We start from the raw sequence: 49,032 nt of genomic DNA on the forward strand, positions 1-49,032 counted from the left end.
GTACCAGTTCGGCATACATTTTAATCGGAGTAGAGCCGGTTGCCAGCCCCAATACCACCTTCTCGCCATTCGCAGCCTTATCCCTGATTAATTGAGCAATTACCTGAGCTGCATAAATGGAGCCATCCGCTGGCGTTGGATAAATTTTGACTTCTATTTTTTCGAAAGAGTCCACCATTGTTAAACGATTTTGCATGGCTAATTTACATTAAAGCTTCCCAAAAAAGCAGGATTATGATATATATTTTGCGGTTTTTTAAGGTTTTTTGCTGTTTTCCGTGCTATTATTGGCGGGATCAAAATAGGCTTTTGAATAATTCAGCCCCATCCAATCATATCGCTTGAACTGATGCAATAGTCTTTTTTCAAAATTGTTCCAGTCTTTTTTCTCCTTTGGCGTCCATAAAACCTCACTCAAGGCACTCATCCTGGGGAAAATCTGGTATTCCACTTTTGCCGTATTCGTCATGTATTCTGTCCAAACATTGGCTTGTGCACCTAATACATATTTAGCTTCTGCTGCTGTTAGGGCTTTAGGAATTGGGTCGTAACTATATACTTTTTGAACAGTTGTGTAACCGCCAATAGTAACAGAGTCTTCATTTTTGGTTTGCTTGTGATCAAAATACATCCAGCCGCCTGGTGTCATAATAACATTGTGTTTTTGTTTGGCGGCTTCAATACCACCTTGCTCGCCTCTCCAGCTCATTACAGTTGCATTGGGTGCAAGACCTCCTTCCAGAATTTCATCCCAACCAATGATTTGTTTTCCTTTACTGTTTAAATATTTCTCTATACGCTGAATAAAGTAACTCTGCAGTTCATGTTCATCCTTCAGCCCCTTTTCTTTGATTAACTGCTGGCAAAAGGCAGATTTCTTCCAGGCTTCCTTCGGACATTCGTCACCACCAATATGAATATATTTTGAAGGGAATAATTGAATCACTTCATCAAATACATTCTCAAGGAATTTAAAAGTTGTTTCTGTAGGGGCAAAAACATCTTCGAATACACCCCAGGTTTGTTGTACCTGTTTTCCGGTTCTGGATCCGTTCCAGGCTACTTTTGCAGGAACTTTTGTGCTTGAATCAGGGAAACAACTCAACTCAGGATAGGCGGCAATGGCGGCAGAAGAGTGACCCGGTAATTCTATTTCAGGAATCACTTCAACATATCTGTCAGCAGCATATTTTACTATTTCTTTAATTTGTTCCTGTGTATAATACCCACCATAGCGAGTATTCGTATTGCCTGTACCCGGATATCTTCCGATGGTAGTACCATTTCTATAGGCTCCAATTTCAGTTAGCTTTGGATATTTTTTAATCTCAATTCTCCAGCCCTGGTCTTCTGTCAAATGCCAATGAAAAGTATTCATTTTATGCATGGCAATGAAGTCGATGTACTTTTTTATAAAGTCTACCGGAAAGAAATGTCTGGCCACATCTAAGTGCATGCCTCTGTAAGCAAATCTGGGTTGATCTTTTACTGATAACTGTGGAATACTAAGACTGGTTGTTTTGCTGAATGGGAACAATTGAATCAGTGACTGAACACCATAAAATACTCCGGCTTCATTGTCTCCCTCAATCACTACTCCGTTCTTATCTATTTCCATCTGGTAAGCGCCTGGAATGCCATAATCCATGCGTGCATAAGATAAAACAATATTGCCCTTGTATTCTGCAGTAGTTGATATAGGTAAAACCAATCCGTACATTTTCTTTATGTACCCCTGTAAAAAATTGGCAGATTTGTCCAATCCACCCCCCTTTGTTACAATGACTGTTTTACTATTCACTAGAAAATTTCCTTGACCCACTTTAAGTTCTGCTGGTTGTGGAATTATTGGGCTTTGCTGGGCAAATGTAGCAAAACTGAAAAGACAAGAAATGGCAAGAAATAGGTATTTCATTAGCATGATTAATCGTTAAGTGATAAAAATAAAAAAGATTCCCCTGAATGAGGAATCTTTTCTATTTAATTGTCTTATAAATATTAAATCCGTATTTATACTACGCGTGTTAATTTAATTAAGTTGGTAGGTAAATGCTGATCCACCGGGGTACTACCTGTATTAATCACCGAATCACCTGACTTAAGAAAGCCTCTTTGTTTTAAAATATCAATTTGATCTGCAACGATATCGTCCAGGCTTTCTTCTTCAGAATAGTAGAAAGCCCTTACACCCCAACTTAAGCTAAGCTGATTTACCAGGGATTTCTCTTTGGTAAAAATAAACAGGGGAGAAGATGGCCTGTAACTGCTAAGCATAAAAGCAGTATAACCACTCTGTGTCATTCCCACCAATGCATTGGCTGAAACATCTTCTGCCATTTTCGCTGCATTATAACATACAGCATCGCTGTAGAAAGAAGGTGAATGAGGTTGTGGTTTCAAATCTTCTGAACGATTGTATCTGTATTCGTTTTTCTCTACTTCTGCAATAATTTTACGCATGGTTTCTACCACCAATGCTGGGTGTTTACCTGCAGCAGTTTCACCACTCAACATAACAGCATCTGCTCCTTCCAATACTGCATTGGCAACGTCGGTAATTTCACTTCTGTTGGGCTTAACACGATCAATCATGCTCTCCATCATTTGTGTTGCTACAATAACTGGTTTGGCCCTGTGAATACATTTGCGAATCAGTTCTTTCTGAATCAATGGAATCTGTTCTACTGGCAATTCAACACCCAGGTCGCCACGTGCTACCATGATTGCATCACTTTCAATAATAATATCACGGATATTAACCAGGGCTTCAGGCTTTTCAATTTTTGCAATAATCTTGGTTTTGCTTTTCTTTTCGTCGAGCTTGCTTCTTAAAATTACAATGTCTTTTACGCTTCTTACAAAACTTAAAGCCACCCAGTCTAACTGTTGTTCAATAATGAATTCAAGGTCAGCCAGATCTTTTTCCGTTAATGCTGGTAAAGAAATTTTTGTATCTGGTAAGTTTAGCCCTTTTTTTGAAGAAAGTATACCACCCAAAGTAACTACCACTTTAACATCTCCATTTTTTTCAATGCCTGAAACTTTCACTTCAATTTTTCCATCATCAATCATGATGGTATTACCAATTACCACATCACCTGCAAGGTTGGGATAGGAGACATAAATTTTTCTTTTGTGCCAATGCATTTCTCATTGGTGAAAGTTAAAATATCACCTATCTGCAAATCCAAAGCATTGTTTTCAATTTCGCCTACTCTCAATTTAGGCCCTTGTAAATCGGCAAGAATGGCAATATTATAGGGTTGTGTTTTATTGATATTTCTGATATGCTCAATAATAGCTAGTTTGTCTTCATGGCTTCCATGAGAGAAATTTAATCTGAAAACATTCACTCCTGCTTTTACCAGATCTAATAGCTGATCATATGAATCACAGGCAGGCCCAACTGTAGCGACAATCTTAGTTTTATGCATCACGTGTTTTACACCTGCTGCCTTGTCCATGTTCTTGTGTAAGTACTTCTCTAAATTCTTTGACATCGTGTTATTTTATTTTTTAGGGGGGATTAACTGGCCAGGATTTTTACAATTTTTAACCAGTCTTCCGAAATTTTTTGTTTTGCTTTGATTGCGTGATCCAATGGGGTATAGTGTAGCTGATTATTTAAAATGCCCACCATTACATTATTGGTTCCATTTAGTAAACATTCAACTGCTGCAAATCCCATACGGCTGGCAATTAGTCGGTCTAAACAAGTAGGGGATCCGCCTCTTTGTATATGACCTAAAATACACACTCTTGTATCGGCCTGAGGCAATCTTTTTTTGATGATACTGGAAATTTCATTCGCACCGTATTTATCACCTTCGGCAACAACAATAATGTTTACCAGTTTTTTTCTTTTTTCCTGCTCTGACAATGAAGTAATCAAAGCTTCAATATCCGTTTCTGTTTCAGGAATCAGAATATTCTCAGCACCTGTTGAAATACCGCTGTGCAATGCAATGTAACCGGCATCTCTACCCATAACTTCTACAATGAAAAGTCTGTCGTGTGCATCAGCAGTATCTCTGATTTTATCAATGGCACCAACAGCTGTATTCACTGCCGTATCAAATCCAATGGTGAAATCACTTCCCGCGATGTCTTTATCAATTGTGCCGGGCAATCCAATACAAGGGATATCAAATTCATTACTGAATTTTTGTGCCCCTTTAAAACTACCATCACCACCAATGATGACCAATCCGTCTATTCCTCTTTTCTTTAGATTTTCGTAAGCTATTTTTCTTCCCTCATGTTCCATGAATTCCATGGAACGGGCTGTTTTTAATACGGTTCCGCCTCTTTGTATAATATTGGCAACCGACCTGGAGTTCATTGAAAAAATATCATCGTCTATCATGCCGATGTAACCTCGCATGATGCCAAATACTTCCAATCCATGGTATAATCCGGTTCTTACTACTGCTCTTATGGCGGCATTCATGCCCGGGGCATCTCCCCCCGATGTTAAAACTCCAATCTTGCTGACTTTTTTATTGCCCATGTTTTACAATCTCAATGATAAATAGATCCGTTTACAAAATGTAAATAATGTGTATGCTTTACACGGAGTTCCAAAAATACGAATTTGAACTCACATTGCCTTGTAGTGTTCGTAATGGTTTTTTCGTAGCATTGTAGTATGAAAATAATGGTAACAGGTGCCAATGGTTTTACTGGTCAGCATTTGGCTGTATTCCTTGCTGATAAAGGTTTTTCAGTGTATGCAGTTTCTCGTGGTCCTTCCCGTATGGTACAACATTCAGGAATAAATTATCATGCTTGTGAACTAACGAATGTTAGTTCGGTGGTGGAGGTAGTTGATGCTGTAAAACCCGATTGGATTATTCATGTTGCTGCCATGAGTAAACCAGATGAATGTGATATCAATAGAGAAGAGTGTCTCAGGCATAATGTAGAAGCAACTATTCAATTAGGAGAAGCAGCAAAGAAAGTAAATGCCAGATTTATCTATTTTTCTACGGATTTTATTTTTGGAGAAAATGGACCGCACAGCGAAGAGGATTATCCGGACCCTCTTAATTTTTACGGCGTTTCCAAATGGAAAGCAGAACAATGGGTGAAGGAGCATATTCCGGATGCAGTAATTGTTAGACCTGTTTTCATGTACGGCCCGCAACATATCAACGGGAGGCCCAGTTTTATTCAGTGGGTACAGCAACAATTGCTGCAGGGCAAACCCATCAAAGTAGTGAATGATCAATACAGAACCCCCACTTATATCATGGATATCTGTGTTGGGATTCAGGCTATTTTAGAACAAAACCAAACGGGTGTATTTCACCTTGCTGGCCCTGAAATAATTACACCTTACGAAATGGCCCTTCAGGTTGCCAAAGTTTTGTTACTCGATCAAACCCTGATTACACCAGTTGACAGTAGCACTTTTCCGGAACCAGTTGTCAGAGCAAAACGGTCGGGTTTGCAGATTGAGAAAGCCAGAAGGGTTTTAAATTATAAACCCCGCTCTTTTTCAGAGGGGGTTCATTTATCTTTTTCAAAGTAAGTCTGCTTGCAAGTAATAGTAGCTGTTTGCTTAAATGATTTTGAAAATTTCTCATTTTAATGGCAGAAAGACTTCTGCCATCATGCATCGGGCACTTCCGCCACCATTGGTTTCGATGGTTTTAATGTCGCTGTGTAAAATGGGATTAAACTTTTCAATTTCTTTCACCTGTGTTGCCTGGAGTGCATGATAGGCCTGACTCGACATCACCAGAAATTTTTGTCCCTTGTTGTTGTGTACCTGCAGCATATTACCGGCAAAATGGTTCATCTGGCCAAAACTGATTTCAATTATTTTTTTGCCTGTAGTATGAATTTGACTAACAATCATTTCCTTTTCCTTCGGGTCTTTTACAGACTCCAGGCAAATGATTACATATTCATCTGCCACACACATCATCACATTGGTGTGATAGATGGGATCTCCAGCCATATCCACTGATGTAAAGGCAACAGGCCTGTAGTTCATTTTAGCACAAAATTGTTCTAAGACTTTTATATCAGTTCTCGGAGACAAACAGGCATAAGCGATTCTGTTTTCTCTGTCGAGAACCATGCTCCCGGTGCCCTCCAGAAAAAGATTGTTTTCTTCGTTGGCAGTAAAATCATGGGTCTTAGCAATATTGAATTTTTCGGCAATTGCAGACAAGACCGTAGGCTTTCTTTCCTTTCTTCTGTTTAGGGCAAACATAGGATAGAGGCAAATGCTCCCGTCCTCGTGAAAGGAAATCCAGTTGTTCGGAAAAACAGAGTCCGGGGTATAGGGATTGGGTGTGTCTTCTACAACCGTTACATCTATGCCATTTGCTGTAAGTGTCTGTATAAAAGCTTCAAACTCCATCCTTGCTTTTTCCTGAATGTTTTTTTCTTCAGTTGGTGTTTGGAAACTATTGTTGACGGCTGTTTCCGCATTAAAGCTGAAATTCACCGGCTTTATCATTAAAAGATGACTCGTGTGTTGCATAATTACTTGTTTAAAGGTTCTCTCCACAATGGCATACTCATGCAATGGAATCCACCGCGTGCACGGGATAACTCTGCAGATGGCATTAGAATGAATGTGTCTTTTATCTGATCCGTTGTTAAACTGCCCGATTCCAGTTGTTGCAACAGTTCTTTAACCCCAATAATTGTGAAGCCTGCATTCTTAAAAGCTTCTGTGGTTTTGTCGTTCCTGTCATATCCCAATACAACGCCCTCTTTCAATGCGAGCAAATTGCAGGAATCTGTCCATTGTTCTCTTGCGCTGTAAGGAAATTCATTATTCCCTGAGAAAATAATCTGAACATCTTCTTTACACTGCAGGTCTACTTTGCTAATGTCTATCAACAGGTCTTCTAAACTTTCAAAAGCAATGGGTTCTTCGGGTTTGTTTCTGTGAAACTGGAGGATTTTTATTTTTTCTTCTTTTTTAATTTCCAGTATTCTTTCAACTGCCGTTTCATCTTCGTGCTTTACCGCCTTCCTTGAAAAATTCCCCAGCATTACCCATACATTTCTTTTGACCTGTGTAAACACCGTGTCAATATGCATGTAGTCTCTTTTCTTCGGAATTTTTACAATTGTTACTTTATCCATCAGACCCATTTCAAAAAGGGTCTGGGTAATTTTAACTGCCGCTTCAGAAGAAGTTCTTTCACTTACGCCTACCAGGATATGGTTTTCACTAACCACCATGATATCGCCACCTTCAAGGGTGATTTTTCTCTCGTCGTCTTCTTTGGGAAGCAGGAAGCTGTGATGTGAATCGGACAGTTCAATAATTTTTTCTGTGAACTCAGCAAAAAGCGGATGATTGAAGAAAATATATTTTGCCAGCAAAGCCTCTCTGGTTCTGGCTTTTTTGGCAGGTTTATTCAACAGCACATGATCCTTGATGGTTATACCCAAATCGCGGGTGAAAATAAAATTGGGTATGGGGGCAAACAGCAATTGCATGTTTGAGGAGGTTCCGGAAATCAAGGTCTTGGCCAGCTCATTAGGCTCATAGGTCAGGAGTTCATTTTGTGTCTGATAGGTACATCCCTCAATGGCACAAATAGAAGAAACCAACTGTGTTTTGATGGCTTCATTCTGTAGTAAGTCTGCCAACAGCCATTGCAATTCAATCACTTTGTCTGATCTGTAAAAATTCGGATGCTCGGGTTTGTAAAATGCCCTGTTCTCTGCTTCAGAATCTATCTGACTTAATTTGCCTTTTATTTTCTCCGGATCAAGGAAGTATAAAAGGACTTTGGTATAATAATCGTATTCGTCTTTTCTGATGGTAGCTAAATGAACGATGTCTTCAAATAGCCAGTCCTGTGCTTTGGAAGGAACTACTTTTCCCAGACCGCTGTCTGGACTATGTACCAATAATCTTCTTAAGGTTCCAATTTCTGATGTTACGGAAACTTTCATAATAATTTATTTTAGGCATATGCATGGCATACACGTTGATTACAGTTGAGTAAAAATAATGGGAAGTAATAAGTAAACAGAATGGGTTGAGGAGCTACGTCAGTGATCGGGCATGGGGTTTAATCCATGGTACATCCATGCAAAATGTGCAGTTAAAAATGATATGGTGGTACAATGATTCACAAATTGAAATTACAATTTTATTTCAAATGGCAATCTGCCCTTTAAAGAACCGGTTGATTTTATGGGTCTGAAACGGACAAACATGTCTTCGCTGTACCATTTTTCCTGGTAGGTTTTCTTAATAACGGAAGCATGTTCCTGCATTTTATAGGCAAATTCCTTCATGGCAGTTTTGGATTCCCAGATACTGAAAGTGGCCTGTTTAATCCAGGGGACTTCGCCAATCCCAATAGAAGTAATAAAACCTTTTGCTCCGGCCATTTGACCGGCAATGGCATCTACATGCGACCAGAATCTTCCTAATTGTGATAATCTGATGGTTGCTCTTGTTAATACACAGATAGGGCCTTCGTATGCAGTCTGTTTGGGTAAATTTCCAAAAACAGCTTTTTGATCCCAGGTGCCATGACCTTCAATGGGCTCTAATTCCAATTCCCATATTTCGCATCCAAAAAATCGCCACCAGCTTTTAATCATTAACGGAGTGGTGAAATTTTCATTATTGGAAGCCAGCAATAATGCCCACTGGCGTAGATCCGGGGTCTTATCAAAACTTCCGTTTTTACCACAGCCCATCAATTTATAAAAAGATATTTTTCTGTTCAGCCACAAGGGTAATCTGAATATTGCCATCGACAAAAAACCGGCCCAGCCTAAAAAAGCAGGGTACCTGACAATATGTAAAGTTGCAATCATACAGTAAATTAAACTAAATTTCAATCATGAAATCGATTGTGCATCATATTCAACTGCTGGTTAACACCAGAATGCATACAAATGTTTTACGCGGTGCTGAATTGGCTTTGTTACCCTCTATTGCTGATGCGTATCTGATGATTGAAGATGGAAAAATTCTTCGCTATGGCCCCATGCAGGAATTGAACAAAGACGAGCAGGCCGACGAATGGATAGATGCCAAAGGAGCAATGGTAATGCCTGCCTGGTGTGACAGTCATACTCATCTGGTATTTGCTGAAACCCGTGAGGAAGAATTTGTAGATAAAATTAAAGGGTTGAGTTACGAAGCCATTGCTGCGAAAGGCGGTGGAATCTTGAATTCAGCCCGTAAGCTGGCCAATTGCAGCGAAGACGAATTGTTCAAAAGAGCTATGACCCGATTGCAATCTTTAATGCAGTTGGGAACCGGTGCCATTGAAATAAAAAGCGGATATGGTCTGAATACGGAGCAGGAATTAAAAATGTTAAGGGTTATTCAGCGCATAAAAGAAGCGGCACCTATTCCGGTAAAAGCCAGTTTTCTGGGCGCCCATACCTATCCTCTGGCTTACAAAGAAAATCATGAAGGCTATATTTCAGAAATCGTGAATGAAATGCTGCCAGTCATTGCCAAAGAAAAACTGGCGGACTATATAGATGTTTTTTGTGAGCAGGGGTTTTTTAATGTAGAAGAAACGGAGCGAATCTGTAAAGCCGGGATTGCTTTTGGATTAAAGCCTAAAATACATGCGAACCAGTTGCACGCTTCCGGAGGCGTTCAGTTGGGTGTAGCCTTAAACGCTGTTTCAGTGGATCACCTGGAAACAATGGATGAAGATGCTGTTCAAGCGTTGAGTGGCTCAAACACCATTGGTACTTTATTGCCTACAGCGGCTTTCTTTTTAAGAATGCCCTATCAGCCTGCCAGAAAATTACTGGATGCCAATGCAGCGATTGCGCTTGCTTCCGATTACAATCCAGGATCCAGCCCAAGCGGGAATATGAATTTTGTGGTTGCTTTAAGTTGTATTCAAATGCGCATGCTGCCGGAAGAAGCCATCAATGCAGCAACCCTTAATGGAGCATATGCCATGGAACTGGGAGAGGAGTTGGGCAGTATAACGCCTGGAAAAAGAGCCAATCTTATTTTTACGAAGCCGGTTCCATCTCTGGCTTATATTCCTTATTCTTTTGGCAATAATCTTATTGACAAAGTGATGATCAATGGTCGTTTTATTTAGTTATATTTAAGTAATTAATTGTCAAAATTAAATTTCCCGGCATGCAATACTTTCGTTTCTATAACAAGCAGGATATACTTTCGGTTACCCGAATCCGTCGTTTTGAGACTAAGCTGGGAGAGCGTGTCCAGGTCGTTTCTAATCCATCCAATCTGGAAGAAAGTCTAAAAGCCAGTTCAGCTGATTATATTATTCTGGGTATTCCGGAAGATATCGGTGTAAAAGCCAACGGGGGGATTGGTGGTACAGACAGTGCATGGCTTTCATTTCTCCATGCATTTCTGAATATTCAAAGCAATGATTTTCTGGAAGGAAGCAATATACTGGTACTGGGGCATTTTGATTTCTCTTCCATTGCTTCAGTAATTGATCAGAACGCATTGAATTCAGAGGAGAAAATGGAAGCCTATCGTCACGCAGTGAATACCATTGATGATGCTGTGGAGCAAATCATTCATATCATTACCCAGAGTAAAAAAATGCCCATCGTTATTGGAGGAGGTCACAACAATGCTTATCCCTGCATCAAGGGAGCGGCGAAAGGTTTTTATAAAGCAGGCGTAATACCCATTGCACAAATCAATGCGATTAACCTGGATGCACATGCCGATTTCAGACCCATGGAAGGAAGACATAGCGGTAATGGATTTACTTATGCCGAGGAAGATGGTTATCTGGAGAAGTATTGTGTTATTGGCATACATGAAAATTATATTCCACAGAATGTATGGATGGATATGGTGAACAATCCATTTATTGATTGCATCACATACGAAGACATATTCATCCATGAAAAAAGAACTTTTTTACAAGCAGTTGCTCATGCTACCTCTTTTACGGATGATACGCTTTGTGGAATTGAACTCGATCTGGATTCAGTTGCGGGTGTGTTGTCCAGTGCCCAATCCAAAGTGGGTATTACACCTGTTCAGGCAAGACAATATATTCAATATGCAGCTGCGGATACCAAAGCCGCTTATCTGCATATATCTGAGGGCGCTGTACAATTAACCAATGGCGAGAAAGACGCAGGTACGGGAAAGCTAATCAGTTATCTGGTCAGCGATTTTATAAAAGGGCAGATGATATATTAACTTTTATTTTACAGTTTAATTTTTCTACTAATTGATTACGTCGTACTTTTGCGGCGCAATTGAGCAGTTTTATATCGGTTTTTCACAGGTAGACTAATAGAAGGCCATTCTATTTCAGGGTTTTTATCAGCATTTCTTACCCGGCTCAAACAACATTTGTAAAAAATAAAATAGTAATACAATGAAAGGCGAAGTTATGCCTTCTATCGTGCAGATAGATAAGGCGCATTTAAATGATTTAGTACAGGAAGTAAAAGAAACTTTAGCAACAGAAATGTTTGTTCAGAACAGAGAAGAAAAGAAGAAAGCATTTCGTGCTGTTGATTTGTGGAAAATCCACAGAGAAATGAAGTCTGCTAACAGAAATTTCAAATCTCAGTTTTAATACCTGACTAATGGTTTTAGTTCCTGCACATCGACTCAATGTTGCGGGAACTTTTTATTTTGGGGCTTTAGATAAATCCCAGATATTATAATTTTTGAACCAGCTGCTATTCCAGAATTCATAACGGGGAATCGCATTTGTTTTTAGTCTTTTCAAAAAATCAGTATAGTTAAGTTTTTCAGGCTTTGACCATAAAACTTCACTTAGTGCGGTCATTCTCGGAAAAATCATATAATCTACTTTCTTTTCATTCTCCATGTATTCGGTCCACACATTGGCTTGTCCTCCAATGATTTTACTTTCAAGTCCTTTATCTGAAATGGATTTTGGAATAGGATTATAACGATAAACGGCTTCTAATGGATTGTAGCCATGTATAGCCAGACTATCCTTTGGATCCAGCGATTGATAATGATCAAAGTAAAAAAGTTTACCAGGGGTATTGATTACACTGAATCCTTTTGTTGCAGCTTCTATGGCTTGTTTGTCTGTGCCCCAGTTCATCACGATGGTACTGGTGTCGAGTTCTCCTTCATTTATTTCATGCCAGCCAATGGTTTGTTTCCCTTTTCTTTTCAATATATTGGCTACGTATTCAATAAAATAAGTTTGTAAAGCGGTTTCGTTTTTGATTCCATTGGCTTTCATAAAAGCCTGTGTAGCGGGATCCTGTTTCCACCAGATTTTACTGCATTCATCTCCACCAACATGAATGTATGGAGAGGGAAATAAATCGGCTAATTCTGAAAAAACTTTATTCAGAAATTCAAAACTTGCTTTCGTGGGTGCCAGTACATTGTTTTGCCTGTTATACATGCCCCAGGTAGTAGCTACTTTCCAATTGGTATCGGGGCGGGTGCTGAGTTCCGGATAGGCAGCTATGGCTGCCCTGCTATGACCCGGTATATCAATTTCAGGAATGATGGTAATACCCCTGACTGTGGCATAAGCAATAATGTCCTTTATTTCTGCTTTTGTATAATAGCCTCCATATCGTTGGCCATCATATTTAGCAGGCTGATCCTTGAAATGACCAATTAGGGTCTCTTCCCTGTAAGCCCCGATGGAATTTAATTTGGGATAACTTTCCATTTCAATTCTCCAGCCCTGGTCGTCCGTTAAGTGCCAATGAAATGTGTTGAATTTGTGAAAGGTTAAATAGTCGATGTATTTTTTGATATAGGATACCGGAAAAATATGGCGGACAACATCAAGGTGCATGCCTCTGTATGCAAATCGGGGTTCATCTTCTATGTAAACAGGTTCAAGAGAAATCTTTTCCTGCTTTTTCAAAGGAATTAACTGAAGTAAACTTTGAATCCCATTGATGATTCCCCGGATTCCTGCAGATTCAATTACTATTTTTTCAGAATGAATGGAGATTGTATATTTTTCATTAGACAGATGGTTATTCAATAAAAGATATATGCCCTTGTCTTTTTGAAGAAAGGTACTTGCATTCAACATGCTTTTCATTAATGAAAGACCAGATTGTTGAAGAATTGCCTCACTTAAATAAGTAGCCTGATTGGTAAAAGTAGGATCATAATAAATGATGCTAGATTCCTGTATCTGAAATGGGGTTGGAACATGGGGATAGCTGATGAAATTTGGCTTAGGTATGATTTGATTTGCAGATTGTGCAATTGTCCCTATTGCGAATAACCAGCTAAATAAAAGAGGAAATAGTTTTTTCATGGTATTGGAGAAGATATAGATTTGGTAAAAATATAAAATTGAGGGGTTTATAGGTAAATTGCATTGCAGTATTTGCAAAAACAAAGCAAGCCAAATGAATAAATCTCAGATAAGAGAAATCTATTTGCAAAAAAGAAAAGCTTTGCATGGTCCCGAACAACTTAAAATGGATGATTTGCTATTGATCCAATTCCAGCAATTTTCTTTTGAAGGTATTCATACGGTATTAACGTATTGGCCTATGCCACACAAAGCAGAGCCCAATACCCATTTATTCAACGGTTTTTTAAGACATATGATTCCGGAATTACAACTTGCCTATCCGGTAGTCAGAGATGAACATAAAATGGAAGCTATATGCATTAATGAAGATACTGTATATGTTTCCAATTCACTTGGCATTACAGAGCCCAAAGAGGGTGACAGGCTTGAGCTTAAAGATATTGATCTGGTGCTGGTTCCATTACTGGTTTTTGATGAAGCAGGTTATCGGGTAGGGTTTGGTAAAGGCTACTACGATCGTTATCTGGCAGAAAAAGCCGAACACACCGTTTTGATGGGTTTTTCTTATTTCGATCCTATCCCTTTGATTAGCGACACCCATGAATTTGATATACCTTTACATATAGGGGTTACCCCTAATCGTATTTATGAATTTTAATACCCTTTTTCTTAAATCATTCAGAGTATTGTTATTGCCGCTGGCAGCGCTGTATGGATTAATCATTGTTATCAGAAATCGGTTGTTCGACAGGCAAATTTTAAAATCAGCTGAATTTAATTTTCCCATCATATGTGTAGGCAATCTGGCCGTAGGGGGAACAGGCAAATCTCCCATGGTAGAATATCTGTTGACTTTGCTGAGCCCCAAGTTTAAAATGGCAACTTTGAGCAGGGGCTACAAGCGCCGGACCAAGGGGTATGCATTGGCCAATGAAGCAACTACTGCATTGGAAATTGGGGATGAACCTATGCAATTTGCATTGAAATTTCCACATGTGGCGGTAGCAGTAGGAGAGGAAAGAATTGTTGCAATTCCGCATTTATTACAGGATCATCCTGATTTGCAGGGTATAATATTAGATGATGCGTTTCAACACCGTACTGTTAAAGCAGGGTTTAACATACTGCTAACTGAGTATAGTAATTTATACACCAGTGACTTTTTTTTACCTACGGGTGATTTAAGAGATGAATGGGCATCGGCCAAACGCGCACAGGTAATTATTGTTACCAAGTGTCCGGCTGATTTAGACGAATCCACGAAAGAAGCCATCATAAAAGACTTGCAGCCACTGCCAGAACAGCGTGTTTATTTTAGCACTATTGAATATGGCATTCCATACCATATTTGTGATGCTAATATTCAGTATGCAATTAACTCTCTGGATGAAGTGATGCTGGTATGTGGAATCGCCAATCCCAAACCATTAAAAGACTTTTTGCTGCAGAAGGCCAAAACTTATTATCAGCAGGATTATGCAGATCATCATATCTTTTCTATTGACGATTTAAAAGAAATCAAACAGCTTTTTGATGATATTTCTGCAGAAAGAAAACTGATTGTAACTACTGAGAAAGATGCCGTTCGATTGATTAAGTTTAAGGAAGAATTAAAGTCGATGCCATTTTTTGTTATCCCAATCAGACACAGAATTTTATTTGATGAGTCCTGGCAACTAAACGATCAACTGATTAATTTCATTCAACATTTCCCTTTTAAACCCATTACACCTGAACATGAGCTCGAAAAAGCCTAAATCTAAACAGAAACGTAAAGCCAAAACTATTACGGTTCATACGCCAAAAGGAAGACTCGAAGTAACGCGTTCCGGTATGGGATATGTTATCATTGACGACGAGGGTGGCGATGTGTTGGTTAAACCCAATGATTTCCTGACAGCTTTGAATGGAGATATTGTCAGGGTTAAAATTATAAAGGAAAATAGCAGAACAGGAAAAAGGGAAGGAAAGATTACAGAAGTAGTTTCAAGAAAACAAACGGAATTTATAGGTCATTTGCAAGTGTCTGCTCACCATGCTTTTTTTGTGCCCGATTCGGACAAACCCATGCCAGATTTATACATTCCTCTTCAATCGATTAATGGAGCTAAACACAAAGACAAAGTATTGGTGCGATTGGTTCGGTGGGAAAAAGATGATAAAAAACCAGTTGGAGAAGTAGTAAGTCTTTTGGAAAATGATAGTCCGAATGATGCTGCCATGAAAGAAATTTTAACCGAAGCAGGATTTCCGATTTCCTTTCCGGATGAAGTAATGGAAGAAGTGGGAAGGTTGCCGGATATCATTGGAGAAGAGGAAGTGGCCAGAAGAAAGGATTGCAGAAATGTATTGACTTTTACCATTGATCCTGTTGATGCAAAAGATTTTGACGATGCAATATCTTTAAGACAATTGGGAGATAACAAATATGAAATAGGGGTTCATATTGCGGATGTTAGTCATTATGTTGAACCAGACACGGCGTTGGATGAAGAAGCTTATAAAAGGGCTACTTCCGTGTATCTTCCGGACCGTGTTAATCCTATGTTACCTGAACATATTTCTAATCAACTCTGTTCTTTAAGACCTAAGGAAGACAAGCTTACCTTCTCTGCCATTTTTCAGATGAATGCACAGGGAGAGGTAAAGCAGTATTGGTTGGGAAGAACGGTGATACACTCCGATCATCGCTATACTTACGAAGACGTACAACAAATCATTGAAACCAAGGAAGGACTTTATAAGGAAGAAATTCTGCTGTTAAATGATATTGCACAGAAATTAAGAAAGAAACGTTTCAGTAAGGGGGCCATTAATTTTTCCTCTCAGGAAGTACGGTTTAAACTGGATGAGAAGGGTACTCCCATAGGAATTGTAGTAAAAGAAAGTAAAGAGTCGCATCAATTAATTGAAGAACTCATGTTGCTGGCTAATAGAACAGTAGCCGAAAATATTGCCAAAAAATCGGTGAACGGAAAACCGATTCCTTTTCCATACCGCGTGCATGATCAACCTGATGAAGAAAAACTGGCACCCTTTATTCAATATGCTAAAAAATATGGCCATGGATTTGATATCAGCAGTCCACAATCCATTGCACATAGTTTTAACCAGATGTTAAAAGATGCAGCGGGAAAACCGGAACAGCATGTGTTGGAACAGCTGGGCATCAGAACCATGGCAAAAGCCATTTATACACCTGATAATATTGGCCACTACGGGCTTGCATTCGAACACTATTGTCATTTTACTTCTCCCATCAGAAGGTATCCGGATATTTTAGTGCATAGAGTCTTGCAGTCTGTTCTAGATGATGCCCCCAAGGTAGACAAGAAAATGCCCGAGAAATGTAAACATACCAGTGAAAGGGAAAGGGCAGCAATGGAATGTGAAAGAGCAGGAAATAAATACAAGCAGGTTGAATTTTTGCAGGGATTCATTGGAGAGTGTTTTGAAGGTGTGGTAAGTGGGGTTACCAGTTTTGGATTTTTTGTAGAAACCATTGAGCATAAATGTGAAGGGCTGGTAAGTATTGTAAGCCTTAGTGACTACGATGATTTCAGACTCGTTGAATCGGAATATAGTTTGGTGGGAAGAAGGAGTGGTCGCATATTTAAAATGGGCGACAAAGTAACAGTTAGGTTAGTAGCTGCCAATCTGGAAAAACGACAATTAGATTTTGAATGGGAATTAGGATAAGTTAATGTTCCAGTTTATGATATATTGAAAGGCTACCAGCCGCTGGCCAGAACATCGGCCAGATGCATCATCTGAATGTTTTTGCCTTCGTGTCTGGCACATCCGTCTATATGCATGAGGCAACTCATATCTGTACTAATCAGAACAGTAGCACCCGTATCAGAAGCATTGTTTATTTTCTGGCTGCCCATAGCAATGCTAATGGGTTCAAATTTTACGGCAAAAGTGCCTCCGAATCCACAACAGGTTTCCACGTCGTTCATTTCTTTTAGCTCCAGCCCATTCACCCGGCTTAGTAACAAACGAGGCTCTTGTTTAATTTTGCACTCTCTTAATGCGGCACAGCTATCATGGTAAGTGGCGGTGGCTTCCAGACTGGCTCCAAAATCAATTTGCTTTAGCACATTTACCAGGAAGTCAGAAAATTCAAAAATTCTAGTTCCTATTTTAGAGGCCTGGTTTTTATAAGCTGAATTTTCAAATAACTGCGAGTAATAGTTCTTTACAAACCCGACACAGCTGGCACTTGGGGCAACAATATAGTCGGCCCCTTCAAAGTCTTGTAAGAATTTGGTACAGACTTCCTTGGCTTCTCCATGAAAACCAGCATTGAAAGCAGGCTGACCACAACAAGTTTGTGAAGCGTTGTAATGAACCTTACAACCCGCTTTTCGCAATACTTTAACCATATTGAAAGCTACATTGGGATATAGCTGGTCTATAAAGCAAGGGACAAATATCTGTACGTTCATCAAAATTATTTTAGTGTTCTATTCAGATGAATCATTTTCAATGCGGTGATGGCAGCTTCTTCTCCTTTGTGGCCATGAACGCCACCTATTCTTTCAATTGCCTGTTGCTCGTTTAAAACAGTCAATACTCCGAAAATAACCGGCACATCTATCTGCAGGTTTAATTGCATAATGCCATCTGTTACCCCTTTACATACATAGTCGAAATGCGGGGTATCGCCTTGTATAACGGCACCCAATACAATGTATGCATCTGGTGTGCGTTTGGCATAGGCATAATGCTGCTTTACACCAAAGGGCAATTCAAAAGCCCCGGGTACTACAAGGGTTTTTACGGTAACACCCGCCTCTTTCAGCACTTTCTTAGCACCCTTTTCCAAAGCATTAATGATGGTGCTGTTCCATTCTGTTTTTACGATAACAACAAAGGCATCCTTCGGTGCGGGGATGCCTTTGTTTAATAAAGTATTTCCTTTAGTAGCCATTAGTCAGCAAGGTCATTTTTTTCGTTGCTCAGACGATAAATGTATTTATCTGCCTGAAAACCTTTATCTGTTTTAGGGAATTTGTTTTTAACTTCTTTGTACAATTCCAAAGCTTCTGCAGTTTTACCGGTAGACTCCAGTAATAAGGCAGCACGGAATAAATATTCAGAAGAGTTGTTTTCATCTTCTACAAAAGTAGCAGCAGCTTTCTTATAAGCTTCTACCGCTTCCTCTTTTTTATTTAATTCGGCATAAGCATCACCCAGACAACCGGTAGCCAATAACTGAATTTGCTTGGCATCTGTAGAAAAGTCTTTTAAGTGCTTTACTGCATTTTCAAACTCACCTAATTTAAGGTAGCTGATTCCTGCATAGTAATGAGCCAGGTTGGCAGATTTAGTTCCACCAAAATTGCTGATTACATTCAATACACCCTTGTATTGTCCGTCGCCATTCAATACCAGTCTCGATGAATCCATAGCAAAGTATTGCTCAGCTTTAAATAAAGCTTCTGCAGCTTTTTCTTCTTTGGGTTTTACTACGTACTGCTGATAAGCAAACCATCCTCCGCCAATGATCAAAACGGCTGCAATAGCCATTGCCAATGGTTTCTGGATTTTAGAGAAAGTGGTTTCTACTTTATGCGCTGCCTCTTGGGTTACCATTTCAGGCGCTTGTTTTTCGCTCATTCTATTTGATTATTCGGTTTAGTAAATTAGTCAACAATAAAAGGATAGTTCTGGTCAATGTACACGTCCTTCAATACTTCATCATCACTTGGCCATGGACTTTCTTCTGCAAAACGAACAGATTCATCCACCATTGCATTCACTCTGGCATCTATGGCATCCAGTTCAGCCTGGGTAGCAAAACCATTCTCTAAAATTGTATTCGCAACTTTGGTAATAGGATCCTGGTCTTTGTATTCTTCTACTTCTTCTTTGGATCTGTATTTCTGAGGGTCAGATACAGAGTGTCCTTTGTATCGGTAGGTCTTCATTTCTAAAAGGGTAGGACCATCTCCTTCTCTTGCTCTTTTAACGGCTCTTGCTACCGCATCGTGTACCGCTTCTGCAGTCATGCCATCCACTTTATCAGCAGGCATTTCGTATGCATCGGCCAGTTTATAAATATCAATTACATTACTGGTTCTTTCAATGGAAGTACCCATTGCGTAGTTGTTATTCTCGCAAATGAAAATCACCGGTAATTTCCAAAGCATCGCCAGGTTAAAGGTTTCGTGTAACATACCCTGACGGGCAGCACCGTCTCCAAAATAACAAAGCACCACATTCTGTGTACCCCTGTATTTTTCAGCGAAAGCCAAACCGGCACCGGTACCAATTTGTGCACCTACAATTCCGTGTCCGCCAAAGAATTTATGCTCTACACTGAAGAAGTGCATACTTCCTCCTTTACCTTTTGCACAACCGGTAGCTTTACCGTATAATTCAGCCATACAAGCGTTGGCTGAAACTCCCTTGGCAAGTGCTAAGCCATGAGCACGATAAGCCGTGATAAATGGATCGTCTGCCTGAGTAGCAGTCATACAACCAGCTGCAATGGCTTCCTGTCCCACATAAGCGTGGAAAAATCCGCGGATCTTTCCTGCCATTTTATACATTTCTTCGGCTTTTAATTCGAACTGGCGAATCAATTGCATTAGCTCATACCAATAGAGGTAGGTTTCTTTAGAAAACTTTGTAGACACTTTTCAAAATTTTGATGGCAAATATAGGGGTTATCCTTGATAGTTCCCTAACCAGCATATTCCCCAACCATATGTTCTTCAGGAGGATATGGGATACGAATGGAGCCGAGGTATTGTTCCTCTAAAATATCCGCAAATGTGGAGAAATAAAGAATAACATCTTCCCTTACATTCCGCTTCAGCCAGCGAAAGCCGCCCGGTAATTTATCCAATACGGAACGGTCGTCGAGGTATTCAAGGTGATGGATATCTGATGGTGTGAGCCCGATATCGGTCAATTTTTTAATTAAAAGGTTTACGGGTGTATTACTCACCGGGCAAAACTCTTCTGCCAATTCAGTCCATTCCCCAAAGCCTGTATGTGCATAGGTCAGTATTTCTTCCTTACTCACATTGGCTACTACCTGTAATAAATTTCCACAGTTACAGGCTCCATGATTGCCCCAGGCATAAGGTGCACCGTTGGCTAAATGCTGAGCCGTTTGTCTTAATACATCTACTAAAACCAGATTGGGATGAGCCATAACTTTTTTACTTTTTAAATTAACAAGCCTGTCTTAAAAAAAGTTGTTTCAAGTGGGAAATTAAAAACCATTGAAAAGCACAGGCATAATTGTGCAAGGCAAACAAAAAATTTGTACTGATTTACTCAACATAGCTACCGTTCATCCCTAAAATGACTTGTCGGCTAAAACCTTTTTCTTGTTTATGAGTTAGATATAAAAAATTAAACAGAAAAATTATGAAAATGCGCATTTTAACCTTGACAATGGTTGCCGTAATGGGATTATTCGGTAGTGTAACTGCTCAGAACACAGTAGTGGATATTGCTGTTGGATCAAAGGATCACTCAACATTGGTAGCTGCTGTAAAAGCGGCAGACCTGGTAGGAACTTTACAAAGTGCTGGACCGTTTACTGTATTCGCACCGGTAAATGCAGCGTTCGATAAATTACCTGCAGGAACAGTCAGTAACTTATTAAAGCCTGAAAACAAAGCTACTTTGGCAAAAGTATTGACTTACCATGTTGTTGCGGGTAATTTGGATGCCGCTGCAGTTATAAAAGCAGTAAAAGATGGCAAAGGAAAAGCAGTTGTAAAAACAGTTGCAGGTAATTCTTTAACAGTAACATTAAAAGATGGAAAAGTAACATTGACCGATGAAAACGGGGGTTTAGCAACCGTTGTAGCTGCCGATTTAAAAGCGGGTAATGGTGTGATTCACGTTATTGATACTGTGGTATTACCTAAATAATGATGTTGCTGAAAGATTTTGTGCAGGGTTGAATAGTGAAGGTTGGTATAGGTAAAGAAAAGAGGCTGCTTGAGTAAGCAGCCTCTTTCGTATGTATTAAAAGTATTAAGCTTCCAGTAAAAATGGATAACCGTAATGTACAGGAGGATTATAAGTCTCCTTAATGGTACGTGCACTTAACCATCTGTAAAGGTTCAATGCACTACCGGCCTTATCGTTGGTGCCGGATGCTCTTGCACCACCGAATGGCTGCTGACCTACAACGGCGCCGGTTGGTTTGTCATTGATATAAAAATTACCAGCCGCATTTCTTAGCATATTGGTAGCGAGTTCAACCGCTGCTCTGTCCTGAGAAAGTATGGCACCGGTTAAAGCATAAGGAGAAGTACTGTCTACCAGTTGCAAAGTCTTTTCAAATTGCTCTGCAGGGTATACATAAATGGTTAAAACAGGTCCGAAAATTTCTTCGCACATCGTAACTGATTTTGGATCCTTGGTTACAATTACGGTAGGCTCAACAAAGTATCCTTTGGTTTTACTGAAGTTACCCCCTGCAATAATTTTTACTTTCTTGTTCTTCTTTGCGTTGATGATATAACGGGTAATGCTGTTGTAAGCTTTTTCATCAATTACCGCATTCACAAAATTGGTGAAGTCTTCAACAGTACCCACTTTCATGGTATTTACGGCAGCTACCAGTTTCTTTAAGATTTCATCAGCAAGGTTGCTTGGGATATAGGCTCTGGATGCAGCAGAACATTTCTGTCCCTGGAATTCAAAAGCACCTCTCGCCAGTGCAGTAACCACTGCATCCACATCAGCAGATTTATGTGCCACTACAAAGTCCTTACCACCGGTTTCACCTACAATTCTTGGGTAGGTTCTGTAGATGCCCATATTTTCACCAATGGTCTTCCACATATTATTGAATACACCGGTTGAACCTGTAAAGTGAACCCCTGCAAAATCTCTGTGTGAGAAGCAAACTTTACCAATGGTTGGACCATCTACATAGATAAGATTAATAACACCATCCGGTAATCCTGCTTCTTTTAAAATGCGCATGAACAATTGTGCAGAATAAATTTGTGTATTGGCAGGCTTCCAAACCACCACGTTACCACACATGGCAGCAGAAGTAGGCAGGTTACCACCAATTGCGGTGAAGTTGAAAGGCGTTACAGCCAATACAAATCCTTCCAAAGGACGCCACTCTAAACGATTGTGCATGCCGGGAGCAGAGATTGGCTGTTGCTTATAAATTTCACTTAGGAAATGTACATTGAAACGCAGGAAGTCAATCAATTCGCAAGTGCTGTCGATTTCTGCCTGAAATGCATTTTTACTTTGTCCCAGCATAGTAGCAGCCAGCATTTGATAGCGATATTTGGTAGCTAATAAATCTGCTGCTTTCAAAAAGATATGTGCTCTGTTTTCCCAGCTAAGGGCAGCCCATTTATCCTTTGCCTGCAATGCAGCTGCAATGGCCTGATGCGCATGCTTTTCTTCCCCTGCATTGAAATGACCTAATGTATGAGACAATTCATGTGGTGGATGAATCGCTACTTTCTTGTCTGTTCTTACTGCTTTACCCCCTATATACATAGGGATATCCAGTTGTTTTTTCTTGGCTTCGGCCAATGCTTTTTTCAAAGCTGCTTTCTCCGCACTTCCTGGTGCAAATTGCTGAACCGGTTCATTGGTTGGCATCGGGTATGAAAATGTACCAATACTCATAGGTGAAAATTTATAAGGTTTGAGGCCGCAAGTTACAAATAAAACTCTATTGGGTTTTGGCTACATTTGTGTATGGCTGTAATCCTTTTTGATCCTTCTTACAGGAATTTACTGGCACCGCTTTCCACTACCAAAGCGCTGTCTCATTTTCATTTTGGTTTAATGCGTATTCAGGAGCGATGGGAACTGTTGCTGAAGCAACCAGCCGCCATTCATACAGCACCCTATTTACAGGGTTTGTATGCCGATGCAAATGCTACGTTGCTTCCTACTGATGCTGCAGCAGAAGCTTTTTTATGGATTGATGCATCGGTTATTCCGGATGATGCCCTGATTGAACAAATACAATTGCTTCAAAACGGTGATTGTCTGATGGATGAACAGGGATTGGTGGCAGGGAAAGCGGTCATTGCATTCAACAGTTTTAATCCCTCCGATACCTCGGCCTATTTTACACAAGCCAATAAGGTTGCCAGTGTGCAGCGAATTCGTTTTCCCTGGGAAATCATGCAGATCAATGATGCCATGATTCGAAAAGATTTTATATGGATTACCGAGGGTAGAAAATCCATGCCCATTCCTGCTTCTGTGAACGCAATTGGGGATGATCAGATTTTTATTGAACCCGGTGCCCGTTTGCAGTACTGTACGTTAAATGCCAGTACGGGGCCCATTTATATTGGTAAGAAAGCCGAAATCATGGAAGGCTCATCCATCAGAGGACCTTTTTCCATTGGCTATAATTCAGTGGTTAAAATGAACAGCCGCATATATGGTGGAACCACACTGGGGCCCTATTGCATGGGTGGTGGTGAAATTAAAAATGCGGTACTCATGGGTTACTCCAATAAAGCACACGATGGATATTTGGGAGACGCAGTTATTGGGGAATGGTGCAATATGGGGGCGGGTAGCAGCAATAGCAATCTGAAAAATTCTGCTGGTACCATAAAAATATTCAGCATGGGACTGAATGAGTATATTCCTGTTGGTCAGAAGTGCGGGGTCATTATGGGAGATTATTCCAGGGTGGCCATTAACTCCAGCCTGAACACGGGATCTATGATTGGTGTCAGCTGCAATGTGTTTGGAGAAGGGCTCCTGCATAGTTCTATTCCGCATTTTAGTTTTGGACTAAAAGGAAAAGTGTACCAGATTGAATCGGCTATTCATGATATCAATAACTGGAAGGGATTGAAGGGACTAGAAATGTCTAATGAAGAAATAAACGTTCTACAATATATTTATACAAACAACAAGCAATTATGAGAAAGCAAATCGCAGCAGCCAACTGGAAGATGAATCTTACTTTACAGCAAGGGGAACAATTGATTAACGACCTATTGGCAAAGCCCCATTCGTTAAAGGAAAATCAGCAAGCCATATTTGCTGTGCCGGCTCCTTATTTAATGATGGCACAGGAAAAATTAGGAAATAAAGAAAGGGTAGCAGTGGCTGCTCAAAACTGTTACAGCAAAAAAAGCGGTGCCTACACTGGTGAAATTTCTGTAGAAATGTTGCAATCCATCGGTGTGCATTATGTGGTATTGGGGCACTCTGAAAGAAGAGAATATTTTAACGAAAGCAATCCCTTTCTGGCAGAAAAAATTGATATCTGTTTAGCGAATGGCGTTACCCCCATTTTTTGTTGCGGAGAACCTTTGCAAATTCGGGAAGCAGGAAAGCAGAATGAATTTGTAGGTACCCAATTGAATGAATCTTTGTTTCATTTATCTGCTGCTGATATTACCAAAGTGGTGATTGCCTATGAACCCATCTGGGCCATTGGTACCGGCAAAACAGCCAGCAGTGATCAGGCGCAGGAAATGCATGCGTTTATTCGCGCTGAATTGGCTCATCAATATGGTAAAGAAACAGCAGACCAGATTTCTATTCTGTACGGAGGTAGTGTAAAAGCCAGCAATGCCGTAGAATTGTTTGCACAGCCAGATGTGGACGGTGGTTTGGTAGGTGGCGCATCTTTAATTGCCGATGAATTTGTGGCGATTATCAATGCTTTAAAATAAACTGTGCTCTGCTGATTCGGTCGTTGATAGCTACGCCTATTCCTTCGTTGGGAAATATTTCAGAAAGAATTAGGTCGAAGTTTGACTGATCAATTTTTCTTAAGGTTCCAAACAATCGGCTGGCTGCTGTTGATAGTTGATGGTCGGTCGCCAGTTTAAAATTGGTAGCCCCCTCATATTCTGTATCCAGACTGATCACCGCAATTTTTTTGCCCGCATGCTCCTGTAGTAATTGCGGAATATTTCCGATAAATAAAGGGGTATGGGGCGCATAGTGACTCTTGAGTTGTCCGGGTGTGGCCGGTTGATTTTCTGAAACTTGCTGCGAAACATGTTGCGATATAGCTGAATTATGTATCACCGGAAGCCCGCTAAATGCACTCAATTCTTCTGCAGTAACACTTCCCGCTCTGTGCAAAATAATTTGGTTATCAGCCACTTCACAAATCGTCGATTCCAATCCCACTTTGGTACTCCCTCCGTCTAATATATAGGGGATTTTACCATGGAGTCCATCCATCACATGATGGGCAGTGGTTGGGCTGATATATCCGGAAGGATTGGCACTGGGGGCTGCCAGCGGAAATGCCAACTTGCTCAACAGCGATAAGGTCAAGGGTTGATCAGGCACTCTGATGGCCAGTTTATGACTGCCGGCAGTAGTGATATCAGGCACATTGCTTTTTTTGGGCAATAACAAAGTCAAAGGACCAGGCATAAAATGGTGGGCCAGTTTCAGGCTCATTTCATCTGCCTCGGCGTAATCGGTAATCTGATTGGTATTGGCCAGGTGTAATATCAGGGGATTAAAACTGGGGCGATTTTTAGCTGCGTATATTTTGGCCACAGCTGCCGGATCCAATGCGTTTGCGGCCAAACCATAGACGGTTTCTGTGGGAATGGCCACCAGTTCTCCTGCCTGTAAAAACGCTGCTGCGATGGTAATATCTGTGCCAATGGCCGTTTGCATACGCAAAATTAACAACTTGTGTTTGAATTGTCATTGAATTCAGCTTCCCAGACCTATCTTTGCACACTTATGAAACATATCAGGAACTTTTGTATTATAGCCCATATTGACCACGGGAAGAGCACATTGGCGGATCGTTTATTGGAACATACCAAAACGGTGGGAGAGCGTGAGATGATGAACCAGGTACTCGATGATATGGATCTGGAGCGCGAGAAAGGCATTACCATCAAGAGTCATGCAATTCAAATTAATTATACCCACAAAGGAGAACAATACGTACTCAATTTAATTGATACCCCCGGACACGTTGATTTCAGTTATGAAGTAAGCCGTGCATTGGCTGCCTGCGAAGGCGCTTTGTTGTTGGTGGACGCTTCTCAGGGGATCCAGGCACAAACCATCAGTAACTTATACTTAGCCATCGACAATGACCTGGAAATTATTCCGGTGATCAACAAGATTGATATGGATGGGGCTAAGATTCCGGAAGTAACCGACCAGATCATTGATTTGATTGGTTGCAAGCAGGAAGACATTTTATTGGCCAGTGGTAAATCAGGCATTGGTATTGAAGAAATTTTGCAAGCCATTTGTGAGCGCATTCCAGCTCCGGCAGGGAGTGTGGATGCACCCTTACAGGCTTTGATTTTTGACAGTGTTTACAATAGCTTCCGTGGTATCATTATTTATTACAGAATCATGAATGGTACCCTTCGTAAAGGGGACAAAATTCGTTTTGTAGCTACCGGTAAGGATTATATCGCCGATGAAGTAGGCGTATTGAAATTAAATATGACCCCCAAAGACCAGGTATCTGCCGGTGATGTGGGTTATGTAATTACGGGTATTAAAAATGCGAAGGAAGTAAAAGTGGGGGACACGCTTACATTAGCGAGTAACCCGGGAGAGATGATCAATGGATTTGAAGAAGTAAAGCCCATGGTTTTTGCGGGTATTTTCCCTGTGAATACAGATGAGTTTGAAGAGTTGAGAGACTGTATGGATAAACTGCAGTTGAACGATGCTTCCTTAACTTTTGAACTGGAAACTTCACAGGCATTGGGCTTCGGTTTCCGATGCGGATTCCTGGGGCTTTTGCACATGGAGATTATTCAGGAGCGCCTGGAACGTGAGTTTAATCAGACGGTTATTACTACGGTTCCCAACGTAAGCTTCACAGCATATACTACACGTGGCGAAAAAATATTGGTGAACAATCCGGTTGAAATGCCTGACCAGGTTAAGATTGATCGTATTGAAGAACCATTTATTAAAGCGCAGATCATTACCCTTCCTGAATACATCGGGAATATTATGACTTTGTGTTTGGGTAAGCGTGGTATTTTAATTAATCAAAGCTATTTAACTCCTACCCGTGTTGAATTGATTTTTGAAATGCCATTAACTGAAATCGTATTTGATTTCTACGATAAATTAAAGAGCTCTACCAGAGGCTATGCGTCTTTTGATTATAGCCCCATTGACCAGCGCGAAGCGGATATTGTTAAAATGGACATTCTGTTAAACGGAGATAAAGTGGATGCTTTAAGTGCATTGATTCACAGAAGCAGGGCTACCGATTTCGGAAGAAAATTATGCGAAAAACTAAAAGAGTTGTTGCCTCGTCAGCAATTCCAGATCGCCATTCAGGCGGCCATTGGTGCCAAAGTGGTAGCACGTGAAAATATTAGCGCCATCCGCAAAGACGTTACTGCCAAATGTTATGGTGGTGATATCAGCCGTAAACGTAAGCTATTGGAAAAGCAGAAAGAGGGTAAGAAAAGAATGCGCCAGATCGGAAACGTAGAGATTCCTCAGGAAGCATTTCTTGCCGTGTTGAAGTTAGATTAGCGGAGTCCTCTTTATAAGGCCTTGGTTGATTACCTAATCGGGCTCAACAGCTTCGTATTCCGGTATGTAAACCCATCGGCCAAATTCCCATTTAAAACCTTCCACAGTGCCATAGGGAACCAGTGTGTGCTTTTTAGAAGGCTCATTGGACTCGCTTGCCAGTTTGGCAAATACAATCCGGTTCAGTTTGGCATCGTAATTTAATTTGGCATTGGCCTGCTTTTTAAACTCCAGACAGAAACGGCTTACGGGTTGTTTGGGCTTGATGATATCGTTGGGATAACTGAAAAATTTTCCACCGAACAAAGGATTGCCTAGTGGGTCAAAATGCAATACTTCAATCCATTTACGCGTGCTTCTGGCATCGTTTTCATCATAGCCCAACAGCGTATAGTATTTCTTGTTATTGTATTCTTTCAGAATAATATTATAATATACAGCGCCAATCCAATTCTGATTGGTTCTTACAGAGTCGTAAGGGTTTTCTGTAAAATCAGTTCCATCGTATAATGGAATGAGTTTTAATGAACCATCTTTGGTGTTTATTTGAATGGCACCCTTGTAGCGGTAGTAACTAAAATCCTTCATGAGTTGCCAGGTAATGATTCTGAAACTACTATCGGGTGCGTAGATCCTGGAAATGGTTTTTAAAGAATCAAATGGATAATTAAATGAATAAGGTGTTTTTAAAGCCTGTACCAACTGACGGGTAAAAAAACTATCGGCTCTCAGTCGGTCTTCGGTGTCTTCTGCATTTAATATGGTAAAAGCAAAACCACTCAAATTGGTTTCCGCTGCTGCCAGAATCGCTTTATTGGCAGGTGTTTGCGCCATTAATGGTTCATGACCAAAAGCCAGAAAAACAAAAAGGAAGAAGGACAGGATACTTCGCAAAATCATACAGCAAAATACCAATAATTCATTCCATTCAAAGCCGCCCCGAAAATTTTATCAAATTTTTGCGTTTCTGCAGGCTTGTGCAAATTCAAAAAGGCTGTTAAAGCGTGCATCAATCATTGGATCCGGGAAAGGAGTTTCCGGATGGGTAGTGGACAGAAATACGGTATGCATACCAGCGTTTCTGCCGAATTTCATATCACTCATTCTGTTTCCCACCATGATAGATTTGCTAAAGTCTATATCAGGGAAATCGGCCTTGGCCTGAAAAGCCATGCCGGGCTGAGGTTTGCGGTTGGGTGAGTCATCGGCCAGGTCCGGGCAAAAATATATCTTGCTGATATTTCCGCCTGCTTTTTCAATCTGCTGCAACATGTAGTGATGTATGTTGTTCAGATCTTCAATGGTCATCAAGGATTTGCCTATACCTTTTTGATTGGTTGTAATGAGGATGCGATTGAACTTTTGATTCAGTAAAGCAACTGCCTGAGCTGCATCTTCATAAAAATCAAACTCAGAAGCGTTGCGGATATAGTCCTCTTTTTTCTCGTGGTTTATAACACCATCCCGGTCTAAAAACAAGGTCCAGTCCAGGCCAATCTCTTGTAGTGAAAACATCTTAAGGAAATAAATTGGCTTCTACCAGTTCGCAAATAATATGACCGATCATGATATGACTCTCCTGAATTCGGGGTGTATTCTTAGAGGGGATATCCAGCAGGAAATGGGAGAGCTCTCCCAGTTTGCCACCGCCGTTTCCGGTGAATCCAACTGTGATAATATTTTTGGCTCTTGCTGTTTCAAAAGCTTTTACAATATTAGGAGAGTTGCCTGACGTGCTAAGACCAATTAAAATATCTCCTTCTTGCATGGTCCCATCCACCAGTCTGCTATACACTTCGTCATAACCATAGTCATTGGCTACTGCTGTTAAATAGGAGCTGTTACAGTGCAAAGCGTCAGAAGGCAGTGCCGTTCTGTTTTTATAGAATCTTCCGGAGAATTCAGCCGCTAAATGCTGTGCATCAGCTGCACTCCCCCCGTTGCCGCAAAACTGGACTTTATGTCCGTTTTTAAAAGCGGTTGTTACAGCATCCACCACACATGCAATTTGTTCTAACAATGCAGTGTTGTTCAGCAGGCTTTGTTTCACCTGTATGGATTCGGAAATGATATGGTTGATTTTATTTAACATTGCTTGTATTATTTGGCAAGATCAACAATCGAATGAACCAGTTGATCCCATTGGTATTTTTTCTTTCCCTTGCGAAGCTCGGGTAAATAATGGTCTTCGCCCTGCAAATATAATTCTTCAATACCGGCTGCAATACTTTCCGGGTTGGGTTCTGCTACCCAACCACTTTTATCGGCCAGAATCATATCGGGCAATGCCCCAACATTGGTTACCAGCATGGGTTTTTCAAAGTGATAGGCAAGCGGTGTTACTCCACTTTGTGTTGCATTCCGATAGGGCTGAATTACAAAGTCGCAGGCATTCAGGTAATATTGCACATCGCTGGTAGGAATAAAATGGGTAAAGGGGTATATATAGTCGGTTAGTCCCAATTCTTTAATGAGGTTTTGATAGGTTGCTGCATCATCATAAAATTCTCCGGCAATCATCAGTTTCACTGGTGGAGCGCCGTTGGCTTCATTTTTTAACTTTACCAGCTGCATCGCTTTCAACAAAAGATCCAATCCCTTGTATTTTCTGATAAAGCCAAAAAACAATACAATTCTTTCCTGTGCAGGTAGCCCCAGCTGCTTTCTGGCAGCTTCTTTGGTCATCTTTGTTCCAAAATTATCGTACAAAGGGTGGGGGCAGGTGAGGGATTTTTTATTGGTAAAAGTCATCAGATCCTGATTCACTTTTTTTACTCATGGTTATAAATGCGTCTACAGCACCAATAAAATATCGGGTGAACCATTTGTCTCCTAAACGTTTCTCGTGTGGTATGATGTTGTCTGCAATACAAACCACTTTGGAAATCCCATTCCAACGTATGATACGTAATATGGTTCCCAGGCAAGGACCCATAAACGGCAGCCAGAATCGAACCAATATCAATGGCGCTTTCTTTCTGGCAATTGCAAAACCCATCCATATCCAGTTGAAAGGATTGATAGAATTGATTTTTACGTGTATGGTTAAATCAGTTGGCGCAGGATCACTGCTGTATTGCGATTTGCCTGGAAATAAAAAGAAGGGTATTGTAATGAGAAAGTGTAAATGGTAACGGTATAACCCTGAGCCTGAAATTCCCTTGCCAGTCTTTCATTAAAAGAAGCAATGCCACCGCTTCTGAAAGGCCAGGTGGTTCCTATTAAAATCAGCTCTTTTTTCATGGGCTGTTATCAGGCTTCTTCCAAACCCAGTTTATCTTCTATTAAATATACATTCCTTTCAGAAGCATTGCGGGCAACCAGTTCGGCCACAAAACCTGTCAGGAATAATTGCATACCAATAATCATCACCGCAAGTGCAATATAAAATGCAGGTTTGTTGGTAATGCCTACTTCAGGATCCAGAATTTTGGCCACCATTAAATAACCACTGGTAATAAAACCAATTAAAAAAGCAAGGGTTCCGTACAAACCAAAGAACTGCATGGGTTTTTTACCAAACTTGCCCAGGAACATAATGGTTCCTAAATCTAAAAATCCATTGATAAAACGGTCCCAGCCGAATTTGGTAGTACCATATTTTCTGGGTCGATGCTCTACTACTTTTTCCCCGATTTTCCGGAAACCGCTCCACTTGGCCAATACTGGGATATAACGATGCATTTCTCCAAAAACCTCAATGCATTTCACCACTTTTTTTCTGTAGGCTTTCAACCCACAATTGAAGTCGTGCAATTTGATGCCGGAACTCTTTCTGGCCACGGCATTGAATAATTTGGATGGAATATTTTTGGTTAGGGTATTGTCGTAGCGCTTCTTCTTCCAGCCACTCACCATATCGTAACCGTCTTCAACAATCATTTTGTAGAGTGCCGGAATTTCGTCGGGAGAGTCCTGCATGTCTGCATCCATCGTAATCACTACGTCTCCTTGGGCAGCTTTGAATCCTTCATTCAGTGCAGCCGATTTTCCGTAGTTCCGCTGAAATTTAATGCCTTTGATATTCGGATTCCCCCCGGCGATCGTTTGAATCACTTTCCAGCTATCGTCCCTGCTGCCGTCGTCTATCAACAATACTTCATAGCTATAGCTATGCTGATCTACAACCGATTTAATCCAGCTGCACAATTCAGGCAGGGACTCTTCTTCATTAAACAGTGGTACTACAATAGATAGCTGCATGCAAAATTATTGATCCTCAAATTTTTCTTCCTTGCGAATCACTAAAGTAAGTAAAAGCGACTTTACGAAATCCCAAATTAATCCTAAACCTGTTCCCATAATGATTTCCTTCAGACCCGTTTTCTTCATGCTTTCTGCAGAAGTAGCCATTTGTTTTTCAATATCTTCTTCACTCGCCCCGAATTTTTCCATCATGGCTCTGGTTTTTTCCAAACCTATCTGAGCAGATTTTTCGGTTAGTGTTTCATCAATTAAATTGTACAGAATATAAGTAGCAACTGCAATGATTAAGGCAGCCACCGCATAAGCCAAAAAATTAAATTTTAATCCTTCCTGAAAACTAAGGTAGCCGCCGTTTTGCTTTCTAACTGCGAATCCACCCAGCAACAAGATGATAATCATGTAGGGGATGAATGTTGAGGCAAACATTACATTGGTAAAAGTAGTAACGTCTACAGCCCAGCTGCCATACATTAAAAGAACAGCGGATAAGCCGCAGATAAGGCCGTATTTGGCACCTTCATTAATTAGATTTGCTTTCATAAAATAATTTATTGGTTGGTGGTTAATTGTCCGTTGCAGAAAGTTCCCCAAACTTTTCCTTGTAATGCTTTGTTCAGAAATGCATTGTTATGTGATTTGCTTTTCACATTTTGTTTTTCTAAAGCACTTTGTTTTTTTCGGTTGTAAAGGGTGATTTCCGCAGCAGCGTTTTCCTGAATATGAGTAACCGGAATGCTAAAAATATTACGGGCATTCAGTGAAAATAATTCCACCAATCTTTCATTGCTTATTTCAGGGAACAATTCGTTGAAAGCAGCAAATACGCTTTCCAGGGCATTCATGCCAAATTTGGCATATTCAAATTCACAGGTCTTGTGATCCCAATCCTGAGGGAAATGATGCGATGCCATACAATCAATGGTTCCATCAAGGATGCCATTTCTAAGTGCCATCATGTCTGCCCTGCTTCTTAAAGGAGGATTTACTTTTAAATTGGTGTCGTAACCCTGCAAGTCTTCGTCACAGAAGAATAAATGATAAGGCGTTACACTGCAGGTGATGGACAATCCTTCCAGCTTGGCAGCTTTAATTAAGTCCAATGAAGTTTTAGTGGTGATACCCGTAAAATGCATACGGGAACCGCTGTACCGAACCAGGTCAATATCTCTTTTGAGCATACTGATTTCTGCAATATCAGGTAAGCCAGGCAAGCCCAATTGAGTGGAGATAATTCCTTCGTTCATTAAACCGGTATGACCAATAGTTTTATCGATGGGTATCTGAATAATAACCCCATCAAATGCTTTAACGTATTGCAAGGCTTTCACGAGTAAGCCGGCTGATTGAACTGGGGATAATCCATCCGTAAAAGCAATGGCACCGCTGTTGCGCATATCATACATTTCTGCCAGTTCCTTGCCCTCTGTTTTTTGTGTAATGGCCCCCAATGGATGAATAGTTACAGGCAAATGTCTGGATTGACCAGCCGCATATTCTACCAATGATTTATTGTCGGTAACAGGTTTCGTATTAGGTAAAGTAAACACACGCGTATAACCACCAGCTGCTGCGGCTGCTGCACCTGAAGCGAATGTTTCATTGAACTCAAAACCCGGATCCCCGAAATGGGCAAAAATATCTACCCAGCCAGCAGAAACTTCAAGGCCCTCTTCCTGTACAATGGTTGCGTTATCAGCAGTTAATTGAGCGCCTATTTTTTGAATCTTGTTATCTACAATTAAAATGTCCTGAACTTGTCCGTGGTAAGGAGAGTGGGGGTCGTTAATCAGCACCTGCTTCAGTAGAATATTCATGCAGTAGTTGAAAATTTTATGCAATATAGCTTGAAAATTTCTTTTAGCCCTATATTTGCACCCCATTCAACAAATGAATGAGAGTTCGGGACGTAGCGCAGCCCGGTAGCGCACACGTCTGGGGGGCGTGGGGTCGCAAGTTCAAATCTTGTCGTCCCGACTAAAAAAGCTCCGATCTTTTGATCGGAGCTTTTCTTTTTGATGCAAAAAAGGAAAATGAGGTCAAATATATTTTGATCAACCTCCATTAATCTCTTAGTTTTTTGGTCTGAAAGAACGAATGGGCGGTGCTGGTTCTTTTTTCAGTTCAATGCCCTGCGTTGGCATCAATCGCAACGCTTCCTGAACCGCTTTTTCCAGTTGAGGATCGCGGCCTTCAATAATGGCTTTTGGATCATGAAATACTTCAATGTCCGGAGCAACGCCCTCGGCTTCTACTGCCCATTTGCCATCCGTGTCAAAGAAACCACCACGAGGTGCAACCATTCTACCTCCGTCAATGAACGGAGGGGTATCCCAGGTACCTACCAATCCACCCCAGGTTCTGGTTCCCACCAATGGTCCCAGGTTCATCTTCTTGAACATATAGGGTAAAAGGTCTCCACCGGAACCCGCATTCTCGTTAATGATCATCACTTTAGGGCCCCAGATACCAGCCATTGGTGTGGTAGATACTTTATGTCCTTCCACACGGTTATTGAAATAGCCCTGCAGTTTACGACTCATAATATCAATCATATAATCAGCTGCTGATCCTCCTCCATTGTTGCGCTCATCAATTACAGCGCCCTTTTTGTGTTGCTGAGAAAAATAGTAACGATTGAAATAAGTGTAACCCGGATCTCCTGTATTGGGAACATATACATAAGCTAGTTTGCCAACTGATAACTCGTCTACTTTTTTACGATTGCTTTCTACCCAATGTCTGGAACGCAATCCGCCTTCATTGGCAATGGGAACAACGGTAATGGTTTGTGCCCCTTCCAAATTGGGGCTGTTGTTTACTTTGATCTTAATTTGTTTGTTGGCTGTTCCTTCGAACAAACTATATAAGTTCATGGAAGCATCCAGTTTTTTACCTTCTACTTCCAGTAAATAATCTCCCTCTTTTACTTTCATGCCGGGGCCGCTCAAAGGCGATTTTAATTCGGGGTTCCAGCTTTCACCTGTGTAGATTTTTTTAATGCGGAACAATCCATTTTCTACACTGTAGTCGGCACCCAATAAACCAACTGGGATATTCGGTACGGAGGGATAATCACCGCCGCTAACATAGGAGTGACCTACCGATACTTCACCGCTCATGATGTCGATGATATAATTTAAATCGGAGCGATGCTTCACGTGTTTAACCCATGGCTGGTACCATTCAAATACTTTATTCCAGGGTGCACCATGCACATTGTCTACGTATAAAAAGTCTCTCTGCAAACGCCATCCTTCCTTAAAAATTTGTTCGGCTTCTTGTGAAGGATCAACATACACCCGCATGGCATCAGTGGCCAGTCTTCCTTCACCCGGTCTGGGTGCAGCTTGTGTGCCATTGATGAACCAACTGGCACCGGAGCGATAAAGAATACTTTTTCTATCGAAGCTGCTGACCACATTGCTGGCAGACTTAACAAACTCTGTGGGCTTCTGATCTTTCAATACATATTTCCATAAAACAGATCCCTGATTTTCGACCTCTTCCATTACAAATACACTACCTTCTGGTCCGGCCACCAATGCACTGTAATTGCGCAAGGGTAGGGTGGCTGATAATATCCGCAGTTCCAATCCCTCAAAATCAATTTTTACATTAACCCCTGCACTGGCAGAAGGTTTTGCAGATTTAGCAGTGTCTGCAGGATTCTTCACCGGCTCATCATCGCTCTTGGGTTCAAACGGAGATGCTGCATCTTTATTCAATACTGCTACATACAAAGCTCTGTTTACAGGATAGTTATAACTACTCATATCCAGCCATCCGGTAGCCAATCCGTAATCGGTACTAGCCAGGAAGTAAAGGTATTTACCTGACTCATCCCATTGCGGATCAATGGCATCTGCCAGGTCATTGCTGATGTATTTGGTTTGTCCGGTTTCTACCTGATACACTTTCACCGCCTTGAACTGGTTGTCTTGTTGTTGTACATAAGCAATCCACTTACTATCCGGAGACCATACTGGTTTCATGGTTCTGTTGGGGTGAGCGTATTTGTCGGTATCTACTTTTTTATAAGCACCCGTTTTTAAGTCGATCGTCCAGATGGTATAATCGGTATCTACAAATGCAATGGATTTGCTGTCGGGCGACCAGGCTGGAGTGAAGTAGAATTTCTTGTTCGGCATTTTGAAAGACTGTGCTGTCTGTAAGCCAAACTGATCCTTAACAACCAATTGGTATTCGCCACTTTCATCGGAGAACCAGGCAATTTTTTGACCATCCGGAGACCATACCGGAGAGCGGTCAGCCGATGCGGTACTGTTGCTGATATTTTTCCAGTCTCCGTTTTCTTTGGGTACGGTAAATATTTCGCCTCTGCTTTCAAACAAAGCCCGCTTTCCGCTAGGAGATAGGCTGGCATTGATTAAGTTGGCACCAGTGATATTGTTCCAGCGAGGTCTGCCCCAGTTTAAGTCTGCTTTTACCGTAATATTGAGACGGCTGGTTTTTTGTGTAGCAATATCATAGCTATGCAAATAGCCGCCTTGTTCAAATATCAGTTTGTTGTTTGCTGCAGAAAGATTTTTGATATCAAAATCCTTAAAGAAAGTAATCTGTTTTTGTGTCTTTGTTTTAGGATCATAGGACCAGATATTGTTGATATAATCCTGTTCAGATAAGAAATACAAAATGCCATTGTTCCATGTGGGGGCTGTATGTCTCTCCTTGTTTCCCTGAACGGTTTTGGTGGTTTCATAGTTCTTCATATTGAACAGCCAGATGGGTTGCGCCTGACCTCCTCTGTAATTCCGCCATTCCGGATCCCAGAAGCTGTAGGGCTGGTAAGCCATGGTAGATCCATCAGGGGAAAGACTGCCCACGAATCCAAAAGGCAATGGCAAGGCTTCCGGTGTTCCACCCTTTATATCTACTTTAAAAAACTTGGTGTTTACAGTAGGGTAGCCTGCTCTGCCAGAAGTAAAATAAACCGATTGTCCATCGGGCATCCATCCCTGTACAATATCTGCACCCGGATGCCAGGTTAATCTCTTTGGGGCACCCCCATCAATGGGTACAATAAAGACGTCTGCATTGCCGTCGTACTGACCTGTGAATGCTACCCATTTACCGTCGGGACTAATTTTAGGAGAGGTTTCTGAACCAATGGCACTGGTTAATCTTCGGGCATCGCCACCGTTATGATCAACTACCCATAAATCATCTGCGTGTACAAACACGATATGATCCTTACTGGCATTGGGTTGCCTTAATAACATGGTACCCTGCGCGATTAAAGTACCAGTAAATAGCAAGCCAAAACCTGCTATAAAAGCTCTTTTAAAAGAGAAGCTTTTCCGTTGCATAGGAATTCATTTTTGGTATTGGAGAATAAGATACAATACCTGAATGAAGACTGCAAATAAAAAACCCGACCTTTTTGGCAGGTCGGGTTCATTATTATTTTCGCAACAAAACATGCGATTGAATTAAGCTATACAACTCAAATCAGTTAAATTAGAATCTTTCTAACTTTGAGAAGAAGAAGTCAGCTTCAATAATTGCGTTCTCATCGCTATCACTTCCGTGAACGGCGTTCTCACCTACAGAAGCTGCATATAATTTACGGATGGTTCCTTCCGCTGCCTGTGCAGGGTTAGTAGCACCAATAAGGGTTCTGAAATCAGCTACTGCATTTTCCTTTTCCAAAACAGCTGCAACAATTGGGCCGCTGCTCATAAAATCAACCAATTCTCCGAAAAAAGGACGCTCTCTGTGAATATCATAAAACAAACCAGCCTGCTCTTTGGTCAAGCGAGTCCATTTCATGGCTTTGATAGAAAAACCAGCTTTGATAATTTGATCTAAAATTGCACCAGTGTACCCTTTTTGGGTTGCATCTGGCTTAATCATGGTAAATGTTTGATTGCTCATATTGTTAAATTTCGGCGCAAAAGTAAGGAATAGCAAGGGGTTGAACGGTAATCAAACCCTAAAATTTCAATAAAATCCTCAAAATCTTTTGAGAGTCTAATGAAGAAACTGCATTTTTGCCCGATTATATGCAACTGATTAGTGAATTCTATCCTTTATTAAAAACACCCAGGAATATCGTTATCACTATGCATCAGAAGCCGGACGGCGATGCAATGGGATCTACACTGGGTTTGTATCATTTTCTCCACAACGGCGGACATCAGGTAACCGTAATTTCTCCAACCAACTGGGCCGATTTTCTGGATTGGATGCCTGGAGTGGACAAAGTCATCAATTTTGAAGCCAATAAAGAGAAATGCCTTTCCTTGCTGGATAAGGCTGAGATTCTATTTTGTCTGGACTTTAATATTTTTCACAGAACCAAGCACCTGGCGCCGCATCTGGCCAGTGCCAAAGCCATCAAGGTTTTGATTGATCACCATGAGCAACCCGATGAAGTCAATTTTCATTATGGCATCAGTGATACCGGTAAAAGCTCTACCTGTGAAATGGTGTATGATTTCATCATGGAAGCGGGTGGAAGAGACCAATTAACACAAGATATTGCCACCTGTATTTACACGGGTACCATGACAGATACGGGTTCATTCCGTTTCCCCGCCACCAAAGCCAGTGTGCATCGTATGATTGCAGAGCTAAAAGACACTGGATTTGATCATACAGCTGTTCACAATCATGTTTACGACAATTTCATGGAAAGCCGATTGCGCTTTATTGGCTTTGCCTTGTTAAACAGAATGGAAGTTTTGTATGAATACAACACAGCAATCATGTATATTCACCAAGCAGATTTGCAGAAGTATCATATAAAAACAGGAGACACAGAGGGGCTGGTGAATTATCTGTTAACCATTAAAGGAATCCGCTTTGGAGCCATTGTAATTGACAGAACCGAAGAAAGAAAGTGGAGTTTCCGAAGTAAAGGAGGATTTGATGTAAACCAGTTCGCCAGAAAACATTTTGAAGGCGGCGGACACGCAAATGCTTCCGGTGGAAGAAGCGATGAATCTGTAGAAAAAACAGTAGAAAAATTTAAACAAGTAATTCAAGCGTATAAAACCCAACTACAATAAAAATGAGGAGAATTATCGTACCGCTATTTTCAGCGGCTGTATTGTTTGCAAGTTGTAATCAATATGAAAAAACACCTACCGGTCTTGCCTATAAGATTGAAAAAGGTTCCAGTAAGGATTTATTAAAGCAAGGTCAGTTTGTAAAGATGCATGTTGAATACAAGCTTCCTGCAAAAGATTCCTTACTAAGCAGTTCATTTGGTAGAATCCCTGTTTATTTCATGGTGGATTCTGCACAGAAAGCCAAGCATAGCTTTATTGAAATCATTAATCAGTGTGCTCCTGGTGACAAAGTAGAATTTGTAATGAGTGTTGACTCCCTGAAGAAATTCGGTATGTTGGAGTACAACAATATCTTTAAGGAGAAAGATCAGATTAACGGAAGAGTAGAAGTGATGAAAGTATTTGCCACTCAGGAACTAATGATGGCAGATTACAAGGCGGAAATGGAGAAGGAAAGAACCCGTGAAATCAAGGAATTGAAAGATCATATTGCTAAGAAGAATATCAAAGCTCAGGAATTGCCTTCAGGCGTTTTTGTAGAAGTGGCAAGTGCCGGAGATGCAGCTGCTAAAGCTGATTCAGGTAAGCAGGTTTCTGTAATGTACAGAGGAACCTTCCTGGATGGTAAGAAATTCGATGGCAATATGGACACTGATTCTCCTAACAGACAACCCCTTGTGTTTGTGATTGGATCCGGTGGCGTTATCAGAGGATTGGAAGATGGACTAAAATCATTTGCCAAAGGTGGCAAGGGAAAAATCTTTATTCCTGCCATGTTGGGATATGGACCTAATGGAAGTGCTCCGGTAATTCCTCCATATGCTGCACTGGTATTTGATGTTGAAGTGCTGGATGTTACAACTCCTGCACCTCAGCCAGCAGGTATGCCTGGTCAACCCGGACAGCCTGGTCAGCCACAGAGATAATAGGAATGATATTATAATAGAAAATGCCCTTCAGTTATTGAGGGGCATTTTGTTTTAGCCATAAACTTTCCCGAACAGCGTAATTGCCTGCATGGCTTCTTTTACATCGTGTACCCTTAAGATATGAGTTTTGTTCATGAGCCCCATGGTATGTAATACAGTGGTTCCGTTCAATGACTCTTCGGGGGTAATGCCCAGTGTTCTGTAAATGGTTGATTTTCTGGAAACGCCTAGCAGCAAGGGTTTCTGGAGAATCTGTAATGCGTTTAAATTTTTAATCAGGGCAAAATTATCCTCAGGGATTTTTCCGAAACCAAAACCGGGATCAATAATAATATCCAGAATGCCGGCCTGTTGGCAGGCATCAATTCTTTCAATAAAATATTTCAGCAGGGCATCGGTAATATTTTCATAAGGCAATTTCTGGTGCATAGTCTCAAGCGTTCCGCTGCTATGCATACAGATATAGGGCACTTTCAGTTGAGCAACTGTTGGAAGCATTTCTTTAAAGTATCTGCCACCGCTGATATCATTTACCATATCTGCCCCGGTTGTAACAGCTGCTGCTGCAACTTCCGGATAATAAGTGTCTACTGAAATAAGTGTGGATGGAAAAGTTTTTTTCACCACTTCAATAACGGGGATTACCCTGTTTAATTCTTCTTGAACATCCACTATTTCACTATCGGGACGGGTGCTTTGACCACCGATATCTAAAATGAAAGCTCCTTCCTGAACCATGGTGCCTGCTTTGATTAGGGCAGCTTCTATGGTGGCGGCCCTGCTCCCCCTGTAAAAAGAATCAGGGGTAGCATTGATAATTCCCATAACAACGGGTTGATCTATACTAAATAAACTTCCTTTGCTGTTTAGTGTGAACATAGCGGTGTTTCAATTAAATTGCAATCAATTCAAAGATATTCTTAAAATGCAGGATACCAACAACCAATACTTTCAGGCTGTTCAAACAAGTAAAGACATTTTTATTAAGAAGACCAAAGATTATGGTACTGCCTGGAGGGTATTGAGAACCATTTCTGTAGTGGATCAGATTTTTATTAAAGCCCTGCGCATCAGAACCATTCAGGAACTAAAAACCCAGAAAGTAGGAGACGATATTAAATCTGAATTCATGGGTATTCTGAATTACGCCATTATTGGATTGATTCAACTGGAATTGGGTAATCCAACAGTGGAAGAGTTGCCGGTAGAAAGTACAGAGCAATTGTATCAGAAACAGGTTCAGTTTGCTATGGATACGATGCAATCAAAGAACCACGACTATGGCGAAGCCTGGAGAGATATGAGCCAGGAAAGTTTTGCCGATTTAATACTGATGAAATTACTGCGCATCAAACAGATTCTCCAAAACGACGGCAAGACCCTGATTAGTGAGGGAATTGATGCCAATTATGTTGACATCATCAATTATGCTGCTTTCGCCTTGATTCTGATTCAGGAAGGAAAACACTAAAACATGAAAAATTTGCTTTGGCTGATTCGTTGGTTTGTTGGACTGCTGTTTATTTTTTCCGGTCTCATTAAAGTGAATGATCCTATTGGACTCAGCTATAAAATGCAGGAATTCTTTGAAGTGTGGGGACTGCATGGCTTTAATGATTTTACCTTGTTTCTCTCCGTTGCCATGAACAGTTTTGAAGTGCTGGCCGGGGTTGCTATTATCATTGGCTGGAAAATGGAATGGTTTAGCTGGCTATTGTTATTGCTGATTATCTTCTTTACCTTTTTAACAGGCTATGCGCTTTTTTCAGGAAAGATTAAAACCTGCGGATGTTTTGGGGATTGCATCCCATTAACCGCAGCCCAGTCTTTTTATAAAGACCTGATTTTGTTGGTACTGATTTTGTTCCTGGTGGTTTATCAGAAAAAAATCAATGCATCCTTACCTGTTAGCTGGAGTATGGCCATTGTTGCTGCTTCGATGATTTTTTCTGTGATGGCGCAACTATATGTGTTGAAACACTTGCCCTGGGTAGATTGCCTTCCGTATAAAGTAGGCAATAATATTCTGAAGCAAATGGAAACACCGGCGGGTGCAACCAGCGATAGCATGCAAATTGTTTTTACGTATCAAAAAAACGGAAAATCTGTTTCCTTTGATCAGGACCATTTTCCAGAAGATTTTGATGATAGCTACGAATATATAAGTCGCAAAGACGTTCTGGTAAAAAAAGGAAATGGATTAAAACCTGCCATTGTAGATTTTGCTTTAAAAACACTAAACGGTAGTGATACAACAGAAGCTGTTTTGCAAACAAAAGGAAAATACCTGATGGTGTTGGTAAAAGATGCCAGCAACCTGGATCAGTGGAAAGCCAGGCTTAACAGTTGGCTGAATGATTATCGATTATTGAATAAAAATATTCCGGTAATTTTTGTTTCTGCGGAAGGAACCAAAATACAGGAAGCATTTCCCGCATACACGGTCTTGAACTGTGACGCTACTGTGTTAAAGACTGCTGCAAGAGTTCAGCCAACATTGGTATTAATGGAAGGTGCCAACATACTTAAGAAACTAAGTTATCTGGATGCTGAAAAACTGCAATAGCATCTTTCAATTTTGAAATTTGACCCGTTTGACCGAACTTAGTGTAATATCAACACAATTATGAATACAGTCAGACATATATTAAATAAAAAGGGGCCTTATTTCAATGGGGTGCCTTCTTCTTTAAAGGTAATTGAAGCACTTTCTTTAATGAAAGCAGAGAACCTGAGCTATGTAATTGTAAAAGATAGTGATCAGTTCAAGGGAATTATGACAGAGCGTGATTATGCGCAGAAAGTAGTTTTATTAAATAAGAATTCTACCGATACATCGGTTAGTGAAATCATGACCACGGGTTTGCCTTCTGTTTCATTGAATACCACTGCAGAAGAATGCATGAAGCTGATGAATCAGCACAAAACCCGCTACCTGGTTGTGTTTGAAGATTTTGATTTCAGAGGGATTGTAACCATTCACGATTTAATGCGGGATAGCCTGGAAGCAGGAGATGAATTCTCTGAACCGGTTTATTAATTATTGAATAATTACTTCTTCAATAACTTCTTCCCCAAAAGCTTCATTCACTCTTGCTATGATTTGTGGTTTTTGGAAATTCAGCTCATTTTTTAATGGACCGATAGGGGTATGTATGAAGAGCTTTTTTTGAATGATCTGAATTTTTTCTGTGTACTTGGCAACAGTCTTTCCCATTAGTTGTTCCCAGATATCCTCAATTTGAGCAGAGCGTATGCCTTTTTTCAGGTGATTCAGTCCCTTCAATTGTTTAAATGCATCCCCAATTTTTACTTCTCCCATAATATAAAGTTAAGTCTAAATTACAATTGTATCAATTGATAAGGTCGATTGGTGCCTTCCAGTTTTTCCTTGATTCTTTCTGTGTGGGTATCCGTAATAAATACCTGTCCAAAGGGTTCCCGGGAAACCGTAGTTAATAAATGGGCCATTCGGCTTTCATCTAGTTTTTCAAATACATCATCGAGCAGCAAAATAGGAGGAGTGCCAATGGTATTTCTCAGGTATTCCCATTCGGCCAGTTTAATGGCAAATAACAAACTCTTGCGTTGACCCTGTGATGCTTCTGTTTTAAACAGACAGTCATTTAGAAAGAAACCAATATCGTCTCTGTGTACCCCGCTGGAAGTTCTTTGCAGAGCCAGGTCGCGGGATAGATTGTCTTTTAAAATACTGGCAAAGCTTTTTTGAAGAAGCGGACTTTCGTAGCTCAATTGCAGATCTTCTGTTTTACCTGCAATCTGCTGGTAATTGGCGCCAACCTGTGGAAGAAAAACACTGAGAAATTGTTGTCTGCAGGAAAAAATATATTGTCCGCTTTGTATCAGTTGATCATTGTAAACCTCCAGCAAATCATTCCCCATTGAGGGGTTGTCTGCCAGTTGTTTCAGCAAACTGTTTCTTTGCTGCAGTATTTTATTATATGCAATCAGTTGTTCCAGATAGGTTTTATTGGTTTGCGATAATATACTATCCATCAACTTTCTTCTTTCTTCGCTGCCACCTGTAATCAGTGCAATATCATCCGGGGCAATCATAACACAGGGGAATTGTCCAATATGATCAGACATTTTCTTTACCGGAACACCGCCCACAGTCAGTTCTTTTTTATTGTTCTCTCTTATGATGAAAGAGACTTCAAGCAATTCATTTGCCTTCTGGTAAGTGCCGGCAACCCGCATGCCTTGTTTGCCATGCTGTACATTCAGTGCATCAGTTCTACCAAAATAACTTTTGGAAAATCCCAGATAATAAATGGCATCCAGTAGATTGGTTTTGCCTGTTCCGTTTAACCCACAGATAGCCACAATGGGTTCAGAAAAAGAGACCGTAGTGGTCTCGTAATTTCTGAATTGAATCAGGTTTATCTGGGTTAACTGAAGCATTGGCGCAAAGTAAAGAAGAACCCGCAGAATTATTCCCTTTTAGAATGGAATAAAGCCTTTAATTTTATTAAAAATTGGGAGATTGAAAACAATATTATCCGCAGAGCAAATGGATTTGAGTATTCAAAGACTGGCTCATCAGATGTTAGAAAATAACCAGGACTTAGAAAATACTGTCATCATTGGGCTGCAGCCAAGAGGAATCTTTTTAAGTGACCGGATTGTAGCCGCTTTAAAATCCATTGTGCCCCAACAGAAAATTCAGTATGGCAGACTGGATATTACTTTTTACAGAGATGATGTAAGAAACAGTCTGCATATTGCCAATACCACTGATATTCCTTTTAGCATAGAAGGCAAATCCGTTATCTTAATTGATGATGTATTGTACACCGGAAGAACCATTAGGGCTGCACTAGATGCTTTATTGGATTTTGGAAGACCTGCCAAAGTTTCCTTATGTGTTTTAATCGACAGAAGGTTCAGCAGGGAGCTGCCCATTCAGCCCGATTTTGCCGGTAAAGCCATTGACACCATTATTACTGATAAGGTAAAAGTGAACTGGAAAGAAAAGGATGAAAAAGACGAAGTTGTTTTGGTCTAAAACTGTAATTTTGATTTTTAATGAAACTATCTACCAAACACTTACTTGGTATCAAGGACCTCCAGAAAGAGGATATTCAGCTGATTCTATCAACAGCAGCACAATTCAAAGAAGTTTTACAAAGACCTGTTAAGAAAGTTCCCTCATTGAGAGATATCACCATCGTTAATTTGTTCTACGAAAACTCTACCAGAACAAGGATGTCTTTTGAACTGGCGGAGCGCAGACTATCTGCTGATGTATTAAACTTTGCAGCGAGCAGTTCATCTGCTGCCAAAGGAGAAACTTTGCTGGATACAGTGAATAATATCCTGAGCATGAAAGTGGACCTGGTGGTGATGCGACACAGTGCTTCAGGAGCGCCCCATTTTCTGGCCAAGCATATTCCGGCCGCCATTGTGAATGCAGGCGATGGAATTAATGAACATCCTACGCAGGCTTTGCTGGATGCATTTTCTATGCAGGAAAGAACGGGCAAAATTGAAGGATTAAAAGTGGCAATCATCGGAGACATCATGCACAGCAGGGTGGCACTCAGCAATATGTACTTGTTGAAGAAAATGGGTGCAGAGATTACGGTAGTAGGGCCACCTACATTAATTCCCAAATACCTGGAACAAGCATTGGGCGTAAGGGTTACCTATAACTTACAGGAAGCATTGCAATGGTGCGATGTGGCCAATGTACTTAGAATACAACTGGAAAGACAGAACCAGCCTTTGTTTTCTTCTTTAAGAGAATACAATCTGGCTTATGGGATTAAACAATCGGTACTGGATAAACTAAATAAAGAAATCGTGATCATGCATCCCGGACCCATCAACAGAGGGGTAGAACTGGATAGCGATGTAGCAGATGGACCTCATTCCATCATTTTAAATCAGGTTGAAAACGGTGTTGCAGTTAGAATGGCCGTATTGTACCTATTGGCCGGAAGAACCAACGAAAATTAAAGTTCAATTCCTATGCAAAGAATCTGTTTATTTCCGGGAACCTTTGATCCTGTTACCCTGGGTCATACGGATATTATCAAAAGGGCACTTCCCTTGTTTGATAAAATTGTGGTAGGGATTGGTATCAATTCCATAAAAAATCCAATGTTCAGCGCAGAACAGCGGATGCAGTGGTTCAGAGAAATTTTTTCTGATGAACCAAGAGTAGAAAGTGTAGCATATGATGGATTAACCGTTCAGTTTTGCAAACAAATTGGCGCAAGGTTTATTTTGAGGGGTATTCGTTATGTGAGTGACTTTGAATATGAAAAAACCATTGCGGATGCCAATCGAACACTGGATAACCAGATAGAAACTATTTTCCTTACCGGAGAACCCAAGTATACATCAGTGGCTTCCACCATTGTAAGGGATATTATTAAAAACGGGGGAGATGCTTCTCCCTTCCTGCCTCAGGCAGTCATCAACACGCTAAAAAAATAATTGCATGATCTGGTTTAATAAAAACCTATCCATTGATCAGTTTGATGGAATGGGGAAAGATACATTAGGAGAGCACCTGGGTATGAAGTTTACCGAAATTGGCCCGGACTATTTAAAAGCTACTATGCCGGTTGATCATAGAACCAAACAACCTTACGGATTATTGCATGGAGGTGCTTCTGTTGCATTGGCAGAGACCCTGGGTAGTGTTGGTGCAGCCCTGGTGGTAGACCACAATCAATTCATATGCGTTGGTCAGGAAATCAATGCGAATCATTTACGCAGTGTACGCAATGGCTATGTTACCGGAACCGCCAAACCCATACATATAGGCAGCAGCTCACAGGTGTGGGAAATAAAAATTCACGACGAAAGAGAACACCTGGTTTGTATCAGTCGTTTAACCGTGGCTGTTTTGAAAAGAAAAGACCGGTAATTTCCCGAATCGTATCAAAACTGTTTTTCAATAGTTCTGAAACCTCCTGTAAAGGTACCCATCTGATATCGGTAATATCTTCTTCTGTTTGTGGAATCAGTGCCGGACTTCCTTTCACATTCATGGAATACCAATGGGTTTCTTTGATCACTTCCTCTTGAATATAGGGGTCAAAATATTGATGACGGGTCATGCCTAACAATTCACCCAATAGTAAATTACCAACACCTGTTTCTTCTTCTACTTCCCTTAGGGCACAGGCTTCCATGGTTTCTCCCTCATCCAGTTTGCCTTTGGGCAGGTCCCAGGAGCCTCTGCGAAAAATCATGAGTAACTCATGGTTCTCGTTCAGTAACAATCCACCCCCTGCGCGTATTACCTTCCTTTCATTTTCCAGATTACTGTGCATATTTCCATCTTTTCGCAATGAAAATAGGAATTACTTTTGTAGCATGACAAATGAAAAAGCAGTAGCAGAAAAATTATTACAGGTTCAGGCCATCAAATTGAGTCCTGCACAGCCCTTTACCTGGGCAAGCGGCTGGAAAAGCCCCATTTATTGCGACAACAGAAAGGTTTTGTCTTTTCCTTATGTGCGTGATTTTGTAAAGAGTGAATTATGCAGTGTCATTTTTGAGCAATACCCGGAAGCAACCGTATTAGCGGGTGTAGCCACTGCAGGGATTCCCTGGGGAGCGATGGCCGCGGATCAGCTGAAACTGCCGTTTGTTTACGTAAGACCCAAGCCCAAGGAACACGGATTGGGCAATCAGATTGAAGGTGCACTGGAAAAGGGGCAGCAGGTATTGGTAATTGAGGATCTTATTTCTACTGGTAAAAGCAGTCTGCAGGTGGTGGATGTGTTAAGAGCTGCAGGTGCTGAAATTGTAGGGATGGTGTCTATTTTCAACTATGGGTTCAATACAGCTAAAGAAGCTTGCGAAGCCGCAGGGGTTAAAACCAGCAGCCTGACCAATTACCCCACCTTGATTGAACTGGCTATTGAGAAGGGATTGGTAACGGCTGATACCAAAGAGACCCTGATGCAATGGAGCCAGGATCCGGCGAATTGGGGCAAATAACAATCTGGAATAGTATTTGCAATATTATTAAATCACAGGTAGTAACGAGCTTGAACCCATAAATAGAATTGGATATGAAAAAAATTTTTCTGGCAGGGGCTTTAATATTCTCCTTGCAGGCCTTTTCTCAGCAGCCCAAACAGCAATGGGTAACCATTAAATCAGATAACCTGAAGTGCTGGGAGTGTAAAGTTATTTTAGAGAAATACCTGGTACAAGCCAATAAATCTACCATGGAATCCGGGCTTATTCAATGGAAAATCAATCTGTTACAAGGGGAAATTAAAGTTCAATTCTGGCCTGACCGGGCTGATGAATCCATGATTAAAGCTGCTTTGAACAATGCAGGTTTTGATGCGAACGAAGAAAAAGCTGTGCCGGAATCCTATGCCAAATTACCCCCAATATGTAAAAGAGCCGAAGATGGCGGTGGTCCCAAGCCCCCCAAGCCTTGTCATATTCCGCCAGTACAATAGCTTCTGCCCAAAACGGTGGAATAAACTTATTTAAACAGGTTGAACTCCTGTCTTCCTTCATAGGTAAAGGGAAAGGTTTTAAAAATACCCCCTTTACCTATTTTTATATCCCCCTTGGCCTTGATGGTCAGTTCTTTTTTAAACAATAGCTGGGCGGCATTCTTGTATAAATTTTGCATATTGATGTTAATGGAAGAAGGTAGTACAAATTCGCTGTTTCTGGGAATCTTCATTAAAGTGTCCAGTTGAAATTTCCCCAAATAGGTATTGTCGATGTAAACATCACTGTCTACTTTTTTTAAGTCTAATCCAAATTTATTGGGGTTAAAGTACACCAGTTCAAAATTCAATTTGGATTGGTTAAAACCCAATTGCTTGATTTCAATGTTTTGAACTTTACGGTATTCCAATTCTTTGGGTGCAGCACAGCCAACGAAAATGAATGCCAGAAACAGGTAGAGTGGGAGCGATTTCAAGGAAAGTAAATTTTATTCGAAAATAGGGGATTTTCTACCGCAAGCACGTTAATTATTTTGTAACTTGTAGGCTAATCTATTTAGCAAAAAGGGCAAAAAAGTGGTTGATTTTTTATGATAAATAATTTAGCACTCTTTTATTTATTTAAATAGTTGATATAAAATATTTTATATAATATAATTGA

The 49,032-nt window shown here is 40.7% G+C and carries 51 protein-coding genes, 1 tRNA gene and 1 pseudogene; 23 read left to right on the forward strand and 30 right to left on the reverse strand.

Features of this window, described 5'->3' with window-relative positions:
* Positions 1-256 precede the first annotated feature (256 nt).
* The 3 genes and pseudogenes from F777_RS16265 to pfkA all read right to left on the reverse strand — a co-directional run bounded on the left by F777_RS16265 (position 257) and on the right by pfkA (position 4,510).
* A complete protein-coding gene (locus tag F777_RS16265) occupies positions 257-1,915 on the reverse strand; it encodes a beta-N-acetylhexosaminidase (RefSeq protein WP_051408528.1) in 1,659 nt (552 codons plus the stop codon).
* A 95-nt stretch (positions 1,916-2,010) separates the two neighbouring features.
* Positions 2,011-3,500, reverse strand: a pseudogene (pyk, locus tag F777_RS16270) (pyruvate kinase).
* A gap of 26 nt (positions 3,501-3,526) precedes the next feature.
* Positions 3,527-4,510 (reverse strand): 6-phosphofructokinase, encoded by a 984-nt coding sequence (gene pfkA / locus F777_RS0108880; protein WP_026751729.1) that lies wholly within the window; start codon positions 4,508-4,510, stop codon positions 3,527-3,529.
* 138 nt (positions 4,511-4,648) lie between these two features.
* Here pfkA and F777_RS0108885 point away from each other — a divergent pair, with 138 nt between their 5' ends.
* Positions 4,649-5,533 carry an SDR family oxidoreductase gene (locus F777_RS0108885; RefSeq protein WP_026751730.1) on the forward strand — a complete coding sequence of 295 codons (885 nt, stop codon included), beginning with the start codon at positions 4,649-4,651 and terminating at the stop codon, positions 5,531-5,533.
* Between the two features lie 51 nt (positions 5,534-5,584).
* Here F777_RS0108885 and ctlX read toward each other — a convergent pair whose 3' ends face one another.
* The 3 genes from ctlX to F777_RS0108900 all read right to left on the reverse strand — a co-directional run bounded on the left by ctlX (position 5,585) and on the right by F777_RS0108900 (position 8,811).
* The gene (ctlX, locus tag F777_RS0108890; protein ID WP_026751731.1) at positions 5,585-6,496 is read right to left on the reverse strand and encodes a citrulline utilization hydrolase CtlX; all 912 of its coding nucleotides are present in this window, start codon (positions 6,494-6,496) and stop codon (positions 5,585-5,587) included.
* Between the two features lie 2 nt (positions 6,497-6,498).
* On the reverse strand, positions 6,499-7,932 hold the full coding sequence (locus tag F777_RS0108895) for an arginine deiminase family protein (protein ID WP_026751732.1): 1,434 nt from the start codon (positions 7,930-7,932) through the stop codon (positions 6,499-6,501).
* 192 nt (positions 7,933-8,124) lie between these two features.
* Positions 8,125-8,811: a hypothetical protein gene (locus tag F777_RS0108900; protein WP_026751733.1), complete on the reverse strand. Its 687-nt coding sequence runs from the start codon at positions 8,809-8,811 to the stop codon at positions 8,125-8,127.
* 26 nt (positions 8,812-8,837) lie between these two features.
* Between F777_RS0108900 and hutI the strand changes: the two genes are divergently transcribed.
* From hutI to F777_RS0108915, 3 genes are all read left to right on the forward strand, one after another.
* Positions 8,838-10,073 carry an imidazolonepropionase gene (gene hutI / locus F777_RS0108905; RefSeq protein ID WP_026751734.1) on the forward strand — a complete coding sequence of 412 codons (1,236 nt, stop codon included), beginning with the start codon at positions 8,838-8,840 and terminating at the stop codon, positions 10,071-10,073.
* A 41-nt stretch (positions 10,074-10,114) separates the two neighbouring features.
* Positions 10,115-11,167, forward strand: coding sequence for a formimidoylglutamase (locus F777_RS0108910; RefSeq protein ID WP_026751735.1), 1,053 nt, complete (start codon positions 10,115-10,117; stop codon positions 11,165-11,167).
* 181 nt (positions 11,168-11,348) lie between these two features.
* Entirely contained in the window at positions 11,349-11,552 is a 204-nt protein-coding gene (locus tag F777_RS0108915) for a hypothetical protein (protein WP_026751736.1), read from the forward strand.
* Positions 11,553-11,606: 54 nt separating this feature from the next.
* On the opposite strand, the gene F777_RS0108920 is transcribed toward F777_RS0108915, so the two are convergent.
* On the reverse strand, positions 11,607-13,250 hold the full coding sequence (locus F777_RS0108920; RefSeq protein ID WP_026751737.1) for a beta-N-acetylhexosaminidase: 1,644 nt from the start codon (positions 13,248-13,250) through the stop codon (positions 11,607-11,609).
* Positions 13,251-13,344: 94 nt separating this feature from the next.
* Here F777_RS0108920 and F777_RS0108925 point away from each other — a divergent pair, with 94 nt between their 5' ends.
* From F777_RS0108925 to rnr, 3 genes are read left to right on the forward strand one after another with little or no spacing between them, the layout of a single operon-like run.
* A complete protein-coding gene (locus F777_RS0108925) occupies positions 13,345-13,911 on the forward strand; it encodes a 5-formyltetrahydrofolate cyclo-ligase (RefSeq protein ID WP_026751738.1) in 567 nt (188 codons plus the stop codon).
* Complete coding sequence (gene lpxK / locus F777_RS0108930) at positions 13,901-15,010, forward strand: tetraacyldisaccharide 4'-kinase (protein WP_026751739.1); 1,110 nt, start codon at positions 13,901-13,903, stop codon at positions 15,008-15,010. Before F777_RS0108925 ends, lpxK begins: the two co-directional genes overlap by 11 nt.
* Positions 14,991-16,952 carry a ribonuclease R gene (gene rnr, locus F777_RS16275; protein WP_051408529.1) on the forward strand — a complete coding sequence of 654 codons (1,962 nt, stop codon included), beginning with the start codon at positions 14,991-14,993 and terminating at the stop codon, positions 16,950-16,952. Before lpxK ends, rnr begins: the two co-directional genes overlap by 20 nt.
* A 32-nt stretch (positions 16,953-16,984) precedes the next feature.
* Here the strand turns inward: rnr and F777_RS0108940 are convergent, their stop codons facing one another.
* Genes F777_RS0108940 through F777_RS0108960 form a run of 5 tightly spaced genes read right to left on the reverse strand, consistent with a single transcriptional unit; the run spans position 16,985 to position 20,424 of the window.
* Complete coding sequence (locus F777_RS0108940) at positions 16,985-17,704, reverse strand: (Fe-S)-binding protein (protein ID WP_026751740.1); 720 nt, start codon at positions 17,702-17,704, stop codon at positions 16,985-16,987.
* Positions 17,705-17,709: 5 nt separating this feature from the next.
* On the reverse strand, positions 17,710-18,189 hold the full coding sequence (ribH, locus tag F777_RS0108945) for a 6,7-dimethyl-8-ribityllumazine synthase (protein WP_026751741.1): 480 nt from the start codon (positions 18,187-18,189) through the stop codon (positions 17,710-17,712).
* Positions 18,189-18,878: a tetratricopeptide repeat protein gene (locus tag F777_RS0108950; protein WP_026751742.1), complete on the reverse strand. Its 690-nt coding sequence runs from the start codon at positions 18,876-18,878 to the stop codon at positions 18,189-18,191. The genes ribH and F777_RS0108950 overlap by 1 nt, the downstream gene beginning before the upstream one ends.
* A 26-nt stretch (positions 18,879-18,904) precedes the next feature.
* Positions 18,905-19,900, reverse strand: coding sequence for a pyruvate dehydrogenase (acetyl-transferring) E1 component subunit alpha (gene pdhA, locus F777_RS0108955; RefSeq protein WP_026751743.1), 996 nt, complete (start codon positions 19,898-19,900; stop codon positions 18,905-18,907).
* Between the two features lie 47 nt (positions 19,901-19,947).
* Positions 19,948-20,424, reverse strand: coding sequence for a hypothetical protein (locus tag F777_RS0108960; RefSeq protein ID WP_026751744.1), 477 nt, complete (start codon positions 20,422-20,424; stop codon positions 19,948-19,950).
* A gap of 224 nt (positions 20,425-20,648) precedes the next feature.
* On the opposite strand from F777_RS0108960, the gene F777_RS0108965 reads away from it, so the two are divergent.
* Positions 20,649-21,155 (forward strand): fasciclin domain-containing protein, encoded by a 507-nt coding sequence (locus F777_RS0108965; RefSeq protein ID WP_235785915.1) that lies wholly within the window; start codon positions 20,649-20,651, stop codon positions 21,153-21,155.
* Between the two features lie 105 nt (positions 21,156-21,260).
* Here F777_RS0108965 and pruA read toward each other — a convergent pair whose 3' ends face one another.
* The gene (pruA, locus tag F777_RS0108970) at positions 21,261-22,892 is read right to left on the reverse strand and encodes an L-glutamate gamma-semialdehyde dehydrogenase (RefSeq protein ID WP_026751746.1); all 1,632 of its coding nucleotides are present in this window, start codon (positions 22,890-22,892) and stop codon (positions 21,261-21,263) included.
* A 72-nt stretch (positions 22,893-22,964) separates the two neighbouring features.
* Here pruA and F777_RS0108975 point away from each other — a divergent pair, with 72 nt between their 5' ends.
* Together F777_RS0108975 and tpiA are read left to right on the forward strand one after the other, a co-directional pair.
* On the forward strand, positions 22,965-24,161 hold the full coding sequence (locus F777_RS0108975) for a putative sugar nucleotidyl transferase (protein ID WP_026751747.1): 1,197 nt from the start codon (positions 22,965-22,967) through the stop codon (positions 24,159-24,161).
* Positions 24,155-24,919, forward strand: coding sequence for a triose-phosphate isomerase (tpiA, locus tag F777_RS0108980; RefSeq protein ID WP_369791999.1), 765 nt, complete (start codon positions 24,155-24,157; stop codon positions 24,917-24,919). The genes F777_RS0108975 and tpiA overlap by 7 nt, the downstream gene beginning before the upstream one ends.
* Here tpiA and F777_RS0108985 read toward each other — a convergent pair.
* Positions 24,903-25,889 (reverse strand): L-threonylcarbamoyladenylate synthase, encoded by a 987-nt coding sequence (locus F777_RS0108985; protein WP_037369302.1) that lies wholly within the window; start codon positions 25,887-25,889, stop codon positions 24,903-24,905. The genes tpiA and F777_RS0108985 overlap by 17 nt on opposite strands.
* A 69-nt stretch (positions 25,890-25,958) precedes the next feature.
* Here F777_RS0108985 and lepA point away from each other — a divergent pair, with 69 nt between their 5' ends.
* Positions 25,959-27,743, forward strand: coding sequence for a translation elongation factor 4 (gene lepA, locus F777_RS0108990; protein ID WP_026751750.1), 1,785 nt, complete (start codon positions 25,959-25,961; stop codon positions 27,741-27,743).
* Positions 27,744-27,776: 33 nt separating this feature from the next.
* Here lepA and F777_RS17290 read toward each other — a convergent pair whose 3' ends face one another.
* The 9 genes from F777_RS17290 to F777_RS0109025 are packed head-to-tail and all read right to left on the reverse strand — an operon-like array spanning position 27,777 to position 33,763.
* A complete protein-coding gene (locus tag F777_RS17290) occupies positions 27,777-28,643 on the reverse strand; it encodes a hypothetical protein (RefSeq protein WP_051408530.1) in 867 nt (288 codons plus the stop codon).
* Positions 28,644-28,694: 51 nt separating this feature from the next.
* Positions 28,695-29,258 carry a D-glycero-alpha-D-manno-heptose-1,7-bisphosphate 7-phosphatase gene (locus F777_RS0109000; RefSeq protein ID WP_026751751.1) on the reverse strand — a complete coding sequence of 188 codons (564 nt, stop codon included), beginning with the start codon at positions 29,256-29,258 and terminating at the stop codon, positions 28,695-28,697.
* Position 29,259: 1 nt separating this feature from the next.
* Positions 29,260-29,835: a D-sedoheptulose-7-phosphate isomerase gene (locus F777_RS0109005; protein ID WP_026751752.1), complete on the reverse strand. Its 576-nt coding sequence runs from the start codon at positions 29,833-29,835 to the stop codon at positions 29,260-29,262.
* An 8-nt stretch (positions 29,836-29,843) separates the two neighbouring features.
* The gene (locus F777_RS18365; protein WP_235785916.1) at positions 29,844-30,428 is read right to left on the reverse strand and encodes a glycosyltransferase; all 585 of its coding nucleotides are present in this window, start codon (positions 30,426-30,428) and stop codon (positions 29,844-29,846) included.
* A 49-nt stretch (positions 30,429-30,477) separates the two neighbouring features.
* Positions 30,478-30,741, reverse strand: a complete 264-nt coding sequence (locus F777_RS18370) for a hypothetical protein (RefSeq protein WP_235785917.1) — start codon at positions 30,739-30,741, stop codon at positions 30,478-30,480.
* 47 nt (positions 30,742-30,788) lie between these two features.
* Positions 30,789-30,986 carry a hypothetical protein gene (locus F777_RS18375; RefSeq protein WP_235785918.1) on the reverse strand — a complete coding sequence of 66 codons (198 nt, stop codon included), beginning with the start codon at positions 30,984-30,986 and terminating at the stop codon, positions 30,789-30,791.
* Positions 30,987-30,995: 9 nt separating this feature from the next.
* A complete protein-coding gene (locus F777_RS0109015; protein WP_026751753.1) occupies positions 30,996-31,946 on the reverse strand; it encodes a glycosyltransferase family 2 protein in 951 nt (316 codons plus the stop codon).
* Between the two features lie 6 nt (positions 31,947-31,952).
* On the reverse strand, positions 31,953-32,489 hold the full coding sequence (locus F777_RS0109020; protein WP_026751754.1) for a DUF4199 domain-containing protein: 537 nt from the start codon (positions 32,487-32,489) through the stop codon (positions 31,953-31,955).
* A gap of 8 nt (positions 32,490-32,497) precedes the next feature.
* On the reverse strand, positions 32,498-33,763 hold the full coding sequence (locus F777_RS0109025) for a dihydroorotase (protein WP_026751755.1): 1,266 nt from the start codon (positions 33,761-33,763) through the stop codon (positions 32,498-32,500).
* Between the two features lie 86 nt (positions 33,764-33,849).
* Here F777_RS0109025 and F777_RS0109030 point away from each other — a divergent pair.
* Positions 33,850-33,923: transfer RNA gene (locus F777_RS0109030), tRNA-Pro, on the forward strand.
* Positions 33,924-34,018: 95 nt separating this feature from the next.
* Here F777_RS0109030 and F777_RS0109035 read toward each other — a convergent pair.
* A complete protein-coding gene (locus tag F777_RS0109035; protein ID WP_081720497.1) occupies positions 34,019-37,276 on the reverse strand; it encodes a S41 family peptidase in 3,258 nt (1,085 codons plus the stop codon).
* Positions 37,277-37,427: 151 nt separating this feature from the next.
* Positions 37,428-37,844: a nucleoside-diphosphate kinase gene (locus F777_RS0109040; RefSeq protein ID WP_026751757.1), complete on the reverse strand. Its 417-nt coding sequence runs from the start codon at positions 37,842-37,844 to the stop codon at positions 37,428-37,430.
* A 128-nt stretch (positions 37,845-37,972) separates the two neighbouring features.
* On the opposite strand from F777_RS0109040, the gene F777_RS0109045 reads away from it, so the two are divergent.
* Together F777_RS0109045 and F777_RS0109050 are read left to right on the forward strand one after the other, a co-directional pair.
* Positions 37,973-38,980, forward strand: a complete 1,008-nt coding sequence (locus F777_RS0109045) for a DHH family phosphoesterase (protein ID WP_026751758.1) — start codon at positions 37,973-37,975, stop codon at positions 38,978-38,980.
* Between the two features lie 2 nt (positions 38,981-38,982).
* Positions 38,983-39,909, forward strand: a complete 927-nt coding sequence (locus tag F777_RS0109050) for an FKBP-type peptidyl-prolyl cis-trans isomerase (RefSeq protein ID WP_081720498.1) — start codon at positions 38,983-38,985, stop codon at positions 39,907-39,909.
* A gap of 54 nt (positions 39,910-39,963) precedes the next feature.
* Here the strand turns inward: F777_RS0109050 and folP are convergent, their stop codons facing one another.
* Positions 39,964-40,791, reverse strand: coding sequence for a dihydropteroate synthase (folP, locus tag F777_RS0109055; protein ID WP_026751760.1), 828 nt, complete (start codon positions 40,789-40,791; stop codon positions 39,964-39,966).
* Between the two features lie 46 nt (positions 40,792-40,837).
* On the opposite strand from folP, the gene F777_RS0109060 reads away from it, so the two are divergent.
* Genes F777_RS0109060 through F777_RS0109070 form a run of 3 tightly spaced genes read left to right on the forward strand, consistent with a single transcriptional unit; the run spans position 40,838 to position 42,952 of the window.
* On the forward strand, positions 40,838-41,383 hold the full coding sequence (locus F777_RS0109060; protein WP_026751761.1) for a DUF1599 domain-containing protein: 546 nt from the start codon (positions 40,838-40,840) through the stop codon (positions 41,381-41,383).
* A 3-nt stretch (positions 41,384-41,386) separates the two neighbouring features.
* Positions 41,387-42,478, forward strand: coding sequence for a BT_3928 family protein (locus tag F777_RS0109065; RefSeq protein WP_026751762.1), 1,092 nt, complete (start codon positions 41,387-41,389; stop codon positions 42,476-42,478).
* A 60-nt stretch (positions 42,479-42,538) separates the two neighbouring features.
* Positions 42,539-42,952, forward strand: coding sequence for a CBS domain-containing protein (locus F777_RS0109070; protein ID WP_026751763.1), 414 nt, complete (start codon positions 42,539-42,541; stop codon positions 42,950-42,952).
* Here the strand turns inward: F777_RS0109070 and F777_RS0109075 are convergent, their stop codons facing one another.
* Positions 42,953-43,234, reverse strand: a complete 282-nt coding sequence (locus tag F777_RS0109075) for a DciA family protein (RefSeq protein ID WP_026751764.1) — start codon at positions 43,232-43,234, stop codon at positions 42,953-42,955.
* Between the two features lie 20 nt (positions 43,235-43,254).
* Positions 43,255-44,337, reverse strand: a complete 1,083-nt coding sequence (locus F777_RS0109080; protein ID WP_026751765.1) for a DNA replication/repair protein RecF — start codon at positions 44,335-44,337, stop codon at positions 43,255-43,257.
* Between the two features lie 82 nt (positions 44,338-44,419).
* Between F777_RS0109080 and pyrR the strand changes: the two genes are divergently transcribed.
* The 4 genes from pyrR to F777_RS0109100 are packed head-to-tail and all read left to right on the forward strand — an operon-like array spanning position 44,420 to position 46,813.
* The gene (gene pyrR / locus F777_RS0109085; protein ID WP_026751766.1) at positions 44,420-44,941 is read left to right on the forward strand and encodes a bifunctional pyr operon transcriptional regulator/uracil phosphoribosyltransferase PyrR; all 522 of its coding nucleotides are present in this window, start codon (positions 44,420-44,422) and stop codon (positions 44,939-44,941) included.
* 20 nt (positions 44,942-44,961) lie between these two features.
* Complete coding sequence (locus tag F777_RS0109090) at positions 44,962-45,894, forward strand: aspartate carbamoyltransferase catalytic subunit (protein WP_026751767.1); 933 nt, start codon at positions 44,962-44,964, stop codon at positions 45,892-45,894.
* Between the two features lie 12 nt (positions 45,895-45,906).
* Positions 45,907-46,377 (forward strand): pantetheine-phosphate adenylyltransferase, encoded by a 471-nt coding sequence (coaD, locus tag F777_RS0109095; protein ID WP_026751768.1) that lies wholly within the window; start codon positions 45,907-45,909, stop codon positions 46,375-46,377.
* A 4-nt stretch (positions 46,378-46,381) separates the two neighbouring features.
* Positions 46,382-46,813, forward strand: a complete 432-nt coding sequence (locus tag F777_RS0109100) for a hotdog fold thioesterase (protein ID WP_081720499.1) — start codon at positions 46,382-46,384, stop codon at positions 46,811-46,813.
* Here the strand turns inward: F777_RS0109100 and F777_RS16290 are convergent.
* Positions 46,770-47,222 (reverse strand): NUDIX hydrolase, encoded by a 453-nt coding sequence (locus F777_RS16290; RefSeq protein WP_051408531.1) that lies wholly within the window; start codon positions 47,220-47,222, stop codon positions 46,770-46,772. The genes F777_RS0109100 and F777_RS16290 overlap by 44 nt on opposite strands.
* Positions 47,223-47,265: 43 nt before the next feature.
* Here F777_RS16290 and pyrE point away from each other — a divergent pair, with 43 nt between their 5' ends.
* Entirely contained in the window at positions 47,266-47,895 is a 630-nt protein-coding gene (pyrE, locus tag F777_RS0109110; protein WP_026751770.1) for an orotate phosphoribosyltransferase, read from the forward strand.
* A 74-nt stretch (positions 47,896-47,969) separates the two neighbouring features.
* Positions 47,970-48,371 carry a hypothetical protein gene (locus F777_RS0109115; protein ID WP_026751771.1) on the forward strand — a complete coding sequence of 134 codons (402 nt, stop codon included), beginning with the start codon at positions 47,970-47,972 and terminating at the stop codon, positions 48,369-48,371.
* 26 nt (positions 48,372-48,397) lie between these two features.
* Here the strand turns inward: F777_RS0109115 and F777_RS0109120 are convergent, their stop codons facing one another.
* Complete coding sequence (locus tag F777_RS0109120; protein WP_026751772.1) at positions 48,398-48,847, reverse strand: LEA/WHy family protein; 450 nt, start codon at positions 48,845-48,847, stop codon at positions 48,398-48,400.
* Positions 48,848-49,032 lie beyond the last annotated feature (185 nt).

The sequence above is a fragment of the Sediminibacterium sp. C3 genome (assembly GCF_000508085.1).
Lineage (GTDB): Bacteria > Bacteroidota > Bacteroidia > Chitinophagales > Chitinophagaceae > Sediminibacterium.

Coding starts and splice junctions, on each gene's coding strand:
- F777_RS16265 (WP_051408528.1), bottom strand. CDS start 1,915: ATGAAATACCTATTTCTTGCCATTTCTTGTCTTTTCAGTTTTGCTACA.
- pfkA (WP_026751729.1), bottom strand. CDS start 4,510: ATGGGCAATAAAAAAGTCAGCAAGATTGGAGTTTTAACATCGGGGGGA.
- F777_RS0108885 (WP_026751730.1), top strand. CDS start 4,649: ATGAAAATAATGGTAACAGGTGCCAATGGTTTTACTGGTCAGCATTTG.
- ctlX (WP_026751731.1), bottom strand. CDS start 6,496: ATGCAACACACGAGTCATCTTTTAATGATAAAGCCGGTGAATTTCAGC.
- F777_RS0108895 (WP_026751732.1), bottom strand. CDS start 7,932: ATGAAAGTTTCCGTAACATCAGAAATTGGAACCTTAAGAAGATTATTG.
- F777_RS0108900 (WP_026751733.1), bottom strand. CDS start 8,811: ATGATTGCAACTTTACATATTGTCAGGTACCCTGCTTTTTTAGGCTGG.
- hutI (WP_026751734.1), top strand. CDS start 8,838: ATGAAATCGATTGTGCATCATATTCAACTGCTGGTTAACACCAGAATG.
- F777_RS0108910 (WP_026751735.1), top strand. CDS start 10,115: ATGCAATACTTTCGTTTCTATAACAAGCAGGATATACTTTCGGTTACC.
- F777_RS0108915 (WP_026751736.1), top strand. CDS start 11,349: ATGAAAGGCGAAGTTATGCCTTCTATCGTGCAGATAGATAAGGCGCAT.
- F777_RS0108920 (WP_026751737.1), bottom strand. CDS start 13,250: ATGAAAAAACTATTTCCTCTTTTATTTAGCTGGTTATTCGCAATAGGG.
- F777_RS0108925 (WP_026751738.1), top strand. CDS start 13,345: ATGAATAAATCTCAGATAAGAGAAATCTATTTGCAAAAAAGAAAAGCT.
- lpxK (WP_026751739.1), top strand. CDS start 13,901: ATGAATTTTAATACCCTTTTTCTTAAATCATTCAGAGTATTGTTATTG.
- rnr (WP_051408529.1), top strand. CDS start 14,991: ATGAGCTCGAAAAAGCCTAAATCTAAACAGAAACGTAAAGCCAAAACT.
- F777_RS0108940 (WP_026751740.1), bottom strand. CDS start 17,704: ATGAACGTACAGATATTTGTCCCTTGCTTTATAGACCAGCTATATCCC.
- ribH (WP_026751741.1), bottom strand. CDS start 18,189: ATGGCTACTAAAGGAAATACTTTATTAAACAAAGGCATCCCCGCACCG.
- F777_RS0108950 (WP_026751742.1), bottom strand. CDS start 18,878: ATGAGCGAAAAACAAGCGCCTGAAATGGTAACCCAAGAGGCAGCGCAT.
- F777_RS0108960 (WP_026751744.1), bottom strand. CDS start 20,424: ATGGCTCATCCCAATCTGGTTTTAGTAGATGTATTAAGACAAACGGCT.
- F777_RS0108965 (WP_235785915.1), top strand. CDS start 20,649: ATGCGCATTTTAACCTTGACAATGGTTGCCGTAATGGGATTATTCGGT.
- pruA (WP_026751746.1), bottom strand. CDS start 22,892: ATGAGTATTGGTACATTTTCATACCCGATGCCAACCAATGAACCGGTT.
- F777_RS0108975 (WP_026751747.1), top strand. CDS start 22,965: ATGGCTGTAATCCTTTTTGATCCTTCTTACAGGAATTTACTGGCACCG.
- F777_RS0108985 (WP_037369302.1), bottom strand. CDS start 25,889: ATGCAAACGGCCATTGGCACAGATATTACCATCGCAGCAGCGTTTTTA.
- lepA (WP_026751750.1), top strand. CDS start 25,959: ATGAAACATATCAGGAACTTTTGTATTATAGCCCATATTGACCACGGG.
- F777_RS17290 (WP_051408530.1), bottom strand. CDS start 28,643: ATGATTTTGCGAAGTATCCTGTCCTTCTTCCTTTTTGTTTTTCTGGCT.
- F777_RS0109000 (WP_026751751.1), bottom strand. CDS start 29,258: ATGTTTTCACTACAAGAGATTGGCCTGGACTGGACCTTGTTTTTAGAC.
- F777_RS0109005 (WP_026751752.1), bottom strand. CDS start 29,835: ATGTTAAATAAAATCAACCATATCATTTCCGAATCCATACAGGTGAAA.
- F777_RS18365 (WP_235785916.1), bottom strand. CDS start 30,428: ATGACCAAAGAAGCTGCCAGAAAGCAGCTGGGGCTACCTGCACAGGAA.
- F777_RS18370 (WP_235785917.1), bottom strand. CDS start 30,741: ATGGGTTTTGCAATTGCCAGAAAGAAAGCGCCATTGATATTGGTTCGA.
- F777_RS18375 (WP_235785918.1), bottom strand. CDS start 30,986: ATGAAAAAAGAGCTGATTTTAATAGGAACCACCTGGCCTTTCAGAAGC.
- F777_RS0109015 (WP_026751753.1), bottom strand. CDS start 31,946: ATGCAGCTATCTATTGTAGTACCACTGTTTAATGAAGAAGAGTCCCTG.
- F777_RS0109020 (WP_026751754.1), bottom strand. CDS start 32,489: ATGAAAGCAAATCTAATTAATGAAGGTGCCAAATACGGCCTTATCTGC.
- F777_RS0109025 (WP_026751755.1), bottom strand. CDS start 33,763: ATGAATATTCTACTGAAGCAGGTGCTGATTAACGACCCCCACTCTCCT.
- F777_RS0109035 (WP_081720497.1), bottom strand. CDS start 37,276: ATGCAACGGAAAAGCTTCTCTTTTAAAAGAGCTTTTATAGCAGGTTTT.
- F777_RS0109040 (WP_026751757.1), bottom strand. CDS start 37,844: ATGAGCAATCAAACATTTACCATGATTAAGCCAGATGCAACCCAAAAA.
- F777_RS0109045 (WP_026751758.1), top strand. CDS start 37,973: ATGCAACTGATTAGTGAATTCTATCCTTTATTAAAAACACCCAGGAAT.
- F777_RS0109050 (WP_081720498.1), top strand. CDS start 38,983: ATGAGGAGAATTATCGTACCGCTATTTTCAGCGGCTGTATTGTTTGCA.
- folP (WP_026751760.1), bottom strand. CDS start 40,791: ATGTTCACACTAAACAGCAAAGGAAGTTTATTTAGTATAGATCAACCC.
- F777_RS0109060 (WP_026751761.1), top strand. CDS start 40,838: ATGCAGGATACCAACAACCAATACTTTCAGGCTGTTCAAACAAGTAAA.
- F777_RS0109065 (WP_026751762.1), top strand. CDS start 41,387: ATGAAAAATTTGCTTTGGCTGATTCGTTGGTTTGTTGGACTGCTGTTT.
- F777_RS0109070 (WP_026751763.1), top strand. CDS start 42,539: ATGAATACAGTCAGACATATATTAAATAAAAAGGGGCCTTATTTCAAT.
- F777_RS0109075 (WP_026751764.1), bottom strand. CDS start 43,234: ATGGGAGAAGTAAAAATTGGGGATGCATTTAAACAATTGAAGGGACTG.
- F777_RS0109080 (WP_026751765.1), bottom strand. CDS start 44,337: ATGCTTCAGTTAACCCAGATAAACCTGATTCAATTCAGAAATTACGAG.
- F777_RS0109090 (WP_026751767.1), top strand. CDS start 44,962: ATGAAACTATCTACCAAACACTTACTTGGTATCAAGGACCTCCAGAAA.
- coaD (WP_026751768.1), top strand. CDS start 45,907: ATGCAAAGAATCTGTTTATTTCCGGGAACCTTTGATCCTGTTACCCTG.
- F777_RS0109100 (WP_081720499.1), top strand. CDS start 46,382: ATGATCTGGTTTAATAAAAACCTATCCATTGATCAGTTTGATGGAATG.
- F777_RS16290 (WP_051408531.1), bottom strand. CDS start 47,222: ATGCACAGTAATCTGGAAAATGAAAGGAAGGTAATACGCGCAGGGGGT.
- pyrE (WP_026751770.1), top strand. CDS start 47,266: ATGACAAATGAAAAAGCAGTAGCAGAAAAATTATTACAGGTTCAGGCC.
- F777_RS0109115 (WP_026751771.1), top strand. CDS start 47,970: ATGAAAAAAATTTTTCTGGCAGGGGCTTTAATATTCTCCTTGCAGGCC.